The 57,671-nt window shown below is 69.6% G+C and carries 39 protein-coding genes (1 of these 39 running past the window's edge); 12 read left to right on the top strand and 27 right to left on the bottom strand.

The window, feature by feature from the left end:
* The 3 genes from ACFVDP_RS16170 to eccD form a co-directional block, all read right to left on the bottom strand.
* Positions 1–732, bottom strand: partial view of a polyribonucleotide nucleotidyltransferase gene (locus tag ACFVDP_RS16170; RefSeq protein WP_383489511.1) — the beginning only. 1,488 nt of this gene lie to the left of the window's left edge; the window shows 732 of its 2,220 coding nt (coding positions 1–732); the start codon lies at positions 730–732; its stop codon lies off the left edge, out of view.
* Between the two features lie 294 nt (positions 733–1,026).
* Positions 1,027–1,314: a 30S ribosomal protein S15 gene (gene rpsO / locus ACFVDP_RS16165; protein ID WP_383489508.1), complete on the bottom strand. Its 288-nt coding sequence runs from the start codon at positions 1,312–1,314 to the stop codon at positions 1,027–1,029.
* A gap of 203 nt (positions 1,315–1,517) precedes the next feature.
* A complete protein-coding gene (gene eccD / locus ACFVDP_RS16160; protein ID WP_383489505.1) occupies positions 1,518–2,987 on the bottom strand; it encodes a type VII secretion integral membrane protein EccD in 1,470 nt (489 codons plus the stop codon).
* Positions 2,988–3,337: 350 nt separating this feature from the next.
* On the opposite strand from eccD, the gene eccCa reads away from it, so the two are divergent.
* The 3 genes from eccCa (at position 3,338) to ACFVDP_RS16145 (ending at position 10,394) form a co-directional block, all read left to right on the top strand.
* A complete protein-coding gene (gene eccCa / locus ACFVDP_RS16155) occupies positions 3,338–7,276 on the top strand; it encodes a type VII secretion protein EccCa (RefSeq protein ID WP_383489502.1) in 3,939 nt (1,312 codons plus the stop codon).
* Positions 7,277–7,367: 91 nt separating this feature from the next.
* Complete coding sequence (locus ACFVDP_RS16150; protein ID WP_383489499.1) at positions 7,368–7,640, top strand: hypothetical protein; 273 nt, start codon at positions 7,368–7,370, stop codon at positions 7,638–7,640.
* 96 nt (positions 7,641–7,736) lie between these two features.
* Positions 7,737–10,394 (top strand): SUKH-4 family immunity protein, encoded by a 2,658-nt coding sequence (locus ACFVDP_RS16145; RefSeq protein ID WP_383489497.1) that lies wholly within the window; start codon positions 7,737–7,739, stop codon positions 10,392–10,394.
* Between the two features lie 4 nt (positions 10,395–10,398).
* Here the strand turns inward: ACFVDP_RS16145 and ACFVDP_RS16140 are convergent, their stop codons facing one another.
* The 6 genes from ACFVDP_RS16140 to ACFVDP_RS16115 all read right to left on the bottom strand — a co-directional run bounded on the left by ACFVDP_RS16140 (position 10,399) and on the right by ACFVDP_RS16115 (position 24,545).
* Positions 10,399–13,218, bottom strand: coding sequence for a hypothetical protein (locus ACFVDP_RS16140; protein ID WP_383489494.1), 2,820 nt, complete (start codon positions 13,216–13,218; stop codon positions 10,399–10,401).
* 97 nt (positions 13,219–13,315) lie between these two features.
* On the bottom strand, positions 13,316–15,544 hold the full coding sequence (locus ACFVDP_RS16135) for an SUKH-4 family immunity protein (RefSeq protein ID WP_383489491.1): 2,229 nt from the start codon (positions 15,542–15,544) through the stop codon (positions 13,316–13,318).
* Between the two features lie 2 nt (positions 15,545–15,546).
* On the bottom strand, positions 15,547–15,972 hold the full coding sequence (locus tag ACFVDP_RS16130) for a hypothetical protein (RefSeq protein WP_383489488.1): 426 nt from the start codon (positions 15,970–15,972) through the stop codon (positions 15,547–15,549).
* 416 nt (positions 15,973–16,388) lie between these two features.
* A complete protein-coding gene (locus ACFVDP_RS16125) occupies positions 16,389–17,369 on the bottom strand; it encodes an SUKH-4 family immunity protein (protein ID WP_383489575.1) in 981 nt (326 codons plus the stop codon).
* Between the two features lie 17 nt (positions 17,370–17,386).
* The gene (locus ACFVDP_RS16120; protein WP_383489485.1) at positions 17,387–19,933 is read right to left on the bottom strand and encodes an SUKH-4 family immunity protein; all 2,547 of its coding nucleotides are present in this window, start codon (positions 19,931–19,933) and stop codon (positions 17,387–17,389) included.
* Position 19,934: 1 nt separating this feature from the next.
* Positions 19,935–24,545, bottom strand: a complete 4,611-nt coding sequence (locus ACFVDP_RS16115) for a toxin glutamine deamidase domain-containing protein (RefSeq protein WP_383489572.1) — start codon at positions 24,543–24,545, stop codon at positions 19,935–19,937.
* Between the two features lie 243 nt (positions 24,546–24,788).
* Between ACFVDP_RS16115 and ACFVDP_RS16110 the strand changes: the two genes are divergently transcribed.
* Genes ACFVDP_RS16110 through ACFVDP_RS16100 form a run of 3 tightly spaced genes read left to right on the top strand, consistent with a single transcriptional unit; the run spans position 24,789 to position 28,083 of the window.
* Complete coding sequence (locus tag ACFVDP_RS16110) at positions 24,789–26,525, top strand: ATP-binding protein (RefSeq protein ID WP_383489482.1); 1,737 nt, start codon at positions 24,789–24,791, stop codon at positions 26,523–26,525.
* Complete coding sequence (locus ACFVDP_RS16105; protein ID WP_383489479.1) at positions 26,522–27,562, top strand: SUKH-4 family immunity protein; 1,041 nt, start codon at positions 26,522–26,524, stop codon at positions 27,560–27,562. Before ACFVDP_RS16110 ends, ACFVDP_RS16105 begins: the two co-directional genes overlap by 4 nt.
* A 44-nt stretch (positions 27,563–27,606) precedes the next feature.
* Positions 27,607–28,083: a hypothetical protein gene (locus ACFVDP_RS16100; RefSeq protein ID WP_383489476.1), complete on the top strand. Its 477-nt coding sequence runs from the start codon at positions 27,607–27,609 to the stop codon at positions 28,081–28,083.
* 29 nt (positions 28,084–28,112) lie between these two features.
* Here ACFVDP_RS16100 and ACFVDP_RS16095 read toward each other — a convergent pair whose 3' ends face one another.
* The 7 genes from ACFVDP_RS16095 to ACFVDP_RS16065 form a co-directional block, all read right to left on the bottom strand.
* A complete protein-coding gene (locus ACFVDP_RS16095; RefSeq protein WP_383489473.1) occupies positions 28,113–28,484 on the bottom strand; it encodes a hypothetical protein in 372 nt (123 codons plus the stop codon).
* A gap of 25 nt (positions 28,485–28,509) precedes the next feature.
* Positions 28,510–30,807, bottom strand: coding sequence for an SUKH-4 family immunity protein (locus ACFVDP_RS16090; RefSeq protein ID WP_383489470.1), 2,298 nt, complete (start codon positions 30,805–30,807; stop codon positions 28,510–28,512).
* Between the two features lie 74 nt (positions 30,808–30,881).
* Positions 30,882–31,451 (bottom strand): hypothetical protein, encoded by a 570-nt coding sequence (locus ACFVDP_RS16085; protein ID WP_383489468.1) that lies wholly within the window; start codon positions 31,449–31,451, stop codon positions 30,882–30,884.
* 75 nt (positions 31,452–31,526) lie between these two features.
* A complete protein-coding gene (locus ACFVDP_RS16080) occupies positions 31,527–33,629 on the bottom strand; it encodes a hypothetical protein (protein WP_383489465.1) in 2,103 nt (700 codons plus the stop codon).
* Positions 33,630–33,748: 119 nt separating this feature from the next.
* Positions 33,749–38,740 carry a toxin glutamine deamidase domain-containing protein gene (locus ACFVDP_RS16075; protein WP_383489569.1) on the bottom strand — a complete coding sequence of 1,664 codons (4,992 nt, stop codon included), beginning with the start codon at positions 38,738–38,740 and terminating at the stop codon, positions 33,749–33,751.
* 187 nt (positions 38,741–38,927) lie between these two features.
* Complete coding sequence (locus ACFVDP_RS16070) at positions 38,928–40,064, bottom strand: hypothetical protein (protein ID WP_383489462.1); 1,137 nt, start codon at positions 40,062–40,064, stop codon at positions 38,928–38,930.
* A 57-nt stretch (positions 40,065–40,121) separates the two neighbouring features.
* Positions 40,122–40,418: a hypothetical protein gene (locus ACFVDP_RS16065; RefSeq protein ID WP_383489459.1), complete on the bottom strand. Its 297-nt coding sequence runs from the start codon at positions 40,416–40,418 to the stop codon at positions 40,122–40,124.
* Positions 40,419–40,712: 294 nt separating this feature from the next.
* Here ACFVDP_RS16065 and ACFVDP_RS16060 point away from each other — a divergent pair, with 294 nt between their 5' ends.
* Both ACFVDP_RS16060 and ACFVDP_RS16055 read left to right on the top strand, forming a co-directional pair.
* Positions 40,713–42,182 carry a hypothetical protein gene (locus ACFVDP_RS16060; protein WP_383489456.1) on the top strand — a complete coding sequence of 490 codons (1,470 nt, stop codon included), beginning with the start codon at positions 40,713–40,715 and terminating at the stop codon, positions 42,180–42,182.
* Positions 42,179–43,753 carry a PQQ-binding-like beta-propeller repeat protein gene (locus ACFVDP_RS16055; RefSeq protein WP_383489453.1) on the top strand — a complete coding sequence of 525 codons (1,575 nt, stop codon included), beginning with the start codon at positions 42,179–42,181 and terminating at the stop codon, positions 43,751–43,753. The genes ACFVDP_RS16060 and ACFVDP_RS16055 overlap by 4 nt, the downstream gene beginning before the upstream one ends.
* A 390-nt stretch (positions 43,754–44,143) precedes the next feature.
* On the opposite strand, the gene ACFVDP_RS16050 is transcribed toward ACFVDP_RS16055, so the two are convergent.
* From ACFVDP_RS16050 to ACFVDP_RS16005, 10 genes are all read right to left on the bottom strand, one after another.
* On the bottom strand, positions 44,144–45,523 hold the full coding sequence (locus ACFVDP_RS16050; protein ID WP_383489451.1) for a S8 family serine peptidase: 1,380 nt from the start codon (positions 45,521–45,523) through the stop codon (positions 44,144–44,146).
* 94 nt (positions 45,524–45,617) lie between these two features.
* The gene (locus ACFVDP_RS16045; RefSeq protein WP_383489448.1) at positions 45,618–47,129 is read right to left on the bottom strand and encodes a WXG100 family type VII secretion target; all 1,512 of its coding nucleotides are present in this window, start codon (positions 47,127–47,129) and stop codon (positions 45,618–45,620) included.
* 43 nt (positions 47,130–47,172) lie between these two features.
* Entirely contained in the window at positions 47,173–47,547 is a 375-nt protein-coding gene (locus tag ACFVDP_RS16040; RefSeq protein ID WP_383489445.1) for a hypothetical protein, read from the bottom strand.
* Positions 47,548–48,255: 708 nt separating this feature from the next.
* On the bottom strand, positions 48,256–48,507 hold the full coding sequence (locus tag ACFVDP_RS16035; RefSeq protein ID WP_383489443.1) for a hypothetical protein: 252 nt from the start codon (positions 48,505–48,507) through the stop codon (positions 48,256–48,258).
* A 142-nt stretch (positions 48,508–48,649) separates the two neighbouring features.
* Positions 48,650–49,447, bottom strand: coding sequence for a hypothetical protein (locus ACFVDP_RS16030; protein WP_383489440.1), 798 nt, complete (start codon positions 49,445–49,447; stop codon positions 48,650–48,652).
* A 185-nt stretch (positions 49,448–49,632) separates the two neighbouring features.
* Positions 49,633–49,932, bottom strand: a complete 300-nt coding sequence (locus tag ACFVDP_RS16025) for a hypothetical protein (RefSeq protein WP_383489438.1) — start codon at positions 49,930–49,932, stop codon at positions 49,633–49,635.
* A complete protein-coding gene (locus ACFVDP_RS16020; RefSeq protein WP_383489435.1) occupies positions 49,929–50,477 on the bottom strand; it encodes a type VII secretion target in 549 nt (182 codons plus the stop codon). Before ACFVDP_RS16020 ends, ACFVDP_RS16025 begins: the two co-directional genes overlap by 4 nt.
* Positions 50,478–50,505: 28 nt before the next feature.
* Positions 50,506–50,994, bottom strand: a complete 489-nt coding sequence (locus ACFVDP_RS16015) for a hypothetical protein (protein ID WP_383489432.1) — start codon at positions 50,992–50,994, stop codon at positions 50,506–50,508.
* 123 nt (positions 50,995–51,117) lie between these two features.
* Positions 51,118–51,591: a hypothetical protein gene (locus ACFVDP_RS16010; protein WP_383489429.1), complete on the bottom strand. Its 474-nt coding sequence runs from the start codon at positions 51,589–51,591 to the stop codon at positions 51,118–51,120.
* Between the two features lie 73 nt (positions 51,592–51,664).
* Positions 51,665–53,320: an alpha/beta hydrolase gene (locus ACFVDP_RS16005; RefSeq protein ID WP_383489426.1), complete on the bottom strand. Its 1,656-nt coding sequence runs from the start codon at positions 53,318–53,320 to the stop codon at positions 51,665–51,667.
* Between the two features lie 499 nt (positions 53,321–53,819).
* Between ACFVDP_RS16005 and ACFVDP_RS16000 the strand changes: the two genes are divergently transcribed.
* The 3 genes from ACFVDP_RS16000 to ACFVDP_RS15990 all read left to right on the top strand — a co-directional run bounded on the left by ACFVDP_RS16000 (position 53,820) and on the right by ACFVDP_RS15990 (position 56,637).
* Complete coding sequence (locus ACFVDP_RS16000; protein WP_383489423.1) at positions 53,820–54,143, top strand: hypothetical protein; 324 nt, start codon at positions 53,820–53,822, stop codon at positions 54,141–54,143.
* A complete protein-coding gene (locus ACFVDP_RS15995; protein ID WP_383489421.1) occupies positions 54,140–55,216 on the top strand; it encodes a WXG100 family type VII secretion target in 1,077 nt (358 codons plus the stop codon). The genes ACFVDP_RS16000 and ACFVDP_RS15995 overlap by 4 nt, the downstream gene beginning before the upstream one ends.
* Before the next feature lie 80 nt (positions 55,217–55,296).
* Positions 55,297–56,637, top strand: a complete 1,341-nt coding sequence (locus ACFVDP_RS15990; protein WP_383489418.1) for a hypothetical protein — start codon at positions 55,297–55,299, stop codon at positions 56,635–56,637.
* A 66-nt stretch (positions 56,638–56,703) separates the two neighbouring features.
* Here ACFVDP_RS15990 and ACFVDP_RS15985 read toward each other — a convergent pair whose 3' ends face one another.
* On the bottom strand, positions 56,704–57,009 hold the full coding sequence (locus ACFVDP_RS15985) for a hypothetical protein (protein WP_383489415.1): 306 nt from the start codon (positions 57,007–57,009) through the stop codon (positions 56,704–56,706).
* Between the two features lie 159 nt (positions 57,010–57,168).
* On the opposite strand from ACFVDP_RS15985, the gene ACFVDP_RS15980 reads away from it, so the two are divergent.
* Positions 57,169–57,504 carry a hypothetical protein gene (locus tag ACFVDP_RS15980; protein ID WP_383489412.1) on the top strand — a complete coding sequence of 112 codons (336 nt, stop codon included), beginning with the start codon at positions 57,169–57,171 and terminating at the stop codon, positions 57,502–57,504.
* The last annotated feature ends 167 nt before the right edge of the window (positions 57,505–57,671 follow it).

The raw sequence follows: 57,671 nt of genomic DNA, 5'->3' as shown, positions 1-57,671 counted from the left end.
GGCCTGGGCCTTGCACAGCACCTTGATGAAGGGCTTCGCGGCGTCCAGACCGGCGGCGACGACCTCCTCGGTCGGCGCCTCGGCGCCGCCCTTGACCAGCTGGATGGTCTTCTCGGTGGCCTCGGCCTCGACCATCATGATCGCGACGTCGCCGTCCTCGAGGGCGCGACCGGCGACGACCATGTCGAAGACGGCGTCCTCGAGCTCGGTGTGCGTCGGGAACGCGACCCACTGGCCGTTGATCAGCGCGACGCGGACGCCGCCGACCGGGCCGGAGAAGGGCAGACCGGCCAGCTGCGTCGACGCGGACGCGGCGTTGATCGCCACGACGTCGTACAGGTGGTCGGGGTTGAGCGCCATGATCGTGGCGACGACCTGGATCTCGTTGCGCAGGCCCTTCTTGAAGGACGGGCGCAGCGGGCGGTCGATCAGGCGACAGGTGAGGATGGCGTCCTCGGAGGGGCGGCCCTCGCGGCGGAAGAAGCTGCCGGGGATCTTGCCGGCGGCGTACATCCGCTCCTCGACGTCCACCGTGAGGGGGAAGAAGTCGAGGTTTTCCTTGGGGTTCTTCGAGGCCGAGGTGGCCGAGAGCACCATGGTGTCGTCGTCGAGGTAGGCGACGGCGGAGCCGGCGGCCTGGCGGGCCAGGCGGCCCGTCTCGAAGCGGATGGTGCGGGTGCCGAAGGAGCCGTTGTCAATGACGGCCTCGGCGTAGTGGGTCTCGTTCTCCACTAGCGTTTTCTCCGTTACTTTCGTCTGTTTCGTCTTTTGTCCGCAGCTGCCCGTGTGGCAGTCGGACGGAACGGAGAAGCGCGCCTTGTATGCGGGCCGGTCTTCGATCGAAGCACCCGGGGATCCTCTTACGTCTCCGGGGGCCACTACCGAGGACCGGCGGCGGCGACGGTGCGCTTCTCCTCGTCATCTTCGTGGTGGTACGCCACCAGACTACAAAGTCTGTGTGCCAGTGCGCACGTACAGCAAAGGGAGCGGCCCCCTCAAGCGGGAACCGCTCCCCTTCGCAGCGTCTTAGCGGGCGCCGGCCGCACCGCGGCGGATGCCGAGGCGCTCGACCAGGACACGGAAGCGCGCGATGTCCTTCTTGGCCAGGTACTGCAGGAGGCGGCGACGCTGGCCGACCAGGATCAGCAGACCACGACGGGAGTGGTGGTCGTGCTTGTGGGTCTTGAGGTGCTCGGTCAGGTCCGAGATGCGGCGGGAGAGCATGGCGACCTGGACCTCGGGAGAGCCGGTGTCGCCCTCCTTCTGGCCGAACTCGTCGATGATCTGCTTCTTCGTAGCGGTGTCGAGTGCCACGCTTACTCCTCGTAGATTCTTGAGCGCCCCGAGTGCCCCTGGTCTACATCTCAGGGGAGCTTCCGAAACTCGGGAGGCGGGGCTCGCTGGGCGCTGTCCCCAGCTGCTGCCGGGGGCGCGTACACAGACGGCCGTGAGTCAGGATAACAGTCGCTCGACTGCTGCCCTGACCACGGCCGCCGGGGTGCGGGTGACTGCGCGGGTCAGCTGACCATGCTGCGCACCTGCGAGTACAGGCCGAGCACCGCCAGGCACAGCGGGACCAGGGTCAGCAGGACGAAGCCGTCGAAGAGGTCGAGGATACGGCCCCAGAACGGGGAGACGCCCTTGCGCGGCACGGTCAGGCCGACCCCGACGAGCAGCGCCGCCCCGCCGCCGATCGCGGCGGTGAACCAGAGGGTGTGGACGTTGAGCGGGCCGCTGTCCCCCTGCACGAGGCTGATCAGCAGGGACTGCGGGATGTGCAGGGACATGCCGAGGATCAGCAGGCCGAGGATGAGCAGACCGCCCACGACCAGGGACGCGACCTGCGCGGTGTAGTCGAAGAGGCGGGCGCGCAGCATCACGGCGATGCCGCAGGCGAGGGCGAGCAGCTGCGACCAGACCTGGTCGGAGAAGCCGAGCACGACGCCGGCCGTGGCGACGGTGACGGTGGCGCAGCCGATGACGAGGCCGAGCAGCAGTTCGTGGCCGCGGCGGACCTGGGCGCCGATGCGGCCGAAGTCGACGTGCTCCTCCTCGTCGCGGCCGTAGTCGCGGCCCTGGGCGATCTGGTCGGGCGAGCGGTAGCCGATGGGGAGCCGGGCGGAGCGGGCGGACAGGCCGGGCAGCCAGGCCACCGCGATGATCGCGACGACCGCGGCGACGGCGGCCACCTCGCGCGGCTTGGCCTCGGTGACCAGGGCGCCGAAGGTGGCGAGGGCGCCGACGGCCGAGCACAGGGCCGCGGCGACGAACACGGCGTCGCCGTGCGGGAGCAGCACCACGAGCAGCGCGGAGGCGGCGAGCACGACGACGCAGCCGGACAGCAGCTGGAGCCGGCCGGGCCCCTCGGCGCCCTCGGCCGCGAAGATCCCCGAGCCGGCGAGGAGCAGGTGCGGCAGGGCGGCCAGGCCCAGCGCGGTGGACGCGGCGCGGTCGTCGTACACCCGGGCGCGGACCACGGAGAGGGCCACCAGCAGGGCGCCGACGACACCGCCGATGATCCCGGGCAGACCGTGCATGTCGCGGTCCATCGGGTTCGAGAACCACAGGGCGAACGCCATCATCGTCAGCAGCAGCACGCCGGCGGCGAGGCCGACGACGCTCATCAGCTCGTCGCTCCAGCGGCGCCGGTCCCGGCGGACGGCGGAGGCGACGGCGTCGGAGACGTCGTCGAACACGGCGGCGGGCAGCGACTCGCCGAACGGACGCAGCAGCAGCACGTCGCCGTCGAGCACCCGCTGGTCGGCGAGCGAGCGGCCGGCGTCCAGGACGGTGCCGTCCCGGCGGACCAGGTGGTATCCGGTGGGGTCGCCCTCGGCCTGGGTCTGTCCGGAGAGCTGGAGGATCTCGGGATAGATGTCGGCCAGGGCCGTGTCCTCGGGCAGGGCGACGTCGATTCGTGCGTCCGGTGCGGCGACGGTGACGCGGCAGAAGCCGGTCCCGCCCCCGGCAAGAGCGGTGGTGCTCACCTCGCGGTTCCCCCTTGTAAAGAAATTGGTGTGGCGTCGCGGTAGAGAAGTGGAGAATTGGTGTGGCGTCGCGGTTATTCGGTGCAGACGGCGTTCGTACGGCGCTTGTCCGGCGTTCGGATGACGTCACGTGCGGGGCGACAGCGTACCGTCCAGGTCTCATCTCACCCCATGGGCCCCGTTAGTTGACCGCAGTCAGTAGGATCATCCGGCACGCCGGAGCGTTCGCTCTCCGGTCTGGGGGTACCGCCGGTAACGGGGGCGGTCCGACATATACCGATGCGCACGACATCTGTGCGCACGGAACCGATATTGCCGACGAATGCCGATGAATAAGGACTGGTGCCTCGGTGAGCGTGGTCATCGTCAAGCGCCCGCCTCGGGTATTGCCGCCCGACGTACCGACGGGTGAGGTGCAGCTGGAGCCGCCGCCCGAACTGGCCCGGCCCGAAGACCAGAACCTGATGATGAGTCTGTTGCCCATGCTGGGCATGGGCACGTCGTCGGCGTTCTTCTTCACGTCGGGGCAGTCGATCATGAAGATCATGGGTGGCGTCATGATCGTCTCCACCCTCGCCATGGCGCTGGCGCAGCTGATCAAGGCGCGGCAGGGCGGCGGCGCCGAGATGGCCCAGGAGCGCCAGGACTACCTGAAGTACCTGGCGCAGGTCCGGCGTGAGGTGCGGACCACCGCGCGCAGGCAGCGCGACGGACAGTTCTTCCTGCACCCGAACCCGGAACAGCTGTGGGCCCTGGTCGCCGAGGGCCGGCGCGTGTGGGAACGCCGCGCGAGCGACGGGGACTTCACCCAGGTGCGGCTCGGGCTCGGCCCGCAGCAGCTCTCCACCCCGCTGATGGCGCCGGAGACGGCGCCGCTCGACGAGCTGGAGCCGCTCACCGCGCACGCGATGAAGTCGTTCCTCGACACGCACGGCACCCTGGACGCGCTGCCGCTCGCCGTGTCGCTGCGGTCCTTCTACCACGTGAGCATCTCCGGCGATCCGGACACCACCTATGGTGCGGCGCGGGCGCTGGTCGCCCAGCTGTGCACCCTGCACTCCCCCGAGGACCTGCGGGTCGCGGTGGTGGCCTCGCCCGGCGCCATGGCCGAGTGGGAGTGGGCGAAGTGGCTGCCGCACGTCCAGGACACCAGCGTGGACGGCGCGGGCTCGCGGCGCATGATCGTGGGCGACCTCGGTGACGTCGAGGACATGCTCTCCGACGACCTCGAAGGGCGCGGCCGCTTCAACCCGAACGGGGCGCCGGTCGCCGACGCCCCGCACCTCGTCGTCGTCATGGACGGCGGCGACATCCCCGACGACTCGCTCATCGCGGGCGCCGAGGGCCTCCAGGGCGTGACCATCATCGAGGTCGTCCCCGGCATCGTCGAGGAGCTGCGCGGCTCGCTGTCCGTGCAGGTGCACCCGGGCAGCCTGCTCCTGGAGTCGCAGGGCGGCACCCAGTACACCGGTACCTGCGACACCCTGTCGGCCACCGAGGCCGAGGCCCTCGCGCGCCAGCTCGCGCCGCTGCGGGCCGGCTCGGCGGACGGCGACGAACCGCTGCTGGCCAACCTGGACTTCACCGAGCTGATGGGCATCGGCGACGCCGGTTCGGTGGACGTCTCGCGCACCTGGCGCCCGCGCACCCTGCACGAGCGGCTGCGCGTACCGCTGGGCGTGGACCGCGACGGCCAGCCGGTGATGCTCGACATCAAGGAGGCCTCGCAGGAGGGCATGGGCCCGCACGGCCTGTGTGTCGGTGCGACCGGTTCCGGCAAGTCCGAGGTGCTGCGCACCCTGGTGCTCGCGCTGACGGTGACGCACTCGTCGGAGACGCTGAACTTCATCCTCGCCGACTTCAAGGGCGGCGCGACCTTCGCCGGCATGTCCGAACTGCCGCACGTCGCCGCCGTGATCACCAACCTGGCCGACGACCTCACCCTGATCGACCGCATGCGCGACTCGATCACCGGTGAGCTCCAGCGCCGCCAGGAGCTGCTCCGCTCGGCGGGCAACTATGCCAACATCACCGACTACGAGAAGGCGCGCGCGGCCGGCGCCCCGCTGGACCCGCTGCCGTCGCTCGTGATGGTGCTCGACGAGTTCTCCGAACTGCTCACCGCGCGTCCCGACTTCATCGAGATGTTCATCCAGATCGGCCGCATCGGCCGATCCATGGGTGTGCACATGCTGCTCGCCTCGCAGCGTCTTGAAGAAGGCAAGCTGCGCGGTCTGGACACGTTCCTGTCGTACCGGATCGGTCTGCGCACCTTCTCCGCCGCCGAGTCCCGTACGGCGATCGGTGTCCCGGACGCGTACCACCTGCCGAACGTCCCGGGTTCGGGCATCCTCAAGTACGACACCGAGACGATGATCCAGTTCAAGGCCGCGTACGTCGGTGGCGTCTACCGGCCCGGCGGCACGGGGCCGGGCGGGTCGCGCACGCACCGCCAGCCGGTGCTCTTCACCGCGGCGCCCGTCGAGCAGCAGATCATCCAGGAGCCGGAGCCCGAAGAGGTGCCGGACCAGGTGGACGACGCGCTCGCGGACACCGTCCTCGACGTCATCGTGGCGCGCCTCGTCGGACAGGGCCCGCCGCCGCACCAGGTGTGGCTGCCGCCGCTGGAGGAGTCCCCCTCGGTGGACGCCCTGCTGCCGCCGCTGTCGGCGACGGCCGAGCGCGGTCTGCACGCCGCCGAGTACTCGGCGCAGAGCAAGCTGATCGTGCCGATGGCGCTGGTGGACAAGCCGTTCGAGCAGCGGCGTGACATCCAGTACCTGGACTTCTCCGGTTCCTCCGGTCACGCCCTCGTGGTCGGCGGTCCGCAGTCCGGCAAGTCGACGCTGATCCGTACCGTGATGTCGGCGTTCGCGCTCACCCACACCGCGGCCGAGGTGCAGTTCTACTGCCTCGACTTCGGCGGTGGCGGCATGCTCTCGATGGAGGGCCTGCCGCACGTCGGCGGCGCCGCCTCCCGGCTCGACGCGGAGAAGATCCGCCGTACGGTCGCCGAGGTGCGCGGGATCCTCAACGAGCGCGAGGAGTTCTTCCGCGCCAACAACGTCGACTCGATGGGTACGTACCGGGCGCGGCGCGCCGCGGGCCAGTACCCGGACCAGCGGTGGGGCGACGTCTTCCTGGTCATCGACGGCTGGGCCGCCTTCAAGACCGACTACGAGCAGCTGGACCCGGTCATCCTGGACCTGGCCGCCCGTGGTCTCGGCTTCGGTATCCACCTGTTCATCGGCGCCGCCCGGTACAGCGAGGTGCGGCCCGCGCTCCGCGACCAGCTCCTGAACCGTGTGGAGCTGAAGCTCGGTGACCCGATGGAGTCTGAGTTCGACCGCAAGAAGATGGAGGCCGTGCCGCTGGGCATGCCCGGCCGCGGTCTGACCCCGGACAAGCTGACCTCGCTCGCCGGTCTGCCCCGGATCGACGCCTCGTCGGATGCGACGACGCTCGGTCAGGGCATCGAGCACATGGTGTCGACGATCGCCGAGCACTGGCAGGGCCCGGCCGCTCCGCCGGTGCGGATGCTGCCGACGAAGCTGCACATCAGCGAGATCCCCAAGGGCAGCGACTTCCCCGAGCGGGGTGTCGCGATCGGTGTCGACGAGACGACGCTGTCGCCGGCGTTCATCGACTTCGAGAACGACCCGCTGATGGTGGTCTACGGCGAGTCCGAGTCCGGCAAGTCGGCGTTCCTGCGCATGGTCGCCAAGCAGATCTCGGAACGGTACGCGACCGACAAGGCGCTTCTCGTCGTCGGCGACTACCGGCGTGCGCACCTGAGCGAGATGCCCGAATCGCATCTCTATAAGTACTGCGCGTCGGGCCCGCAGCTCCAGGAGGTCGTCACCGGCCTCGCAGGTTCCATGGGCCGCCGCATGCCGGGTCCGGACGTCACTCCGGAGCAGCTGCGCAACCGGTCCTGGTACGACCTCCCGGACGCGTTCGTCATCGTCGACGACTACGACCTGGTGGCCACCAGCTCGGGCAACCCGCTCCAGTCCCTGCTCGAGTACCTGCCTTTCGCCCGTGACCTCGGCCTGCGCGTCATCGTGGCGCGGTCGTCGTCGGGTGCCGCGCGGCAGTCCTTCGAGCCGGTCATGCAGCGCATGAAGGAGCTCGGCGCGACGGGCCTGGTGCTCTCCGGCGACCCGGCGGAGGGCCAGATCTTCGGCCCGCTCAAGCCGCAGCGGCTGCCGCAGGGCCGTGGCATGTTCATCACCCGCAAGGGCGGTGCGCAGCTGGTGCAGACGGCCTGGCTGCCGACGCACAACTGACGGGCACGTTGTTCTGTCCATGAGTACGGTACGGCGCCGGAGGCACTCGCCTCCGGCGCCGTCCGCACAAACAGCCTGAAGGAGAAGGAACTTGACCACCGCACCCCGCACCACCGACGAGGCGCTCGCGATCGCGCGGGCCACGTTCCAGCCCCTGTGCGCGGACGGCACCCCGGCCACGCTCAACGTCCAGGAGTTCGACCTGGGCTTCCTGATCTACGCGACGTTCCCGCCGACCGAGCCGCCGAGCTACGGCGGCAGCCACCTGGTGATCTCGAAGGCGGACGGGTCGACGATGTACGTGCCCAACTTCCCGCCGGACTCGGCGATCGATCTGTACCGGCGGCAGGTCGGCCAGGCGTAGGACGCGGGTGCGTCCAGCCGGCGGTGTGCCCACTAGGCTGCGGCTGTACGTGATCACGGGCCCTCGGCGGGCCTGGGCAGGTGTTCAGGGGGAGCCATGATTCAGCCCGGCGGACCGATGGGCGCGGGGCCTCAGGCGGGGTTCGCGCCGCAGGCCGGGTTCGCGCCGCAATCGGGATACGCCCCGCATCCCTTCATCGGCGGCCGCGGCGCGGCTCTGCGGGCGCTCGCCGCCTGGCGGGCCGTCGCGCCCGGCGCACCGCGTGTCACGCTGCTCACCGGCTCGCCCGGGTGCGGGAGTTCACGGCTGCTCACCGGGTTCCTGATGCTCTGCGCGCCCGACTATCGCGCGCGCATCGACCTCAACGCCCTCGACCCGTGGACCGTACCGCCGGAGCTGCCCGAGCCCGCGGTGGCGAGCGCCGCCGGGCTCACTCCCGCCCAGCTGTTGTGGGTGTTCGCCGACCACTTCGGCTTCGATGCCAGGCGCGATGCCGAGGTGTACGAGGCTCTGGGCGCCGCCGAGCGGGTCGTCGTCGTATCCGATGTGGACCGGGCCGGCCCGGTGCGGGCCGGGCGCGGGCCGCTGTCGACGGCGCGCGAGCTGCTGGTGCCGCTGGCCTCGGTTCCTTCGGTCCGGCTGCTGGCCGAGGTGCCGCGCGAGGTGGCTGCCGAGATCGCCGCCGCGCTACCGCCGGGTACGGCCGCGGTCGTCGATCTGGACGCGCCCGAGTACGCGGATCCGGCGGGGCTCGTGCTGCAGGCCGGGGCCTCCCTCGATCCCGCGGGCGGTGCACCACAGCTGCCGTACGCCGCGGATCCGGCGAGCCGCCACGCCCTCGCCCAGGCGCTCGCGGCGGGCGCGGCCGGGGCCGTGGGCGGCAGCCGCCTCACTCTCCAACTCAGCGTCGCCGGGCTGCTGTCGGCGCCGCATCCGCCGCTGGACACGCGGTACGTTCCCACCGGGCTCGACGCGGCTCTCGATCTGCACGCCTTCCGGCTGGGCGCCGAACCCGCCACCCTGCGCGCGATTCTCACGCCGCTCGCCCTCGCCGAGGGCGACGGGCTGCCCCTGCCGCTGTGGGCACCGCTCGCCTCGGCTCTCGCCGGCCGTGATCTGGCGGCGGACATCGCCCAGGGGATGGCGCTCGTGGGGCCGTTCGTCACCTCGGTGGACGGCGAGGGGGACGCTCAGTCCATCGCGCTCGCCCACCCGGCGCTCGGCGAGGCGATCCGCGCCCAACTGCCCGACGTGCGGGCGGCGCAGCTCGTCCTCGCGATGGAGCTGCTGGAACTGGTCCCCGAGCAGGGCTGGTCGCAGGCCGGACCGTACGTGCGCGACGGCGTCGTCGGTCATGTCCTGGGCGCGGGTCAGCTGCCGCGGCTGCTCAACGACGTATCCCTGATGGCCCATGCGGATCCGGTGGTGCTGCGGGCGGCGGTGGAGGAGTACGCCGCGGCGGAACCTGCCGGGCAACTGCCGCCGCCCGCGCGGACGTATCGGCGGGTCGCCCCGCTCCTCACCCGCTCGCAGGCCGGTCCTGCGGAGCGTGCCGCGGTGCTCGCGGCGGCGTTCGAGGAGGACGGGCTCGCGGAGTGCGCGCGGGCGTTGCGGGCGGAGGCGGGTGTCCCGTCGGGGGCCTCACCGATGCAGGGCGCGCACGTTTCGCAGCCCCGGTCGCCCGAGTCCGGCTCCACCGCACCGGCTCCGGCTCCGGCGACTCCGACGCCCACCCTCGTGGACGGCCTTCAGCAGCCCCGCCCCGCCACCGGACCGGGCAACACCGCCGTGTTCACGTACGTCGACCCGCGCACCGGCCAGGAGGCGTACGTCACGGCCACCTCGGCGCCCGGGCGGCCGCCGGCCGAGTACCAGGGGATGACGCAGCTGGAACAGTCGGGGGTGCCGTTGGGCAACGTCGTCGCGATCCACACCGACCTGTGCCCCGGCTACTTCCCCGGCGGCTACACGGCGAACCTCCTCATGTCCGCCTTCCCCAAGGTCTCCCAGTCCTACGCGCACCCGTACGGCTGGGACCCCGCCTCGCGCACCGAGGGGATCGCCGCGCTGACCTCGTACGCCGAGGAGATGGCGCAGCTCGCCGGCCAGCCGGTTCCGCCGCGGCCGCAGCGCGCTCCGCTCCCCCAGCCGGTAGCGCCCACCCATGTCCTGCCGGACGCGGAGCTCGGCCCGCTGCTCACACAGGTCTTCGGCGAGCAGGTACGCCGTTTCGCTCCGCAGATCCTGGCGGGCGCGGCGCTCCCCGATTCCGCGCGCGCGACGCTGTCCGGCGCCGGGATCCCCGCCGACGTCCCGCTGTTCTTCCTCGCGGACACGGACAGCCCCGACGCCCCGCCCGTCATGGGCGGCATGTTCGCCGACGCCCGTACCCATCTGCTGGGAACCGGAGCCCAGTTGACCCCGGAGGCCGCCGACGCCCTCGCCACGCACACGCGGATCGGCACCGACGGGGTGTACGTGATCACGGTGCAGCGGGACAGCGGCCAGGTCTGGGCGGCGATGCCGCTGGACGGCCGCCTCCAGTACGTGAACTCCTCGGTCGCCGCCTTCGCGTACGCGCTCGCCACGCTTTACGCGACGCGCGGCCACATGGTCGACCTGGACCCGTACGTGGCGGGCCGCATCGTGGCCGACCTTCAGCAGCGGCTGCTGGCGATCGACCCGAACTGCCTGTCGGAGCCCGGGCATTGGTGGTCGCTGGTCATCGAGCAGATGTGGCACGGGTTGTTCTGACGGTTCATTCGAGCAGGAACGCCATGTCGTCGTGGAACACCTGCTGCCAGAACGTCGTGCCCTGCCGTGTGGTGAACGCTTCGGGGTCGAGGGTGCTCAAGAGCCGCCGCAGCCACGCCCTGAACTCGTCGTACTCGTCGGGGTCACGGCTGCTGCCGAAGGCCGCCGCCCAGTCGGTGATCGCCAGGAAGCGCAGGAGGTGTTCCAGGGAGGAATTCACCGGAGTCCGCCGTACGGTCGTCAGCACAGCGACGTCTCCTGTGCGGGTGTCGAGGCACAGCGCGGCCTCAGGACCGCCGTACGGAGAGCGGCCGATCACCAGCTGGGTGTCGCCGTCGTCCGGTGCGCCGTCCACGGCGACTGCGTCGCGTCCGTCGCGTCCGTCGAGCCACGTCCGGTAGGTGGGCAGAGTGCGCAGGGACTCCTCGATGTCGCGGAACCAGTGGCTGCGCCGTGGCAGCCCGATCTCTCGGAGAAGGCGGACCGTCTCGGGGTGCCGGCTCAGGACCGCGAGGCCTGCCGGCGGCGACGGAGGGGTCGTCGCGAAACCGCCCTGGCGCCGCGCGAGCGACTCCAGGTCGGTGCCGGCCAGGGGTCCGGCGGCCGTCCATGCGCGGCGGAAACTCCAGGGGGAGGCTGCGGTCGGGGCGCGTGACGCGGACAGCCGTGGACCGTGTCGACGCCCGCTCCGACCGGCTGCGACGACAGCGAGCCCGCCATGTCCGACGACGCAGAACCTCCCGTCACCGAGTGCCGCGACATCGGCGTAGCCCTGGGTCGCCGACATCATCCATTGCGTCGTGTCCCCGGAGTGCGGGTCGGAGGCGCGCAGCATCACCGGGTCGAACGTGTCAGAGCTGTCCTCGTCCTCGTCGATCCACATGCCCGCCTCGTCCGGGTGGCCGGTCTCGTCAGGGTCGGGCCACTTCCCCGCCTCCTCGGGCTCGTCACGGAAACGCTCGCCCGCCGGCCGCCCGAGATCGGCCGACCACCACTGGAAGGAGCCTTCCGCCACGTCCTGTACGCAGATCTCGGGCCCCTCCGTACCCGTGCGGACCGCGACGAGTTCGAGTGGTCCCGGCCACTGCGGATCGATCAGGTCGGTGTCGACGGTCCCGAGCGGGCGCATGCTCGACCACAGGGTGCGCCAGGGGAGGACGAGCCCGCAGGTGTCGGCCCATGCCGCCAGCTCCTCGTCCCGGCACAGCGCCGCGCACCACTGCAGCCGGGCCGCGCGTTCGGCGGCGTCGCGGGCGGGGAGTGTCCGGTAGGCCCGCAGTTCCTCCTGGATTGCCGCGCGTCGGCGCCGTACCTGCTCGCCGTCGGCCGGTTCGGCCCACCGCAACGCCTCAGCAACGGTGTCCCGATCGGTCACCAGGGCGCGGGCGGGTGAGGACAGCCATCGGTCGAGCGCTCCGCCGCGCACCGCATGGCTCACGCCGAAACGCCGGGCGTAGGCCTCGCGCGGCGTCACTACCGCCGGACCGGCCACCGCCGCGACGTCACTCAACGGCAGTGCCTCCTCCATGACTTCGGCCAGCGTGCGGTGCAGGCTCGGGCGGTCGTACGGCGGCAACAGCCGCTCCAGGCCAGGGTCGCGCAGACGCCACCACCAGGAAGGCGGCGTCCCGTGGGGATGCCTGCCGTCGCTCTCGCCACGGGTCCGCTCGATGAAGGGAGCCAAAGCGGCGGCCACCGCATGCATCTGCTGCGCGGTCATGGATCGGCCCAGCAGCCGGGTGGCCGCCTCCGTCCACAAGTTCTCGGGGAGCCCGTACGTTCCTTCGGCGGCGGTCAGCGGCGCGAGAAGCGTGCTCAGACGGTCGCCGTTCTCCCCCGCTCCGTCGAGGAAGAAGTCCCATGCCTCCTCCGGCCGTTCGGGGAGGGAACGGCCGGAGTCCCGTCGCCAGGGTTCCGGACGCGTCCGCAGGATTCGGGCGAGCGTCCCGGCGAACCGGAAGTCGGGCCAGGTGCGTACGGCGATGTCGGTCGCCAGGGCGAGGGCTTCGCGGGCCTGCGGTGCCTCGCTCGCGTAGTGCCCGCCCGGTGCGGTCAGTACGTCGTGCACCCAGGACCGGAACTCGTCTCGTGGCGACGCGTATTCGGGGGCATTCAGGTCCAGTACGCACTCGGCTCCCAGGCCGGCCGCTCGGATCGCGCGCTCGGCCTCGTCGCGCGGAAGATCCGCCAGCACCCGGACTGCCGGGGCTCCCGGTGGTCCACCGTCCGAGCGCCATCCTGTCGCCATCTTCAGGAGCGGCACCAGTAGCTCGTCGACAACGGGACGGGAGGCGCCCGGCAGACGCGTGCCGCCCGATGCGGCAGCGCCCAGCACGGCGACGACGAGCGGCCGTCCCAGTCGCTTCGCGGCACGCTTCAGCGCCAGGAGAGCGCTGGCGCGTCGTGGGGGTGTCGTGGTGGCCGGTGGCGTGGTGGCCGGTGACGCGCCCGACGCAGTCAGCGCGTCGGCCTGCTCGGTGATGCGCCAGTCAACTTCCGCCAAACCCAGACCTGTTGCCTCGACGGCGACGTCGAAGGCTCCATCGGGTGGCCTCTGGACACCGTCGGAAGCGTCGGGAAAGACATGCGCACGCTCGTCCGGTGCCGGTGCCGGTGCCGGTGCCGGTGCCGCGACCCAATGTGCCAGCCACGAGGCACCGCTTCCGGCAGCCCCGGTCACCAGCCGGGCAGGCACGCCCGACCCGGAAGTGCTCCACCCCGCCAGATCCGCGCAGGCCGCCTGGAGCGGGGGCTGCTGCTGGAGCTCCTCCGGCAGCCCGGCCTTCCTGGGCGTACCGGAGAGGGCGGGTGTCTCGTCTGCCATGTCTACGCGTCCTTGTCTCCCGATGAGCTGCTGAGCTTCGCCAAGGTGGTACAGGCCCACTCGGAGCGACGAGGAGCAGCCTCACCCGTCCGGCCCGTCACAGGTAATCGAACCCCTCGGGCGCCAGCTGGTGCTGCCAGTTGATGGTCGCGGCGGCTTCCGGGTCGATGCCCGCGAACCAGGCACCCAGCTCTCTGAGCAGGTCCTCGGCATCGGCGGACGAGGCGTGGTCGTAGGCGCGCATGCGCCGCCACTGCAGGGTCACCATCATCGTGAACGTCTCCAGGCCGGATCCCGCGAGAACGTCGGCGGGAGAGATCCCTGAGTCCATGGAGCGGTTCGTGGGCCGGCGCAGGACCTGGCCCGTGGAACCGTCCAGGAGCAGTGCTCCGCCCATCCACTCGCCGATCCGGTACAGCGGGCCGTCGCCCAGAGGCACGCACCCGCGGCGAACTTCGTCCCACGCCTGTTCCCGCAAGCCGGACGCGGTCAGATCGAGAGTCGCTGTCGACAGCAGGTCCTCGACATGAGGGAAACCGGTGCGGGAGAGGAAGTCACGGGTCGGCCCATGCGTAAGCCCTGATGGCAGGTCTCTGTCCGGGATCACGTGCACACGATCGGCACCGAACACCTCGGCCAGGCGCTCCCGGGAGACCCGGCACTCGTCGGCGTCGTACGGCCGCGGCAGGATGTCGCCCAGGGGAGCGAGTTTGGGGAGGTACGGCGGTGTCGAATGCCGGGCGGCCCACTGCGCGTCCACTTCCATCGCGTACAGGCCACGTTCCGTTCCGACGATGACGAGGTCGCCGACCGGAACCACGGTCTCGCCGCATTCTTCATAGTGCGCAGGGAGGCTGCAGGTGACTTGGGGGTCCGCGGCAAGAGTGAGTCGCAGTTCGCCTGCGGCGGGTTCGACCTTCCACTTCGCGGGACCGAAGGCCGCTCCGCAGACAGCAGGTCCGGAGAACCCTGACGCGTCCGTCACCAACTTCCCTGTTTCCGGGTGCCACTTCTGGATCTCGAAGAGATCGTTCTCGGTGACCAGGTATCCGCCCCCGTCCCCACCCTCGTTCCCGTCCCTGGCCTCGTATCGCACGCCGAGGAGTCCGGAGGTGTAGGTCGGCGGAGGGTTGGGGTCCCCGAATGCACGGCAGTTGGCCCACACGGTGTGCCATGGGAGTGGGCCGGCCGCGGCGGCGATCGCCTGCGCCGCGTCGAAGTCACCTCGGCATACGGCCAGATGGTGGAGCCAGGAGGCACACTCGCTCGAAGATGTCGACGGAAGGATCACCTCCGCACGCTGGAGGTGATGAAGGTCCGCGGCCACGGTTCCCGCGGGTATGCCATCAGGGAAGGCGACGGGAAGGGCTTCGAGGACGGCTCGAGGGTCACACTGGAACAACAGCGTCAGGTCGTCGAGCAATTCGGAAAGCAAGCCTGCTGCCGCGCTGTGCGCAGGCAGCGCGGCAGCTCTGTACTCGGCAATTGCACCGCCTTCGTCCAAGTCGGCCAAGCGCTGCGCCACCCGTCGATGGAACGCGACCGCCGTTGGTTCGTCGATCTGAGCGCGGAGCAGGCGGGCAGTGGAGGCATGCCGAAAGCGCACCGAGGAACCGTCGACACTTACGTGTTCAGCGACGTCACCGGAGAACGACAGCTCTCTCAGGCGTACGGCATCGATATCGGTTCCCACCCATCCACACAGCGCCTCCCATACTTCGCGATCGAGACGGCGACGCTGGGCCAGGGCCAGTACTTCGAGGACGGCGCGAGGGAGACCGGCCAACTCAGCAAGGGATGCGACGAGCGCGGAGGTAGAACTGGACTCGTCCAGCAGGGCGAGGGGCGGGCGCCCGGTGAAGGACGGAACGAGCGAGCTGTCCGCCTCGACCAGGATCCGGAGACCGGTGTGATCATGAAGCTCGATGAAATGGCTCACGAGTGACTGCCACATACGCTCCGGTTCCCGTGAGCCGGTGACGGATCCGGACCACTGCGCATTGGCGATGACGAGGACACGCTCTGTCCGGCGGTCCCTCAAGTCACATGTGAGGTCGAAGATTCCACGCCGTGGGCCGACCGGGATTCCTGCCTCACGCAGGAAGGCGTCGAACACCTCCTCGGCACCACGGCCCTCGGCGTCCACGAGGACACTGTGATCGGCATGCCTGGCGGAAAACTCTCGCAGGATCTGCGTCTTGCCCGAGGACGGCGGACCGTCCAACACCAGTGCCCCGGTCGCGCCCTCGCGACTCAACCACGTTTCAAGCTCCTGCAGTACCTTCTCCGAGGGCTGCCCGAGAAGGGCGAGCGTCTCGTCGGCCACGGCTACGCGTCCTCGTCTTCCGGAGTGCCGCCGAGCTCTGTCAACGCGGTGCGGGCCGGCTCCGCGTGCTGTACCGGACAGTCCCACAGCTCACGGACCGACAGCTCGGCCGGGATCGGATTCTCGGGAAGGCCACCGGGCGCGTACAGATGCATGACCGCTCGCTCCTGATCGTTCCAGTCGCCGACGAGGGCGGACCAAGGGTGGTCCGGGTGCGCGCGCGTGGCGTCCACGTCGATGGCGGCCAGGGCGGCGCGGGCGTATCGCGCATAGGCGGGCGGAAGGCTTTCGTCGGTCCGGTCGATGCCCATCCACAGGCAGAGGAGGAGGCCGGTCCGCTCCTCGTCCCGCAGGTCTCCCGAGAGCAGGCGCTGCGCGGACCACAGGGCGACGGGTGAGGCATCCTCCTCCCACTCGTAGCTGAGCATCTCCGGGTCGAGCGTGGGCCGACCCGAATCAATCCGGGCGACCTGAGCGCCGGTAGTGACGGAGAAAGACGTCCATGGCCTGCTCTGGAGGGAAGTTGGGGACAGGGAAGATCTCACCGCTGTCCTTCGCCACGACGAAACAGGTACCTCCTGGGGTGGCCGGGCGGGGAATGCCGTCGGCGGGAGGGGCGGGCGGCACGGAGGCGTAGACCAGATATCCGGCGGGGAATTCACGTACCCGCAGAGGCACGGGAGTGCCGTCGGGGAGCGACGGCCGGCCGTATGCACGACGGATCGCGTCCATTGCCTCATCGGGATGCGTGGGTATCGATGACGGGTCCGGGGCGCCGGGGGTGCTCATGGGATTTCTCCATCAGGAAGGACTGCCTCTGCGGGGCACTGGTTGAAATGCGTTGTTACAGAAGTCCGTTCCACATCTGCTCGACGATGACCGACCACCATCGGTTCGCTCCGGTCAGGCAGGCCTCGTCAACGGCAGCGAGCGCTACCTGGAACTCCGCGGTGTCGACGGCCGCCTGGCGGGGTCCCAGGGTGCGTCGGGCCGGCCAGCGCCGGGCCAGAAGCGTCAGACACTCCGCGAAGCGGAGTACGTCCGAGTTCACGAAGGAGGCCCATCCGGAGGTCAGCTCCACCGCCCATACCCGACCCGTGTTCCGCTCCACGCAGATCTCACGACCGAAGTCGCCTCCGATCCTGAGATACCCGTGCTGCGCGTGACTTTCCCGGACCTCGGCACGGAGCTCGACAGCGGTGATCTCCGCGAATCGGCCGAGGTCGCACAACTGGGTGTTCGGATCGGTATCCGCTCGGAAGAAGGGAGGAAAGCTGGTCGGCAGACCGGCGGTGTACAACGCCCTCCACGGAGCGGTGGGAGTTTCCGAGTCGTCCGAGGCAGGCGCACGGTACGGAGTAATGCCGTCGACGCCGAACGCCTTGGTCAGCGAGGACCTGACTTCAGCAGGAGGGGGATCGGGGAGCTGGGGCACCGTGCCCGGCGCGGGGAGTGGCAGACGCGTGGTCGACGGGGGCGGTGTCTTCCCTTCCCTGGCCGCCACTTCTCGTACGTGTTTCTCCAGCGCGGTGACACCGCGCATGCGTGAGGCCGCATCGCCCCCGTACTCCGCACTGTGCGACACCTTGGCGTCCGGCCACTCACGCAGGACGAGCGCGGCGCAGTTCCCTCCGGGGACGGCGCAGGGCTGCAGTTCCGCATACAACTCGATGACGGTGCTGCCCGGTGGCGCGGACCTCTCCAGGAAACTCTGGATCTGCCACTCGGGGTGGGGGAGCCCAGGGCCGCTTCTGGCCATACGGGTCTGCTCGGCACCGTCCGGAGTCCGGTATCGGCAAGCCACCGCGTATCCCGGTCCGGTCATGGGATCGGTCACGTCGCTCACTCGAGCTCCAAGGTGTAGATCGACGCATCGGTGACGAGGCGCGGCCAGACGGGATTTTCCGGTGCTGTCGCCACGGGGTCGATGCGGGTCAGTTCATCCAGCAGGAAGCTCTCGAACGCGGCACGCTCGCCCGGGTGGCGCTCGCGGGTGAAGGCCAGCCCCCATACACAGGTGGCGAGGCAGATCACGAACGAGCTCAGGGACGAATTCACCACGGCGAGTCGGCTGGAGCCGTCGTGGGCGAGTACCTGTCCCGTCACCGGGTCGAGGCAGACGGGCTCGTCCTCGTCCATGAGGTAACAGAACACGAGCAGTTCGCTCTGGTCCGGGGCCGGCGGGTACTCCGACGGCAGGAAGTCCGCAAGGGTCTGGAGTTCGGGTACGCAGTCCTCCAGTCCGTCGAACCACATGCCGGTGAGCGGAAGGCCTACGGCTCCGAGGAGTTGACGTGCGTCGGGGGACAGCGACGCGAGCTCCGCAAGCCGCTCCGGCGGCGTCCGCACGGGACCGCCGAGGACGGTGAAGAGCTGGCTCAGGTCCTCCTCCCGCAGCGGTCGGCCCGACGGCCGTGCAGGGCTGGGGGCATACGGGGCCGGGGCGCCCGACGGAGGGGGTTCTTCGTGCGTGGCCGTCGGCCCCAGACACAGGAGGCCCCCTGGTCCCGACACGATGGTGTGCTCGACATCCACGCTGTGCTGCCAGAGCCACTGTTCGTCGGCGAGAGCGGGCACGGCGACGGGCATGTTGTGCGCGGGTCCGTCGAGGAGCTCGATGTGTTCGTCCACCGCCTCGGGAGCCGGCACGACCGCGCCGTCGGCCAGGCGCCACCACACCTCGGTCCCGTCGACCGCGCTGCGCGTGCGGAGCAGGGTGTCCTTTCCGACCTGCCGGGCGGCCTCGGGACGCACCGGGCCGGGCCACTGCGGATCGAGGACAGCGGGGTCGAAGGCGCCGACGGGGCGCCAGTGGACCCAGGAAGTCGTCCAGGGAAGGCGCAGGCCGAGGCTGTCGATCCACTCCATGAGGGAACGGTCCTGAACCACCGCGGCCGCCAGCCTCAACCGGGCGGCCCGTTCACCGAGGTTCGCGGCGGCCGGGGCCTGAGCGAACAGACGCCGCTCTTCCGTCAGCGCCGACCGCCGAAGGGCCGCCGGCCCGGACGCCGGGGCAGGAGTGCGGCGAAGGGCTTCCGCGAGGGCTTCGGGTTCGGCCAGCAGGCACACGGACGGTTTCTGGGTCCAGTCGTCGAGCACGCTGGCGGCAACCGCATGGCCCAGGCCGCCCGCAGTGACGTACTCCTGCTCGGGAGACAACTGCGGCTCCCCGTACGGACCGAGCCAGTCGGCCGGGTCCGGGGAGGGGAGATGCCGGGTCAGGACGGCGGCGACGCGTCGCTCCGCTTCGCGGGAGCTGGATCCGTAGGCGGCACGCACGGCATCGGCCAGGGCTTCGTCGCTGGGACGGACGTACAGGACGGACGTCTCGGGGTCCCTCGGATCGGCCGCCCACTCCGCAGAGACGTAGGGCGTCAGCGCGTCGAGATGCCGACGCAGGTCCTGTGCCGAATACGCGCGTCCGATCAGCGCCGATACGGCTTCGGCGCACAGGGACTCCGGCATACCGAGTTCGCCTTGGGCGAGCATGACGGGCGCGGCCACCATGTCCAGGCGGTCCTGGGCTTCGCCGCGGACGGTGATCCTTTCGTGCCAGGCGTGCGCCAGGCTGCGCGGCAGCTCGTCGAGGGACCTTGGCAGCGCCTCAGCGGTGCGGGAACGGAAATCGATGGCGAGCGTCTCGGCGAACAGGAAGTTCGGCCAGGCGCGTTCGCAGATCAACTGGGCTGTCCGGGCCCGCTGCTCCGCGCTGAGGTCCGCGCCGCTGCGCTGAGCCAGCACTTCTTCCACCCAGCTGGTGAATTCCCTGCGAGGAGGCTCGAACGGGTCCGAGTCGAGATTCAGCACGGCGGAGTCGGGCAGGGCGGCGTCGGAGCTCAGCGCCGCCGCCAGATCAGGAGGAAGGTCCATCAGCAGACGCACCGGGGCACGGGACGGCTTGAGGGACAGCCGGACCTGCTCCGCCGCGTTGACCAGCGGCAGGACCAGCTGCTCCAGCACCTTCGCCGCCTCGTCGCTGCCCCGCAGGCGACCGCTCTGGGCGATGTCCGTGAGGGCGACGGTGAACGCGCGGCCCCGGCGCTCGGCCGCGCGGGCCAGCTCGATGAGCGGCAGCTTCCCCGCCGTCGGTTCTCGATCCGGCAGGAGCGCACGCGAGAGAGCGGTGGACAGCTCGGCCGCGGTGCGGTGACGGCAGTCGAGGGCCAGATCGATCGTCCCCGCCGACGGCAGGTCGACGATGTCTCCAGGGACGTACTCTCCGGCGTCGGCATGGGTGTCGGCGGCCATCACGGTCCACGCGGTGAGCCAGGACTTTCCGCAACCGCGGGATCCCGTGACGATGCGCACCGGGTCCCAAGGAGCAGGGACCGTGAGCCAGTCCATCAGCCGCTCGGTGCCGGCGGCTCGGCCGATCAGCGAGAATTCCACGTCAGTCCCCCGCATTCTGCGAGGCCAGTTGTGCGCTCAGTTCCGCCGCCCCGTTCACATAATTGCCATGGCTTGCATCCTGCTTGAAATGTTCCATATTGTTCATGATGTCGTCGATATGGGCATTGAATACCGCTTCGTCCGCAGATGACACGGGATAGTCCACACCATGCGTGGTCTGAACCTTTCCGATCGTGCGGTACATGAAGGAAGCACAGTTGGGGCACGGCGCCCGCTCCGTGTACACCTCGGTCACGCGTATCGACTGACCCTCTTCGAGTTGCTGATTCAGATGCATCAAGTACTGAATAGCTGCGCGCTCCGAGTGCTTGGACTTACTGGTGTGCGGCTTGTTGGGCACGGCCTGCATAGGGCCTGCTGTGCCATAGCTCCGCGCCAGTACGACGTGCTCCTTGCCACCGGCGGGCGGTTCGATCGTGAACTTGAAGGCCGCATAGTTCGCCGACTTCTCTCCGCGGAATTTGTCGCCCCCCTCGTGCCGGGCTGCTGCAGATTCCGGGACAGCGTACTCCTTGAAGAATTCGTCATCCGCGCGGGCGTGTTCGACCATGCGGGAAAGGTCGCTGTCGCTCCAGCCCTGTTGCGTCGAGTCGATGCGCTGCTGCGCCTCAGGACCGAAATTACTGGGCACGGCGTCCGGCTTGGGGTGCAGGATGCCGTCGTCCTCGGGATCGCGATGCGGGTGTGCCTCAGGGGTGCCGGTGGGCTCCGCCGGGGCAGGACGCTCACCGTTCGGGTCGAGGGGCGGCGTGGCTCCGGAAGGGGAACCGGGTGCGTCCGGCTGCGGATGGAGCGGTTGGCGGTCAGGCCCGAGCGGGATGTAGAACATGTCCCCGGCGCCCTGGGTGTTGATCGGGGTCTCGCTGGCAACCCCGGTGAGCGTGTCCACCCAGACGATGCGGCCTTGGTGGTTGACCGCGCTGTAGGCGTGCCCGCCGCCGTGCTGCCAATTGACCTGCACCACCGCGGCGGACCCGGGTCCAGCACGCAGCAGGTCTTCCGCGATGCGGTCATGGGCGCTCGGCGGGGTGCCGGCGTATGTGTGCGGTGCTCCCGCCCACGCTGCGATGTTCTCGTTGGCCCGATCCTCCGGCGAGTACAGGTCAAGAGTGCCGTCCGGCCGCACATCTACGGTACGAGCGGCAGAGACCTGCGGATTTCCGAACCACGTCTCAAGGAATGCACGTGTGTTGTCGGGACAGTTGTTGCTCCTGCCCGGCACTTCCATTCCACCGTCATTCTGGAGACCGGTCCACGGCAACGTGGGATCGGGGAATCGTTGCGGGGTCCCGTCCGGGTTACGGGGAACCGACTCCTCCAGCCTCTGCTGATCGAGAGGGTCTCGGTCCTGAAGCCCTTGTGGCCCGTCGCGCAACGCCTCCCGAATTTCGTCCAGATCCTCACCAGCCCGCTCTTGGCCATCAGAATCCGCCTGCGTATCGGCGGCGCCGTATGCGGTCTGGGCGTCGTGTCCGTGTTCCGGCCGAGTGGCTTCCGAAGTGGTGTTCTGCCCCTCTTCCCAAGGTGCGTCGAGAGGCTGCCCGTTGGGATCGAAGGGGACGTAGCGGACGCCGGTGGCACCGAGGTGGATGGGGTCGGTGCTGATTTCCCCGGTTTGCAGGTCTGCCCAGACGACCGTGCCGTTGTCGTTGAAGACGGTGAAGGCGTGGCCGCCCCCGCCTGGCCATTGCACGCCGACAATGGCGGCGGAGCCGGGCCCGGCCTCCTGGAGGTGGTGGGCGATGCGGGCATAGGGGTTGGGGTGGTCGTTGCCGGCCCAGATCTGAGGGCGCCCCGCGAACGCGTCGAGGTTGTTGTAGGAGTCGCGCTCCGGCGACATCCGGTCGAGGCTGCCGTCGGGGTTCGTGTCGAGGGTGCGGGGAGCGGAGACCTGCGGGTTGCCGAACCAGGTGCTGAGGGCGGAGCGGGCGCAGTCGAGGCAGTTGTTGGAGCGGCCGGGGACGGAAGTGCCGCCGTCGTTCAGGATCTTGGCCCATTTGCCGAGAAGGCTGGGGTGGCGCTGCGGGGTGCCGTCGGGGTTGCGGGGGACGGCGTTGGCGAGTGCCTGCTGGTCGGAGGAGTGGGGAGAGTCGAGCCCCCCGGGCCCACCGGCCAGACCGGCGCGCATGTCGTTCAGGCTGACGCCCTGGGAGAGCGGGGCCGGGGCCGGGGGCTGCCCAGGTGGGGGGTCGGCCGTCGGGGTGGGTGGTTGCTGTGTGGTGTCAGGCTTGGGCTGAGGAGTGGTTGCCGGGGTGGGGGACGCGTTGACACCGGCACCGGGTGTGGTGGGGGCGGTGGGGCTCTGCGGCGTTGCCGTGGTCCGGGGCGTACGGGTCGGCGACGAGGGTGTGGGGGTCGTCGGCGGTGTAGAGGCGCGGGGCGGGGATTCCGTACGCGGGCGGGGAGTTGGCGCCTGCGGCCGGGTGGGCTGCGCCGTCGGACCCGGGTTCGCGGCGGCTGCGGGCTGCTGGTGGGGGACGCCGGTGGGTGCGGGGGTGGCTGTGGGGGCGGATGTGCCGGGGTCGCCGGTCGTGGACGCGGGTGTGGGTGCCGGGCGGGTGGAGGTCGACTGCGCGGGGGCCTCTGCGGTGGCGACGCTCTGGGCGTGGAAGGTCGGCGTGGAGGTGCGCGAGGGCGTGGTGGGGCCTGCGCTCGGGCTCGCGCCGGGACTTGAGGTGGTGCCTTGCGTGACGCCTTGCGTGGCACCTGACGTCGCGCCCGGTGTCGTGCCAGGCGTCGTGCCCGGCGTCGACGGCGAGTTGGCCGGGGACGCGGGTGACGTCGTGTCGGTGGGTGACGGTGTGCCCGTCGGGTTCGTGGGGGTGTTGGGTGCGGTCGGCTGCTGGACCTGGGTACGCGGATCCTGGCCGGACGCCGGGTCGTGCGGGCTGCCCTGCGAGGGCGCCTGCGAAGTGCCTTGCGGCTGCGGCCCGTTCGCCTCCTGGGTCGGGGCGCTTTCCGAGGACGTGTTGATGTTCTGGGCGGTCGCGTGCTGCCCTGCCGTGTCCGGGGCCGGGGTGCTGGTGGGCGTCGGGGAGGGCGCGGACGTGTCGGTCTCGGCGCGCGTCTGCGGGGCGGAATGCTGCTCGGGCGAGGTCGTACCGGCGTCGCCGCTGTCGCGCTGCGGGCTCGATGAACCGTCCGGCGTCCCCGAGGATCCCGTGGGCCCGTCCGCCGCACCGGTCCCGGTCTGCGCGGAGGTCTCCGGGGCACCCTGCTGCTCGCGGAAGCCGGCGTCGAACGGGGTCAGCGGCGTATTGCTATCCCCGTTGCTGTCCCCGGCCGCCTGGGTCGGCACCGAGGCACGAGCGGCCGGCGAGTCCGCTCCCGCGTCACCGGTTCCATTCGCCCCGCCGCTGCCGCTGCCACTGCCACTGCCACTGCCACTGCCGTCGGCACTCGTGCCGGAGGGTGATCCGTTCCCGGTCGAGGCGCTCGCGGTGTGCGTGGGGCCGCTGCCGCCCGAGCCACCGCCCGAACCGGCTCCACCACCGGAGCCAGAGCTCGAATCAGAACCTGGTGCTGAACCAGAACCAGAACCAGAACCCGAGTCGGTACTGCCGCTCGAGCCGGAGCCTTCACCGGACCCCGAGGTGGATCCGGCCCCCGAGCCACCACCCGAACCCGAGCCCGCTCCCCCACCGGAACCGGAACCGGATCCCGACCCGGCCCCCGAACCCGAGCCGGATCCCGAACCCGTACCCGTACCCGTACCCGTACCCGATCCAGAACCCGCGCCGGACCCAGAACCGGAGTCCGAGCCGGAACCCCCGCTCCCCGAACCGGAATCCGCCCCACTACCGCCGCCGTCACCCGAGCCGGACGATCCGCCGTCCGACCCCGACGACGAGTTGCCTGCCGCGTGATCCAGCCCGCCACGCGCATGATGCCCCGCACGCCCACCAGCACCATCCCGCAACGACTCCCCCAACGTCGAACCGAAGTTGGAGAACCCGTCCTTCACCGCCGTCGTACCCGCATTCGCCGTACGCCCCAGGTTGTAACCATCCTGCGCACCAAACCCCTGGTTCACCGTCTGCGCGATCAGGTCCTTGCTCATCTCCTCCAACGCAGAGACGAACGGCTCCTTCACCGCCTCAAGCACCGCCTCAAGGATCGCCTCCGCCGTCTCCTTGAGAATCTTCCGCACCGCAACACGCGTCACCTGCGACAACGCAGCCGACGCCGCACCCGACAACCCGAACGTCACCACCGCCGTCGCCGCCGCGATCGCAATCTGAATCGCCAACACCGTCAACTGAATGATCACCGCGATCTTCATCGCGATCACCAACACCGCCGCCGTGTCGAAGACGAACGCGATCATCTCCGCAGCCTGCCGGGCATCATCCAAATAACCCGAACCACCCGAGAAGTCCTGCCACTTCTCCACAAACGCATCGATCGAATCGCCGTAATTGTCCGCCGTGACATTCCCCGCCGACCGCACCGCCGACGCCTGAATATCACCAACCTGCGAACCAAAATCCCGCCACGTCGCAGCACACTGCGTCAGATGATCCTCATTGGCAGTCGGCCAGTCGAAGCCGAGCATCTCCAACACCCAGGCCAACTCATCCGGCAACATCATCGCCACGACGGCATCTCCCCCGAAACCCGCGTCCCCGTATCCACCCACGCCTCAACTGGCGTAAGTTTGCCCGGAGTTTACTCAGTCACCCGAACATCAGGTCAACCATCGAACGCTCTGCGCGCACTGTCAGCGCTCGGCACTAGACTCAAAGACGCTGATCAGCGCGCAGGCGCACGCACACGGATGCACGGATGCACTGCGGTCACACCGACGAGGTACCGACCGGGGGAGACAGGGGACATGAGCCAGCCGAGCAGCCCGACGCCGCCGTCCGGCTACGGACTTACCGGCGACGGACGTACCGGCGACAGCGAGCAGAACGGCGCGAGCGGGAAGAACGGCGAACCGGGCGGCGGGGCCTACGAGCCGCACCCGCTCATCGGCGGCCGGGCCGCCGCTCTCCGTTCCCTGGCCGCATGGCGGGCCGGCACACCGGACACGCCCCGCGTCGCCCTGCTCACCGGCTCACCGGGATCGGGCCGTTCACACCTGCTGACCGGCTTCCTGATGCTCTGCGACCCCGGTTACCGCGAGCGCTTCGACCTGGCGCGCCTCGACCCGTCCACCGTTCCGCCCTCGCTGCCGGCTCCTGCCGTGCCGAGCGCCGCGGACCGCACGCCCGCGCAGGTGCTGTGGCTGCTCGCGGACCACTACGGGATCGACGCGGTCCGCGACGCCCAGGTGTACGAGGCGCTGGGCGCGGGCGGCACGGAGCGCGTCGTCGTCGTGCCCGATGTGGACCGGGCCGGTCCGGTACGGGCCGGGCGCGGCCCCGAGCGGATGGCGCGTGAGCTGCTGCTGCCGCTGGCCGCGCTCGCTTCCGTACGGCTGCTGGCCGAGGTCCCCCGCGAGGCGGCGGCGCTGATCGCCTCGGCGCTGCCCGCCGGCACGGCTCGGATCATCGATCTGGACGCGCCCGAGTACGCCGACCCGGAGGGGCTCGCCCTTCAAGCGGAAGCGGCTCTCGATCCGGCGTTCGGCGTGCCCGAGCTGCCGTTCACGGTCGATCCCCAGGTACGGCACACGCTCGCCGCCGCCCTCGCCGCGCGAGCGTCCACCGGCACCGACGGAAGCCGCCTGGCTGTCCAACTGGCCTCCACCGGATGGCTGTCGGCTCCCTCCCCGGCGCCGGACCCGCACCACCACGCGCCCGCCACGCCCGTCGACGCCCTCGACCTGCACGCCCGCCGCCTCGGCGCCGACCCGGCCGTCCTGCGCGCGATACTCGCCCCGCTCGCCCTCGCCGAGGGCGACGGACTGCCGCTGCACCTGTGGGCGCCGCTCGCCACGGCACTCGCGGGGCGCGACATGACGGCGGAGATCGCCGACGGGATGCTGCTGGCCGGCCCCTTCGTGAGGCCGGTCGAGGCCGAAACCGAGGCTGAGGCCGAGGACGAGACCGAGGCAGGAGTCGACGCGGGGTTCGGCGCGGAGCCGGGCGCCGAACCGCAGGCGAGCCCCGTGATCGCCCTCGCCCACCCCGCCCTCGCCGAGGCGATCCGTGCCCAGCTGCCCGACGTGCCCGCCGCGCACCTGCGCCTGGCCACGGAGTTGCTCCACCGGGTGCCCGACCAGGACTGGTCCCGCGCCGACCCTTATGTGCGGGATGCCATAGCGGGCCACGCGCTCGGCGCCGGCCAGCTGCCGCGGCTGCTCACCGACCCGTCGCTGATGGTGTACGCGGACCCGGTGGTGCTGCGCGCGGCGGTCGAGGAGGTGGCCGCGGACGAGGCGGCGGCCGATCAGCTCCCGGCCCCGGCCCACACGTATCTGCGTACGGCCCCGCTCCTCACCCGCACCCGGGCCGCCCCCGCGCTGCGCGCGCGACTCCTCGCGGCCGCGTTCGACGAGGACGGGCTGCCCGAGTACGCCCAGGCCCTGCGCTCCCGCCCGGAGCTCGCCGTGCCGGACGGTCCGCTAGCCTCGACATCTCCCCCGACCGTGCCGCACCCCCAGCCGATGGAGACCCAGGCGTGACCACCCCCGACCACGACGACCACCGGACCCAGGGCCCGACACAGGCCCCGGCCCCGGAGCAGCCGGGCGGCACCCCCGCCGCCACCGGCCCGGGGAACACGGCCGTGTTCACGTACGTCGACCCGCGCACCGGCGAGGAGACGTACCTGACGCGCGTCTCGGGACCCGGCCTGCCGCCCGCCGAGTACCAGGCCTGGTCGGACCTGCTCCGCGGCGACGTGCCCACGGGCAATGTGGTGGCGATCCACACGGACCTCCGCCCCTCCTCCCTCCCCGGCGGCTACACGGTCGACGCGATCACCAGCGGCTTCCCGGGCGCGTCCGTCTCGTTCAGCCACGCGTACGGCCAGGACCCGGCCGAGCGCGCGGCGGGCGTCGCCGCGCTCACCGCGCAGGTGGAGTCGATGGCGCGGCTCACGGGCCAGGCGCCGCCGCATCCGCACCGCGTACCCCTGCCCACCACCGCGCCCTCGGCGTCCCGGCTTCCGGAGGCCCTGCCCGCCGGTCTCCCCGTGCAGCGCTACAGCTCCGAGCTCGTCGCCGCGGCACCGCTCCCGGACGCGGCCCGCGCCACGCTCACCGGCACCGGGCTCCCCGCCGACATCCGCTTCTTCTTCACCGCGGACCGGCCGGAGACCCCGCCGCCCGGCGGCCTGTTCACCGACGCGGCCACGCACCTGCGCGAGCTCGGCGCCGAGCTGTCCGACGTTGCCGCCGACATCCTCTCCGCCCACACCCGTATCGGCACCGACGGCCGCTACGTGATCACGGTGCAGCAGGAGGCGGGCAGCGTATGGGCGGCCAACCCGATCTCGGGAAGCGGCCGTTACGTGAATGCCTCGGCCGCCGCCTTCGCCCACTCCCTCGCCGCGCTCTCCGCCGCCCGTGACCTCATGTCCGGCATGAATCCGTACGAGGCGGGCGCGGCGGTCGCCGATCTCCAGGTCCACCTGCTCACGCTCGACCCCACCTGCTTCGAGGATCCCGGCTCCTGGTGGTCGGTGATCATCGAGCAGATGTGGCACGGCTTGTTCTGACGCTGTTCCGACCGCTACCGCAGGCACTACCCGAGAGGAACACCATGCCCCGCGAAGGAATACGCACCGATACCCAGTCCCTGTCCCGCGAGGGCACGAACTTCCAGGACCTGGGCTCGCGCTTCGCCGCCGCGGCGGCCGCCCTGCAGAACGGTCTGGCGTCCGTCAACGCCTGCGCACCGACCAGCGGTGGTCCTGCCGCGGCGCAGCCGGGTCAGGTCGACGGCTTCGTCCAGGGTCTGACGAGCTTCGCCGACAAGGCGGACATGCCGCCGTGGGGCGACGACGAGATCGGCGAGAAGTTCGGCATCGCCTACGAGGGCCTGCAGACCGGCATGTTCGAGTCGATGAACCATCTCGCCCAGGAGCTGACGAACATCGGCGGGGCGCTGTCCTCCATGGCCAAGAACCACGACGAGAACGAGTCCTTCAACGAGGGGCTCATCCGTCAGCAGGAGAACGACATCGACTTCGCCGCGGGCAACGGCGGCACCGAGACCCACATGACCAAGATGGCGTAGGCGACGCACGAGAAGCCCACCGCGGTGGGTCAGACCGCCTGGCCCACCGCGATGACCAGAGCTGATCCGACCATCAGCCACAGCCCGGTCCGGCCCGCTCCGGCCGTCCCGCGCACGGCGAGCCACAGCGCACCGCACCCGCCCAGCACACCGAGGGCGTTGGCTCCCAGGGCGACCGCGCCGGCGTCCCCGACGGCCTGCCCGACGAGTGCCGCGAGCGCCGCCGCGAGAAAGACGGCCGCGCACACGATCCCGCGCAGCCGTTCCCGCCGGAGCACTTCGGCGACCCGCGCCCGCTCCTCGGCGAGCGCGCGCTCCTCGGGCGGGAGCTCGGTCTCCCACTGCCGCGAGAAGTCGCCCTCCCACTGCAGGTCTGCGCTGTCTCCACCCGTACGTGTCATGCCCGCGACCCTAACGGACCCGGCTTCACATCACCTCTTGCAGGTTCTCCGTCCACCAGCTGAACGCGGCGTGCGGGCTGATCCCACGCAGCCGGTCGTCGATCTCGCCCCTCAGTGCGATGAGCTCGGCCGCGGTGTACGCCATGGCCAGGTGGCCGCGGATGACGGCCCAGGCGGTGACGAGGCGGACGAACGTGCTGAGGTTCTCCGCCATGAGGTGCGGGCGGTCGTGATCGACGTTCCACTCCCCCGCGTCCCAGTTGACGTCCCGATCGCCGTCCGGTGGGGTGTCGCCGGGCAGCAGGTGCCCGTCCCAGGCATCGTGGTCCGGCAGCCGGTAGACCCGGCCGGTGTCCGCGTGCAGGGCGACGGGACCGCCGGCCCAGTCCCCCAGCACGTACAGCGGAAGATCACGTACGCGCGGCAGCGCCTGCCCGGGGGCGACGTCGAGAGTGATCTCGGCGGCACGGAACACCGGGAGCCCGACGTCGGTCAGGGTGCGGCGCGCGTCCGGGTCGCGCAGGTCCGACGGCAGCTGTGACGCGGCGACCCTGACGACGCGGTCCGCGCCGAACACGGTCTCCGGATGCGCGGTGAACTCCTCCTGGTCCGGGGCGAGATGACACGGGAAGTCCTCCAGCGCGCGGATGGCCCGGCTGCTGAGGGCGCCGCCGCCGACGATGCCCTCGTCCTCGTCCTCCTCAAGGAGGTCCTCGTACTCGTCGAGATCGTCGTCGTCGAAGGCGTCGTCGTCATCGAAGGCGTCGTCGTCCTCGAAGGCGTCGTCGTCCTCGTCGGCCGGCCGGGGTTCCGGCGGGCCTTCGGGAAACGACTCCGGGTCGACGGCCTCGATGGCGAAGACACCTCCGGCCGAGGCGACGACGAGCAGGTCGCCCACTCTCAACTGGTCCAGGATCAGCTGCGATTCCTTCGGGAAGTACTCGAACGCGGCCCACTGCGGCATCAGCGAGTCCTTGTCCCACAAGGACTCGTGCCGGCCGTGCTCGGGCAGGGCGCCCGTCCACGGCCCGGCCAGCACCTCGCCGGTGGCCGCGTCGAACACCCAGTGCCGCTCGCCCAAGCCCCTGCCGCCGCAGGCGACGACCGCCGTCCGCCCGTCGGGCGCCCAGCCGTCGGGTGCGGGAGCGAGGCGGGTGACCGAGCCTGGGGCCAGGCGCCGCGGGTCGATGACCCCGGGCGGCCGCCAGTGCGCCCAGCGCACCGTCCAGGGGCGGTCGGGATTCGCCGCGGCGACAGCCGTCGCCCCGGCGGTGTCACCTTGCGCGTGGGCGGCGAGGTGCAGCCAGGACGCCCATTCATCCGCATCGTACGTACCGAGTCCCGCCTGCCGGAGCCGGGCCGCGTAGCGCGGCAGCGAAGGGGCGGACCAGGCCCGGTGGTCGACGCGATGGACGGGATCTGTCCGGGCCTGGGACAGGTACTCGTGGGTCGCCTCGTCCGCGTCGGCGAGTCCGGGCAGCCACAGCTGCGCGAGCACCTCGGGCCGGCTTCGCAGTTCGTGGAAGCACTCGCCGTAACGGCCGCCTCGTGCGGCATGGTGGGCCAGCGCGAAGCGGGCGTACTCCCCGGCCTCGGTCGGTTCGCCGACGTGACCGGTCAGCCACCGGGCCACGGCCGCGTGCACGCGCCGTCTCTGACCGAGATCCACCGCGCGTGCCAGTTCGTCCCGGTGACGGGAGTCGGCGAATCCCACGCGGCCATGTGCGTAGGTCCTGATCTCCTGCGCGTCGAGGGGCAGGTCGAGTTCCAGGCCGTTCAGCACCGACGACAGCTTGCGCCACACCACCGGCGGGGTCCAGCCGGCCTGTGACAGGGACAGTGCCGCCAAGGCCCACTGTCGTGCCTCCGCGTCCGAACGGGGCGGTGCGGGCCGTCGGTCGGGGACGCCCAGTTCCAGGCGGGGCCGCGCCCAGGCCGTCCCCTCGCACCAGTCGACGCCGATCACGACCAAGGCCCCCTGTCCCTCGACGGCGTCACGCTGCAACCGGCGCATGGCCGCATCCGGATATCCCGCGACGGGCTCCCCGATGATGCGCTGTCCGTGTGCGACGAGTACGACGCTGTCCGCCGCGCCGGAGCCCTTGAGCGCCAGTTCCTCGCGCACCCGCGCCACCAGTCCGTCCGCGTCGAGCCCGGCCGCCTCCACCCAGATCGCGCCGGGTACTTCGGCCCGTACGCGCGTGAGGATGCCGGTGCGTCCGGAGCCGGCCGACCCCATCAACTCGGCGACGTGACGGGCCCCTTCGCGGTGCCACGCCAGAATGCGCTCGACCGCCTCGTCCGCGGCGACAGGCTCGTACATGACTGTGCTTCCCTCCCCGTATCCCCCACGCCCCGGCTGACGGGCCGCCGATCCCCCTGTGTCGCAGTGGTCCGCTACATGTCGTAGTGGTCCGCCAAGTACTCGGTCGCCGACTCCCAGAAATGCGAGCCGCCCAGGTCGGACGGGAGCGCGGCGACGAAGGCCGCGAGTTCTTGGAGGGATGTCTTCAGGGCCTCCTCGCGCGCGGCTTCGTCGTCGAGGTCGTCCAGGGGATCCAGTTCCCTGACGACGGCGGCGAGCAGAGCGACGACGGCACCGGCCCGGGCGGCCGTGGCGAACTCGTGGGCGGATGCCATTCCGGCCGCGTGGTCCCAGCCGTTGGGGTCGTAGACCGAGATCTCGCCGGAGGGCATCTCCATCATGTGGTACTCGGCCCCGTAGACGCCGATGCAGTCGCAGGACTCGGGGATGTCGTCGCCGACGCCGTAGTGACCGGCGAAGATCTCGGCGGGCTCGGCGCCCCAGCCGACCGCGTCGGCCCTGCCCTGGTAACCGGCCTGCTCGATGTCGATCGTGGGGAACAGCGTCCCCGCCTCGCCCGTGCAGGTCTCCACCCACTCCTGGGACGGTGTGCGCAGTCGGGCGACGACGGCGTCAGGGTCGCTCAGGACCGCCAGGGACACGGGAAGCTCCTTGTTCGCACGGTGACAGGACTTGGGAGTACGGGCCGGCGTGGACGGACCCCGGCCGGACCGGGTTCACACGTCCGTCGGCGCGTCGAGTTCGTCGAGGAGGGTCGCGTAGTCCTCGGCCGCGTACTCGAGATCGTCGAGCACACCTTCCCAGGCGGGCGAGTCGGCGGCGACGGGGTCGATGGCCGCGAGCCAGGACGGAACGGTCTCGGCCAGCGCCTCCATCTCCAGCTCCGAGCTGGTCAACGGCGCGCTCAGGACGAGGTGGTCCAGGAGGGCCAGCGCGAGGAGCCGGGGCATGCTCTGCGCGACGGGCAGGAGTTCGTCGTCCTCGTCGACGTAGACCGTGCCGCTCTCCCCGTCGAGGTACAGCTTCCAGGAGGCGAGCTGCCCGAGGCCTTCGAGCAGGCCGGGATGCTCGGGGGCGGGTGCGAGCGGGGACTCGGTGAGATCGGGGGTGTACAGGCCGCCGATGACGCGCGTGCGGGGCCAGCCGGTCCCGCTGAGGAAGCGGCGGGACGGCGCATGGGTCAACTCGCCCGGCAGGGCTGCCTCTTCGACCGGACGGCAGGCGCCTGCGCGGAACGCGTCGGCACGTTCCAGGCGGTCACGCGTGACCTCGTCGTCCGTACGCGGGATGTCCGCGGGGAACGGCCAGGCGGCGGCGCCGGTGAGCGGTCCGGGCGCGAGCAGGTCTCGCCAGGGGGTCCGGGGCAGGGACGCGACTGCCTTCTGGTCGACGAGCGCGCCGAAGTGGCCTCCGTATCCGGCGAAGACCCACAGTTCGGCGCCCGCGTCGTCGCGGTCCAGGCGGACGGCCTCACGGACCGCCTCCGGCATCCTGGGCACGTCTTCGGCGGTTCCGCGCGAAGGCTGCCGCCACCCGCGCTTGCGGTTCGCCGCGTAGGCGACCTCGGCGAAGGGCTGCCGCTCGGTCAGCTGCGGCCAGGTGCCGATGATCCGGTCGGGGCCGTCGGTGGACTGCCCGGACCAGGCGTCCCACCGCCGGCGCTCGTACACCTGCCGTGGTTCGTCACCCGCTCCGTCCGCGTCGGCGGGTGCGGGGGCGATCTCCCGCCACTCGGCGACCAGTCGGCGGCCGCTCTCCTCACTGGCCCTGATCTCCCGCACGCCACCCTGGGCGGGGTAGGGCACGAGTGGGCCGCCCGGCAGGCGCCAGTGGGACCAGAGGGTGCGCCACGGGAGCGGGCCGGCGGCTTCGGCCAGGGCTTCGGCCTGCTCCAGGTCCCCGCGCGAGACGGCGGCGTGGTGGAGCAACGCGCCCCATTCGGCCTGCGATCCCGGCCGCACGCCCTGCGCGTGCAGGAAGTGCACGTCGGCGGCCGTGCCCCCGCCGGGGACCCCCTCCGGGTAGGCGATCGCGAGCGCCGACCACAGCCCGTACCAGTGGAGGGTCGCCAGCAGCGCCGGGTTGTCCAGAATCGAGTCGAGGTCCCGGCCGAGGGCGGCGTGGGTGGGCAGCGCCCAGGCGGTGTACGTCGTCGTGGGGCGACGCGCGTGCAGCTGCGACAGGGCGTTCACGATGGCCCGCTGATCCGTGCGGGACACGGGGAACGCGGCGCGCACCGCCCGATGCACGGTGGTGTCGACGAACCGCAGTTCCTCTCCCTCTGTACGGTCCGGGTCGTCTGTACGGTCCGGATCGTCTGTACGTTCCGAGTCGTCGGGGGCCTGCTCGCCCTGCTCACCGTCGGCGGGCCGGAGCGTCAGCACGTCGGGCCAGGCGTCCACCAGAGCGCGCAGCGTCGTGCCGGACACCTCGCTGCCGAGCACGGCCTGCGCGACGCACCGCCACACCTCAAGAGGCGTGGCGGCGAGTTCCAACGCTCCTGCAGCGGCGACCAGTTGGGTGACCGTCTCCGGTGCGAGATCCGGGACGTCCGGCAGGTCCGGCAGGTCCGGCGCCGGAGCGGCGTCGGTCGTCGTGTCCGGGGAGTCGACGACGCGCGCCCGCAGGCCGAACTCGCGCTCCACCGCCAGCGGTACGGACTCCGCGATGCGCTCGGACTCGGCCGACGTGATCAGCGGTCCGGCGTACTGAACGTTCGCCAGCTCGACCGACTGCGGACCGTCGCCCGACGCGTCGACGCGTTCCGCCACTGCTGACAGCACGTCGTCGGCAGTCAGGCCTGAACAGTCGATACGCACGAGAACTCCTGGCTGTGGTCGAACGGGGACGCGTCAAGCGAGAGGGAGCGCGTCGAGCGGGACGGATCGCGACAAGCAGCGTCGCATTTTACGCACCTGCGTCAGCGGCGGCGCCGGAGCTACTGATCGGCGTCTTCCAGGGGCGTCGCGCCTCTGAGTTCCATCCAGAGCTCTATCTTCCGGTTGAGATTGTCCTGGAAATCCCGGCCGAAACTCCGCTGGATCTGACTCTTCTTGGCCGTCGCGCCCGCCTCCAGGGCTCCCTTACGGAATCCAGTGGCGTATCCGACGGGAACTCCGTCGAACACCGCCGCACCGTGAATGTATTTCGAGCAGTCCGCTTTCGGCAGCCCGGACTTGTCCCCGCAGGGCTCACGCTCCGTATACAGGTTGCGTGCGTCGATCGGGTCGAGTCCGGAGGTCGCGCGATGTGCATTGACCAGGTCCAGATAGTTGCCGAGGTGAGGTTCGGAGTGGGCCTCGTCCGGTGTCTGCTGCGGGATCGAACTGTCCACCAGGTAGTACGTCTGGTTGTCGTCCGGGTTGAAGACCTCGACGACGGCGTAGTTGCGGGCGGTGAAGTCGGGACGGTTTCCGCTGGTTCCCGCCCCCTCCGTCGTACGCATCTGATGGACGATCGCCGGGCCGTACGTCTCCTGGGCGTGTTCGTACGCCTGGCGGCTGGGGCTGGCCTTGCCGTTGCTCTTCGTACCGAACATGTCGGCTTGGGCGTGGTAGTGAACGCCTCGCGATATGTCGTTCTGCGTCGGGAGCCCGGACGGCGGGTTCGCGTAAGGGGGATTCAGGTTCGCCGGGGGCACCCCGAAAGCGTTGTGTCCGACCGCGTTGTCCCGATGGAAGTTCAGACTCAGACGAGCCAGGGTCGCGACGACTTCGCCTCGCTCGGAGGGCGACAGGTCGTCGAATCCCGGGAGGGCCCTGGAGAGCTCGTCATGCGTGTAGGGACCCGTCTTGCCGTTCTCTCGGGCGGCCGGGTCCAACACCTGGGCCAGGTTTCCCTCGTCCAGCCAGTTCCGCAGGTGCTCGTGCGTGACATCGGTGTCGATCTGGGACACCGCATGACTGTGCCGAAGAGTGTCCTGCGACCCTTCCGGCAGCATGTTGTAGTGGCTGTGCTTCTTGTCGTCCGGCTGCCGATCCCCGTACGGAGTCGACCCGTCCCCCTCCGGCGGCAGCGGAACCGGGGGCTGACGCTTCGGCTTCTTCGGCGCCGGTTCGGGAGCATCGTCGCCATCAGGATGGGGATGCTTCGACGGCGCACCGTAGCCCGGGGTCTGCCCTGTCTGGGACGGGGCTGTCGGGGCGGGGGACGGTGGGGTGGGGGATGGCTGGGTGGGCGACGGCTGGGTGGGCGATGCCTGGGTGGGCGATGCCGAAGTGGGCTGCGGGCCGGCTTGGGGCGTGCCGGGGGTGTTGGCGGGTGTTGTGGGGGGCGTTGTGGTTGAGGAGTCACCCGGCGTCGTGGGGCTGGGCGTTGCGGTGGACGGCGTGGGGCTGGGCGTTGCTGTGGACGTATCGCCCGGCGCGGCAGCGGGTGTCGTGGCACTCGGCGTCGTATTGGAAGCGTCGTCCGGCGTCGCAGTGGACGGCGTCGCGGTGGACGTATCGCCCGGTGTCCCGTCGGACGTCGTGGCACTCGGCGTCGCGTTGGACGACGTATCGTCCGACGTCGCATTGGACGGCGAGGTGCCGGGCGTCGCGTTGGACGTATCGCCTGGCGTCACATCGGGCGTAGTGGCGCTGGGCGTCGCATTCGACGTATCGCCCGGCGTCCCATCGGCCGTAGTGGCACTCGGCGTCGCATTCGACGTATCACCCGGCGTCCCATCGGATGTCGTCGTATCGGACGTCGTCCCGTCAGACGTCGTCGTCCCGTCAGACGTCGTCGTCCCGTCAGACGTCGTCGTCCCGTCAGACGTCGTCGAACTCTCCTGATTCTCCCAAGGGGCTTTCATCGTCTGCCCGTTGGAGTCGAAGGGGACGTAGCGGACACCTGCGGCGCCGGTGTGGATGGGGTTGGGTGAGACCTGGCCGGTCTGGTGGTCGACCCAGATGATGTTGCCGTTGTGGTTGTAGACGTTGAAGGCGTGTCCGCCGCCGCCGGGCCACTGCACGCCGACCACGGCCGCGGAGCCCGGTCCGGCCTGCTGGAGTTGCTGGGCGATCCGGCCGTACGGGTTGGGGTGGTCGTCACCGGCCCAGATCTGGGGACGGCCCGCCCAGGCGTCGAGGTTGTTGTACGAGTCACGCTCGGGCGACATCGTGTCGAGGGTGCCGTCCGCGTTCTTGTCCGGCGTGCGAGGAGCGGCGACCTGCGGGTCGCCGAACCAGGTCGACAGGCCCGAGCGGGCGTTGTCCAGACAGTTGTTGGAGCGGCCGGGCTGGCTGATGCCGCCGTCGTTCTGGAGCTGCGCCCAGTTCCCGTTCGGGTCCGGGTGACGTTGCGGGGTGCCGTCGGGGTTGCGCGGAACCGCGTTCAGGAGGGCCTGTTGGTCGGCCGGGTCCGGAGGAAGGAGACCGTACGGGGCGTGGTTCAGGCTGTCCCGTATCTCCTGAAGGCTCTGGCCCTGCGACAGCGGTGGGGGCGTCGGCGGTTTCGGGTCCGGTGCCGGAGTGGCCGGCGTCCCGTCGTCGGGGGTGGGGCCGGGCTGCTGGTTCTGGGGCTTGCCGTTCGGATGCGGGGTGGAGTCGGTGCCGGGCATGGCATACACGCCCGCCGGGCTCGTGTGCGCGGGATTCGCAGGGGTGGCCTGGCTCGGTACACCGGCCGGAGCCTGCCCAGGCGAGGGCGTCGGGTTCGGGGCCGGGGTCGGGTTCGGGGCCGGGTTGTTGGGCGTGGGGGTCTGGGTGGGCTGCCGCGTCGGCGTCTGCGTGGGCGCCTGCCTGGTGGGCGCGGCGGGTGCCTGGGCAGGCGTCTGCGTGGGGTTGGTGCGCTGCGGAGTGTCGGTACGGGGTGGAGTGTTCGTCGACGTCGCCGGGCGCGCCGGTCCCTGGTTCGGCGTGCCGGGCTGCGTGCCCGTAGCCGGCGTCGGACCTGTCTGGGGGCTCTGGTTGGGGATGTTCGTCGCCGGACCCGGATCACCGTTCGTGGTGGACGTCGGCGTGGGTCCGGGCCGGGTGGACGTCGAGGACGCGGGCGCCTCGGTCGTGGTGACACTCTGCGCGTGGAACGTCGGCGCCGATGTACGCGAGGGCGAGCCGGGGCTGGATCCCGTACTCGTACTCGCATTCGTGCTCGGGCCCCCGCTCGGCGTCGAGTTCGGAGTGGAACCCGGTGTGGACCCCGGTGTGGTGCCAGGTGTGGCGCCCTGCGTCGTATTCGACGGCGACGACGTGTTGGACGGCGATGGGTCGGTGGACGTGGGCGTGCCCGCCTGGGCCGCGGCGGGCTGCTGAACCTGCGTGCGCGGGTCCTGCCCGGCCGACGGATCGTGCGGGCTCCCCTGCGACGGCGTGTGCGCGGAGCCCGGGGACTGGGGCCCATTGGTGTCCTGGGCCGTCACGGCGCTCTCCGACGACGTGTTGATGTGCTGCGCGCTCGCGCCCGACGGCGATGGTGTCGGCGAGGCCGTCGACGTATCGGCCGCGGCGCGTGTCTCGGGCCCGGAATGCGACTCCGGCGACGAGTTACCGGCAGCACCGGAATCGCGCTGCGGGCCCGAGGAACCCGAAGACCCGTCGGCGCCACCGGTCTCGGTCTGCACAGAGGTGTTCGCGGCGGCCTGCTGCTCGTGGTATCCAGCGTCGAACGGCGTCAACGGCCTGTTGCTGTCCGCCGAGGAGTGCCCGCTACCGGCATCCGCGCCCGTACCCGCACTTGCACTTGCACTTGCACTTGCACTTGCACTTGCACTTGTGGACGACGTGCCCGAGGAGCCTCCACCGGTGTCGCCGGAGGCAGCCGCGGTGGTCCGCACCTGGCCACCGTCACTCCCGGACCCGGTCCCGGCCTCCGAGGACGCCGACGAGGAAGACGACGAACCGGAGTCCCCGGTACCACCGCCGCCGTCACCGGACCCAGAACTCGCATGCGAACCGGAACCCGAGCCCGACCCCGAGCCCGACCCCGAATGCGAACCGGCCGACGTACCGCCGGAACCGCTGCCGCCACCAGTGCTGCCGGACCCGGCGGACCCGCTTCCGCCACCGGACCCGGCACCCGAACTACCGCCGGTCCCGGACCCGGATCCGGAATCCGACCCCCCGGAACCCGATCCGGAACCCGACCCCGACCCCGATCCGCCATCGGCACCCGACCCCGACGACCCGGACCCAGACCCAGACCCAGACCCGGACCCAGACCCACCATCACCGCTGCCCGAGCCGGAGTCCGACCCGCCGTGGCCCGAGTTGCCTGCCGCGTGATCCAGCCCGCCACGCGCATGATGCCCCGCACGCCCACCAGCACCATCCCGCAACGACTCCCCCAACGTCGAACCGAAGTTGGAGAACCCGTCCTTCACCGCCGTCGTACCCGCATTCGCCGTACGCCCCAGGTTGTAACCATCCTGCGCACCAAACCCCTGGTTCACCGTCTGCGCGATCAGGTCCTTGCTCATCTCCTCCAACGCAGAGACGAACGGCTCCTTCACCGCCTCCAGCACCGCCTCAAGGATCGCCTCCGCCGTCTCCTTGAGAATCTTCCGCACCGCAACCCGCGTCACCTGCGACAACGCAGCCGACGCCGCACCCGACAACCCGAACGTCACCACCGCCGTCGCCGCCGCGATCGCAATCTGAATCGCCAACACCGTCAACTGAATGATCACCGCGATCTTCATCGCGATCACCAACACCGCCGCCGTGTCGAAGACGAACGCGATCATCTCCGCAGCCTGCCGGGCATCATCCAAATAACCCGAACCACCCGAGAAGTCCTGCCACTTCTCCACAAACGCATCGATCGAATCGCCGTAATTGTCCGCCGTGACATTCCCCGCCGACCGCACCGCCGACGCCTGAATGTCACCAACCTGCGAACCAAAATCCCGCCACGTCGCCGCACACTGCGTCAGATGATCCTCATTGGCAGTCGGCCAGTCGAAGCCGAGCATCTCCAACACCCAGGCCAACTCATCCGGCAACATCATCGCCACGACGCCGTCCCCCGTTTTCCCGTAGCACCGTGCCCCCGCGACCTCGTACACCTCAACTGACGCGGATTTGCCACGAGTTTACCCAGTCACCCGAACAACGGGTCAACCGTGGTCAGGCCATCACCCGGAACCTCTCACAACTCACCCAGTACCGGCCGGTCCGCCAGTACCGGTCCGTCCGCTAGTACCGGCCGGTCCGCTCGCCCGTCGTCCCGTGCACGTCGAAGTCCTGCGCAAGGCCGACCCGGTTGAGCTCCGCCACGTCCGCCTGCTCGATGTCCACCACCTCGTACCCGGCGAGGCTCTTCTCCAGGTCGCCGCGGTGCTCGCTCGGGGTGCCCCAGTCGTAGCGCTTGCGGACCTCCACGTGGTACGAAATCTCGCCGCCGTCCTTCGTACCGACGAGCCGGTACTGGAAGTGGTAGAGCCCGTAGTACCAGTTGCGCTGCGCCTCGGACTCGAACCCGGAGTCGCTCGCGGCCCACTCGGTGCTGAAAGCCCCCTCCGGCCGGTCGCCCGCCGCGACCTGTGCCAGCGACGTCTGTACGTCCTTCTGGAACGGCGGGCAGTCCGCAAGCAGGTCGTCGGCGTCGATCTCGTACGGTTCACCGCCGCCCTCCAGGAAGTGGTCGAGGAGGTCGGCGGCGTCGTCGTAGCCGAATTTGTGGCGCAGCATCTTCGACACGACGGCCATCTGCGCCTCGGTCCAGCGGTCCTCCAACCCGGCCCGCCCGTCGGTCACTTGACGGTTCTCGGTGCGGAACGTGTCCTTGGTCCCGAAGATCACCGGCAGCACCGCGGCCAGCGACGCGTCGAGGGAGTCGGCCTTGGCGCACAGAGCCGTGACGCGCCCGGTGAAGCCGTCGGCCTTCCGCCGCATCTCGTCCACCTGCTCGCGCACCTCGGGCGACGGGTTCGGGCCGGTGACGGCGGCCCAGCGCACGGTGTTGTTCTCCTCGTCGACGGTCATGCCCTCGCCGGTGATCTCCGCCAGGAGGTCGTGGGCGTCGCGCTGGAGATCGGTGAGGTTGCCGCTGCCGAGGCCGTCGCCGCTGCCGGAGACGACGTCGGACAGGTACCGTCCGAGCGCCCGCGCCTCCTTCGCGACGGCCTCGATGTCGAGCCGGATGCCGTCGCAGGTGGCGGCGGCCTCGTCGGCGTCCTTGCCCTCCCAGTGCGCCTTGCCGCCGATCGGGGATGCGACACCGGCGGCGAAATCCCCCGCCGCCGCGTCCAGGCCTCTGCCGACGCCCGCCCAGTCGTCGGCGGCCTCCCGCAACGTGTGCAGCTCAAGCCGGAGTATCGCGCCGAACTTCATTCCCGCTGCTCTCCCCGTGATCCGGCCGACTGCGTCCCGGCCGGCCGTCGACCGGTATCAGTTGGTGATGTCGTGCCACAGCTCGGTGAGGAAGTTCTCGTTCCCGTCGTACGAGCCGGCGTTGAACCGGATGTTCTCAGCAGCCTTGTCGAGCTCGTCGCGCAGCAGCTTGTTCAGGTCCTCCCAGCGCTCCTCCAACTGCCCGAGGCCGTCGAGGAACGCCCAGCCGGCCGCCCCGGCCCTGAGCTCGCCCTCGGCGTCGTCGGCGACACCGAGCTGCTTCTTCACCTGCTGCGCGACGGCATCGACGTCGTCGGCGCGCCGCCGCATCCAGTCGGTATCGGCCTTCGGCACTGCTGCCCCCGTTGTTCATCGTCGACGTCGGCCAAGTCTACGTAGATCAGGCTCCGTTGATCCGTGGGACCGCAGTCCCGGAAACCTTTGGGGCCGCCGTTGCTGACAGTGAGGGCGTGGTCCGTGTAAGTGTCTGATAAGAATGATTCGCGTCCTCTACGTCGGATGCATGACAAGCGCCGTCACGGGGGACAGGCGGGTGTTCCCCCCTGCCCAGAGGGACCCATGTCGTTTCAGCCTCCACAGGGATACGGGCAGTCGTATCCCCCGCAGCAGCCACCCGGACCGCCGTCGATGCCGCCGCCTGCGCCGCCCGTGCCACCGGGCTCCCCGCCGGGTGCGCCGGCCGCGCCGCCGAACCGCGCACCGCGCGGCGCGCACCCGGTCCTCAAGTGGGTGACCGCGGCCTTCGGCGCCGTGGCCGTCATCGCGCTGGGCCTGATGGTGTACGGCATCGTCCAGGCGGTCGGCGACGATCCGCTGCCCGTGGCGGGCCAGGGCGGGCAGGCCACGGAGATCACCCAGGACGAGATGGCGGGCCTCCTGGAGAAGCACTCCAAGGCGCTCGCCGGCAACGACAAGGGCGCCTATCTCGCGCCGTTCGAGGGCGGCTCGCCGGCGCTGAAGACCAAGCAGGCGTCCCTCTTCTCGAACCTTCGCAAGGTCCCGTTCCAAGTCTCCGAATACCAGTATCTGGCCATCGAGGGCCGGGCCAAGGACCACTACGGGGCGGGCGCCTCGGCATCGGTCGACGTGGCGTTCGTGCACCAGGTGAAGGGGGCCGACGCCAGCCCCGTCGCCGAGTGGTACCGCTGGACGGTCGAGAAGACGACCGAGGACGCGGACCTGAAGGTCACCTCGGTGGGGCCGGCCACTCCGGAGATCCCCGGCTACGGCGACACGATCAACTACCCGGCGCCCTGGGACGCGTACGACTCGATGGCCGTCACCGTCAAGGCGCACACCGTGATCATGTCGGACTCCGCTCAGGTGGCCGACGCCCGTCGCTACGCCCCGTACATCGAGAAGGCGGCGCAGGACAATCTCGCGGCCTGGGCGGCCAAGGGCCCCAAGAGCGGCCACACGATGCCCGGCTTCGTCGTCACGCTCGAGAAGAACCGCAAGATGTACAAGCACATGTACCGGGAGGGCACCGGCGACGAGGGCGACGAGTCGATCTCCGAGGCGGGCGTCTCCATCCAGATGCCGGCGGTGACGGCAGGCGGGACCAAGGCCAAGGTGGACGTGCAGAACGGCGGCGCCCGCATCGTCATGGACACCTCGGGCAACCGGTTCACCCGCCCCGACTACGCCGCGAGCGTCCTCGACATCAGCCACCACGAACTGGCGCACACCATGGTGGAGCCGCTGACGGGCCCCGACAGTCGGACCGAGTTGTGGGTGATCGAGGGTTTCGCGGACTACATGGCGAAGCGCGACGACGCGGCGCTGGCGGCCGACGACATACGCGGCCTGAAGGCGTACTACGCGGGCAGCTACGTCGACCCCTTCGACGGAAAGCTCCCCCTCACCGACGACTTCCACAGCTCGGACGACGCGGAGAACAACGCGCACTACACCCTGGGCTGGATGGCCATCCGCTTCATCGCAGAGAAGTACGGCGAGGACAAGGCGCTCGCCTTCGTGGCCGAGCAGTACCAGAACTCCAAGGGGATGGAAGCGCAGCTGACGAAGGCCACCGGAATGGGCCTGAACGAGTTCCAGAACGCCTGGGCCGACTACGTGAGGAAGCAGATCTCATGACCACGCCCGGCCAGCCGAACGGCTGGGGGCCCGCGCCCGGCCAACAGCCGTCGTCCGCACCGTATGCGCCCAACCAGTACGGCGTGCCTCAACAGCAGCAGCCCGCACCCGGCCAGCAGCAGTTCGTGCCCCAACAGCAGTTCGTGCCCCAACAGCACTTCATGGCGCCGCAGTTCACACCGACGCCGTTCCATCCGGCCTCCCACGAGTCCGGCAAGAAGCGCGGCAAAGGCTTGATGATCTTCCTGCTGGTGCTCAGCGTCATCCTGTCCGGCGTCTTCGGCTCGGTGGCCTGGATCCTCCTGGACCCCACCAAGGCGGAGGTCGAGTGGAGCCTGCCCTACTACGGAGGCGCGGGCGACACGCAGAACTATCTGGGCACCTGGTTCACGGGAGACACCGTCGTCCGCGCCCAGACCGACGGTGTCAGTGCGCTCGACATCGGCAGCGGGGACCTGCAATGGGGCCTGGCCGCACCGGGCAAGGGCGCCTCCACGATCTGCCACGCCTCCTCGGTGTCCAGCAAGGACATCGCGGTCCTCGCCACCGGAGCCGTCCACGACTGCGACACCCTCTTCGCCCTCGACCTCAAGACCGGCAAGAAGCTCTGGCAGCACACGCTCCCGAAGCGCGACGACGACCCCAGCACCGCGGTGAGCGGCGGCACCGTCGTGGTCAACGACCAGACCGCGTACGACCTGCGCACCGGCAAACAGCTCTGGCAGGACACGAAGAACGGGGTGTACGGCGGCAAGCCGTGCGACGGCCAGGGCTACGTCGGCGGCAAGCAACTGGTGCGCGTGCAGGTCTGCACGACGCACTGGACCTCCGGCGTCCCCGACGGGCAGAGTTCGGCGACGGCCGGTGTCGACCCTGCCACCGGCAAGGCGAAGTGGACCTACGCCATGGGTGACGGCGAATGGGACTACGGCGAGGACGCGACGATCGTGTCGACCGCTCCCGTCATCGTCCGGGTCCCCCAGGACGTGAAGGAGAACGGATACACCGTCCTCAAGGACGACGGCAAGGTCAGGAGCGACAGCCTGGTCCTGGGCCCCGCCCATGCCACCAGGAGCGGTGAGAGCTACTTCGCCCAGCGCGAGGGTGCGACGGCCGGCGACCCGGAGGCCGCGATGAAGGTGCTCGGCGACACCCTGTACATCGCCGAGCACCAGACCGACACCGGCCTCCAGACGAGCGTGGACGCGTACGACCTCGACAGCGGCAAACGCCTGTGGACCACGGGAGACAAGGACGACGTGGAGTACTCGCTGGTCCAGGGCTCCGGGAACGAACTCCTGGCCGTGAAGCACGACGACACCGGCTGGCGGGAGAAGAACTTCGGCGGCAACGGCCTCCCCGCCTCCCTGGTCAGCCTCGACCCCAAGTCCGGCGCCGAATCACAGCTCGCGTCGTACGGCCACCTCGACGACGCCCTCGGTCAGAGCACCTGGGCCATGCCCTACTGGCACGACGGCACCCTGTTCCTGGCCTCGGTCGCCAACAGCGACAAGGGCACCATCAAGGACGCGGATCCGCATGCTTCCGCGCTGCTGAAGATGGGGCACTGACGCGGCGCGGGGCGGACGGCCATCGGGGAGGCCGCCCGCCCCGCGGAGACGTCGTCACGGTTCAGGTTCACGAAGGTGGTACCACCGGTGAGCTGCACGCATGACGGGCAGCTGACAACTCGGCGAAGTGCTCCAGGTCCTGCCGCTCTTTGCGTGTGAGCGGATCCGATGTGAACCTGCGGTCACTCCCCTGAACCGGTGACGCGTGGTAGTAGCCGACTCCCAGACCGCAACAGCGACATGGGGTTGGCGCTCCGCAGCCGCCGTCCATGGTCTCTTACTGAGTTGAGTACACGGGGCGGGGCCCGCAGTCGGAAGACTGCGGGCCCCGCTTCGTTCATCTATCGCCGACCGGCCTGGTACTCAGACAGATGGCTGGAAAGACATCAGCTACTGCTGGCCGTACGGTGGCTGCGAAGGAGCCTGTGGGTACGAGCCGCCCTGAGCGGGAGGCGCCTGCTGCGGGTACGAACCCGGGTACTGCTGTTGCGGCGGGTACGGCTGGTTGCCGCCGCCCCAACCGCCACTGGGGGGCGAGGACGGGCCGCCGCCGTTGTTCTTGCGGCTGCGCGCGATCAGTACGACGACGATCACGAGGACGATGAGGACGCCGGCGGCGATTGCGATGATCAGCCCCGTGCTCATACCGCCGGAATCCGAGGAGGCAGAGGACTCGTCGGCGGCTCCGGACGGAGAGGAGCTGGACGGAGCCGACTCACTTTGGCCCTTGGCCTTGGCGATGGCGGAGTTCAACTCGTCGATCTTCAGCGGGCCGTTCTTGGGGCCGGCCGGGATGTCCTGGGTGAGGGCGGAGTACGGCTTGATGAAGCCGTAGCCGTAGTGCTCGTCGGGGAGCGACTTGCCCTTCGCGGAGGCGGGGAGGCCGGCGGTCTTGACGAGGCGGTTGACCAGTTGCCCGGGAGTCAGGTCGGGGAACTTCTGCTTGAGCAGAGCCAGGGCAGCAGACGTGTAGGCGGTGGCGTCAGAGGTGCCACCACCACCGTCGTAGCCATCGGCGTCGAGCCCGGCTGTCACGATGTCGACACCTGGGGCCGTGATGAGGGTTGGCCCATAGTTGGAGTTCTTCCAGATCTCGCCCTTACCGTCAATCGCACCTGCGGAAATCACTCCGGGATACGCCGCAGGATAAGTTTCATTCGCAATGGGCGGCCCATCACCGTCATTACCAGTGCCAGCCACGACTGCAACGCCGCGGTCGAGCGCGTAAGCAACTGCCTCGCGTTCCGCTGGGATCCCATCGGGCAAACTCGAATCCCGGTGGATCTGCGAGATGTTGATGATCGATGCACCCTGATCAACCGCAAACCGGATGGACGAAGCGAAGCCGTCGTCGTTCCCACCCTCATCACGGATGGGCATGAGTTTGACGTCCGGCGCTAGTCCCTTCACTCCAGCAGCATTGCCCGCCCCATGGCCATGCCCAGCGATGATCGATGCCATTGCAGTTCCATGCTCGGGCTTGTCCCCTGCCATGTAAGGCTCGATCGACGAACCACCGTCGATGAAATCCTTGCCCTTCAGGAACTGGCCCGTGAGGTCTGGGTGGTCGGTCTTGAAGCCGGAGTCGATGACCGCAACGATGACACCCTTGCCAGTTGCCTCGCTCCAGACCTTGTCGGCCGAGAACGCCGACAACGCCCACTGGTCGTTTCTGACCTGATCTGCCGACGCGGTCGGTGCGGCCGCAAAAAGCAGCGCTCCCGCCGCCCCGGCGGCACCGACCGCCCGCAGCGCTCGCGTGAAGCTCATGCCGTAACACCTCATCCCTCACAGGGCAGGGCCCACAGCCCGAAGGCTGCGGGCCCTATCTCGTCTTCACCGCACACTTAACCAGCAGACCTGGCTACTCCACGACCTTGGGGTTCACCGTACGGTCGTTTGCCCAAGTTTGCTCGTCCTCGACCAGATAGTCCGGACGCGAGCTGTCACGGCGCTTCTTGTCCTTACCGTTTGTCTGAGCACCGCGCCCGCCAAGGCCATTACGCCCGGCGTTGTTTCCAGTTCCGCCTGTCGCGGTCTTCGGCTTCTGGCGGAGGGCGGAGCCACCCTGCTGTCCGGAACCGGGCTTCACAACGGACTTGCCGATTGCGCCGCCCTTCGTGCGAGCCAACGAGTTGCCCTTGACACCGTTGGCACCCGCTTTGCCAGCCGCGCCGGAACCGGCACCGCCAGCGCCCATTCCGGCGCGCCCTCCAGCGCCCGCACCAGCACCACGGCCTCCGGCACCTGCGCCGAGACCAGCACCGGCACCGATCCCGCCGCCGATGCCCGCACCGCCGACACCACTCCCGCCCGCACCGGCTCCGGCGACACCACCGCTGATGCCACCGCCTGCGCCGATACCGGTGCCCGCACCAACACCAGATCCAGCGCCTGGACCGCCGCCAAAGCTGAGGTTGCCAGAACCGATCTGCGAACCAGCCGTGGGCTTCTGCGAGCTGATGCCTCCACTGATGCCGTTGGTGCTCACGTTCGGCGACTTAACGCTCTTGATCGATGAGCCCGAACCACTACCAGTAGAAGAACGGCTGAGATTTCCGGAGGCCCTGCCAGCGGAAGGGTTGGTTACAGAACCAGCGACAATCGGGACAGGGGCTACGCCACCAGGCTCGCCCGGGTAGTCCTCCCTGTCGGTAACACTCCCAGCCTTCTTCCAAGATCCCATCGTCTTGGTCTGCGTGTTGTAGGCAGCCCCCAGCTCCTCCATCTGCACAGCCATCTTCATCTGCGCCTCGCGCCCCGCCGACATATCGCCTCCGCGACCGTCGACGATCTCCTGCGCAGACACGTTGGTGTTGGCGATGTCTTTGGCGAGCCCATCCTCGTCGCGTCCGCCCGAGAAGAAGTCGCCCACCTTGTCCTTGGCGCTGCTGACCTCGCTCGGCTTCTCCATCGCCATGACCACAGGCTTGATCTCCTCAAGCTTGGTGGCGGCATTGTCCATTGACTGCGAGACATAGATCGCGAAAGTGGACGTGTCGTGGATCTTCTTCGCGACGACCTTCGACCGGGCTTGGAACTGGTCGGCCGATGTGCCCTCCCAGTGCTGGAGAACTTCGGTTACAGCGTGCTCGTAAGCAGCCGCCGCGTCGACGAGTTGGCTATGAACGCCCTCCCAGCCACGCGCCGCGTTGCGCACATCGCCCGGGTTGGCGTTCCGCAGCATGTCCTGCATCTCGTTCATGCTGTGGTTCTTGAAGTCACTGGAGTGACTGGCACCCCCGCCCCCGAACACGCTCGTCACCGCATGCACGGCGTCGTTTACAGCGTCGACGGTCTGGTCGCCCTTGAAGTCCCCGGTATGGGAGAGCGGAGCCCGGGACGCATCCGCCTCGTACGTGTAGTCACCACTCATCGCTGCCCCGTCTCCTCTTCGCGTCCGCTACTCGCCCAGTACGTCATGCCATCGATCCAGGAGTGGACGTCGGCACAGTGGACGAGGACGAGCCGTTGCTCGCCCCGTGGAGCGCGCCAGCCGTGTCCGCTTCCGCGTCCTGATACGCCCCGTGAGCCCTCTTCGTCTTCGCACCGAATTCGTCCATCACCGACTCCAGGTGCCGGACAACGTCCTCGAGCGACCCCTTCATGTCGTCGTGCGCGGCGGTCAGCTTCACAGCCTCGCCGAACCCGGCGCCGCCCAACGCACCCGACGGAAGGTAGGTCTTGCTCCTGGTGTCCTCGCTCGTCTTCCCGAGATCGGCGATGATCCCGTTCACCTTCTTGATGACGTTGTCGAGCGCACTTAGATCGACCTTGTACCCGTCACCGGCCATGCCCTTGGCCCTCCCCGTTTGTCCCGTCAGTCCTGTTCATCCCCGTGTGGGGCAGTACGTCCGGCCCCCTGTCACAAGTCTGTCCCTAGCCTATCGAATGGCACCCACACCCCGCCCGGTGCTCCCTGTCACAACTCCGCGACAAGGGTGGCGGATACACGGTCCTATGTGGTGAACCCATCACAATCCCGCTGAGCACGTACTCGTCGGCGGCACCTGCACAGGACTACCTCAGCGCAGGCCGGGGCCACCCCGTTAATGAGGTACCCAGGCGTCCCACGCGGATCGCGCCAACAGGTACTCCAAATCGCCGCGGCAATGCCGAGCCCACCCGGCGCCGTCACGGAGATTGTCCAGGACGCCGGCGAGCTGCTGCGGGGCTTCGCCTGTGAGGGAACCGCACATACTTCACGACGACGTCCTTGTGCCCGCCCGGTGGTGGGCGATTCCGCGCGTTTCCGCCTGTCGCCCACCATGGCCGGCATCGGCCCGCTCCTCCACGTCCACTGGCCCGCGGGGCAAGAAGACTGGGTCTAGTTCGCCGGGGACGACGTCTACGGCGGTGTCGTGATGCTGCCGCGCTCCGGAATGCTGATCCTCGTACAGCCCAAGGAGTGGCATGCCCTCCGGCCGTGACCGCACCAGCCGGAAGGTGCCGTACCGCAGCTCGCCGAGTACCCCGGGCGAGGCATGTCGCTCGCGCGGCCCTCACGAATCGCAGTCGCGTCCGGCCTCGCACTGCCAACCTGTGAAGCCGCCTTCTTTGGGGTTGTCGACGTCGTGGTTGAACTCGGAAAGCCCCCATGCCACCCAGGCGATGAAGGCGACACAGAGAACAAGACCGGCCCACAGAGCGATCTTTTTCATGGGCCCTCCGGAGCTTCCGGTACCTGTACGGCTCTCGCGGTCGCCGCCGTACCTGTCATGCTCGCCCCGCGCTTCGTCGAACGAACCGGACACGTCCGGCTCCCGGGCCGCTCCGGCGCTGTGGCGAGAGACGATGGCGCCTTGCCCCAAGCCCATCCCCTCGGCCCAGGTTCGCCCGACGCGTCTCGGGCGTCCACCCGTCATCAGTGCTCGTTCCCTTCCGGAATCGTGATCCTCAGAGGCGTCGGTCGAGCAACTTGCTCAGTGACGGCGAGAGTTCGGGTACGGGCACACCGGCTGCCTGAGCCCTGACCAGTTCGTCGAGGTAGCGGCGGGCCTCGGCGGACAGTCGTTGTTGTCGTTGGCCCAGTTGGTGACCGGCCAGCCACGTCCAGATGCCGAGAGGGATGAGCAAGGCCGCCGCGTAGGCCGCGGGCGCGTCCTGGAACACGGCGTAACCGATGCCGATGACTCCGGCGAGAACGAGGGCGCCGCCCGCCTCGTCGTGCCAGCCGCCCTTCTCCGCGATCCGCTCGTACTCCTCGACCGTCGCCGGTTTCGGCGGCAGCGGTCCCACGGCTCCACCGGCGGAGGCAGGGGCGGGAGCGGCAACGGGCGCCGAGTACCTCGGCAGTGGGGCCGCCTGCGCGCCTCCGTCAGCACTGCCGGTGAGCCACGCGGGGACGAACGTCACGGGGGCGCCGTGCGCGAGGGCCGCGGCGAGAACGTGGCGGTAGCCGTCGAGGAAGGGGTGGCCGAGCTTGCGTTTGCCCACGTAATAGACGCGCGTCAGGGCCACGACCCCCAGGATCAGCACGATGGCCGAGGGCGCGACGGCAGCGGCCATCTTCTCCGGCTTGTCGGACGCGGCCAGCACGAGCCAGACGATCCCGACGAGCAGAAGCAGAGCACCGACCCAGACCAGTCCTCCGCGCGATGTCCGTCGCAGGGACGCCTCGTGCTCGGCGAGACTCCGCCGCACCATGTCGTCGTCGAAGTAGTTGTAGCCGTAGGTACGGCTCAAGTCCTGCACTGCGTACGTGAGTCGAGGATCCGCGGACAGCACGCGAGCGCCGATCGGCAAGAGATCCCTTGGCATTCTCGTCCATGGTGAGGCAACCTCCTTCGGCCGGCTCCTTCTCCTCAGGTCCGGTCCGGTCTGTGATCTGGTTCGGAGTTTGACGAGGGCGGTGTCGCCCCGGCCGATCGGTACGGCGTTCAGCCGTCCCACTCATGCAACACACCCTGCGCGTACACCACCCGCAGATCCAAACGCGCCGAACGGACCTTGTACTTGTCGGTCATCCCGTAGAACTTCACCGGCGCGAGCCCCAACCCGAGGCCGCCCTTGGGGCGCCAGGCCGTGCGCGACGGCAGATGCCAGTCGGGGCCGCCGTATCCGCCGACGAGGCTCGTCAGGTTGTAGACCGGCAGCAGCGGTGAGAGCAGCACGTACAGAATCCACGCGCTGACGGTTCCGCGGCGGCCGGTCAGGGTGGTTCCGTCACCCCGGCTCACCCGAAGGGGTTCTCGCCCGTCGTGGGCCGGGTGCCGATCGAACCGCCGTCGTACGTGGGCATGTCGGTGCCGTACGGAGTACGCGGATCGAGCGGCGCACCGCCCTGGGACGGGGACCCGACGGAGTGCGACGTGGAGTTGTCGTCCTGGTCGCTCGGCCTGCGCAGCACGGCGGGCATTTCACCGGGTGCGGCCTGCGCGGTGGCCGTTCCCGCGTTCGTTGCCGCGTTCGTTCCCGCGTTCGCGCCGAGGTTCTCGAAGTCCTTGCCGGTGCGTTCGTCGTTCCATTCGTGGCCGTCGGCCGACGAGCGGAGGTTGGTCGCTCCGGCCCGGGCGCGGGCCTGGAGGCCGTCCAGGGCCGGCTTCCAGCTGGCGGAGAGCTCCTGCAGGGCGGAGCCGAACGACCAGCCGGAGAGCGAGCCTCCCGCCGTGTCGGCCTCTCTGACCGCCTTGTCCGCAGGGGCCTTCAGGTCTTCGGCTATCGCGTCGGCGGCCTTGGCGGAGGCGCGGAGCTCGGCGGGGTCTACGTGCGTTTCCTGGGACATGCTCGGCTCCTCGGCCCCTTGTCGGTTCTCAGAATTGCTGTTGCTCGGCGCCGGGCGGGAGCATGCAGGGGGTGCTCACGGAGAAGGAGAATCGCTGCGGCTTCGCCTTGCCCGAGCCGACGGTCTCGGCCTCCACGAAGTACCGGTTCTTCGTGTTCCGCGCTCGCAGCACCGCGGACTCGTAGGCGCTCTTGAACTCCCGGTACCCGGTGATCTCGTACCCGCTCCTCGTGAGCTCGCTCCGGAGGGTCCGCACGATGCGGGTGTGGTCCGTGGCCGGAGCAGGTGAGTAGACGTAGTAGAAGAGGCTGTAGCGACCGTCGTCGGCGACTTCGTCGTGCTCCCCCACGCACTCCTCGAACACCGTCCTGGCCGTGTCGGGGAGGAGGTCCACGCCGACGGCCTCGGCCAGTCGGGCGGTGTGGTCCTTCGCCCACTTCACAGCCGCGGCCTTCTCCGTGCGCGGCAGCGGGGCGTCGCGGTCGGCGGCGTCCTGGGACGCGCATCCTTCCGTCATGGACACCGTCGCGCACACGGCAAGAGCGCCGCAGAGGATGCGGGTTCTCGCCGATGAAGGACGCCTGCTCCGGATCGTCACTGACTTCCTTCGGTTTCGGTACTCCCGCGGCCGGTCCGGCTCTCAGAACTGCTGCTGCTTGACGCCCGGCGGGAGCATGCAGGAGGTACGTACCGCGAAGTTGAAGGCCTGCGGCTTGGTCTTGCCGGAGCCGACCGTGTCCGCCTCCACGGAATAGCCCTTCTTCTTGTTGCGGGCGCTGAACGCCGCGGACTCGTAGGAGTCCTTGAACTCCCGGTAGCTCGTCACCTCGTAGCCCTGCTTGGAGAGCTCGCTGCGGAGCTTGCGCACGATGCGCGTGTGCTCCGAGACCGGTGCGGGCGAGTCGACGTAGTAGTACAGGCTGTAGCGGCCGTCCTCGGCCACCTCGTCCTTCGCCCCGACGCAGTCTTCGAAGTTCGTCTTGGCGGACGACACGGTGAGCTCGACACCCGCCAGCTCGGCCATGTGCGCGGTGTACTTCTCGGCCCACTTCACCGCGTCGTCCTTCGACATACGGGGCAGCGGGGCGTTGGCGTCGTCGTCGCTCTTGGACATACAACCTCCAGTCGTCAGCAGGATGACGCAGACAGCGAACAGCGTGCGCGCGGCGTGATTCCCAGGACGTGTCCTAGCCGGCGACGAGCGGAGGATCCGGATTCTCCGCTCCTTCCTTGGGGACCTCCGCGGGCTTCCTGCCGCCGATGATGGATCCCTGGTTCCGGAGGGAATCGCTGCCCTCGTCCCAGTAGCCGCTGTGCCCATGGGTGTCGACCTCGAAGTTGTTGCCGCCGAACGGCGCGTTCATGGGGTTGTCCCCCAGGGTGTATCCGGAGAAGTTGTCGATGATCGGGTCGTCCTCGGCGCCGCCGACCCAGACGTGCTCCGGGTCCATCTGCAGGTCGGACGCCTCGTCGACCGTCATGCCGGGGCTGCCCACGACCACCACGTCGTCGGCACCGAGGCCGCTGCCGCCCGCGGCCGCCGCGCCGACGACCGTCGAGCCGTAGCTGTGGCCCAGCACGGTGGTGTGGCTGGGCGAGCCGTCGTGCGCGGCGTGCGTGCCCGCGACGAACTGTCGCAGGTCGGGTGCGGCGTCCTCGGCCCGGCCCGTCCCGCCGACGCTGCCGAAGTCGGTCGCGGACGCCTCGGGCGCGTCGTAGCCGAGCCAGGTGATCATGGCGACGCTCTCGCCGTGAGACTGCCGTTCGGCGGACGTCTGGAGCTTGTCGATGCGGCTGAGCTGGCCGGGGACGCCCTCCATGTCGGCGTTCGTCCCCGGCACGAGGATCCCCGTGTGGTCGGCCGTGTCCGGGTTGCCCATCGCGATGACGGCCCGGCCGTCGTCCTTGGAGTCGTACCCGATGAGGTACAGCTCCTTGCCCTTGGGCGCACTGTCGCTCGCGTCGAGGCGGTCGCTCAGCAACTCGGCGTTCTTCAGGCGCTGGTTGACCGTCTCGTCGCTCTCGCCGGGGAAGTCCTCGTCGTAGTTGCCCTCCTGGAGGGCGTTGAGCTCCTGGTTGAGGGCGGTGCGGTTCGCGTCGTCGCGTACGTCGGTCGGCAGTCCGTCCGTCGACCCGATCTGCTTCGGGTAGAGGGTGGTGTACTCCTGGCGCTCCTCGGGGCTGAGCGCCTTCCACCAGGCCGCGGCACCCTTGGGGTCGTCCTTGGGGATCTGCGGGTCCTGGACGCCGATGTCCTTCATCGCGAGCCTGGTGTCGTCGGCGGACTCGGCGGCGGCGTCGTGGCTGAGCGGGTCGGTGAGGATGTCGCCGTTCAGCCGGCCGAGCGCCTTCGCGCCGTCGTCGCTGGCCTTGCGTGCGTCGGTCAGGGCCTCGTCGATGCGGGCGCGGTACTCGCCGAGCAGGCCGTTGCGGTCGGCGACGATCTGCTGGGCGTCGGGGTCCTGGTGCGGGAGGTCGGCGGTGGTCGGGTCGCTCACCCAGCCGTCGTCGTCGACCTCGAAATGGTCCTGCTCGGCGCGGCGTACGGCATTGCGCAGGGCGGTCTGGGCGTTCTCCATCCAGACCCGCGTGGTGTCGACGACCCGCGCGACGGCCATCGCCTCGGTCTCGACCACGCCCAGCCGCGACTCGACGTCCTCCAGGAAGTAGAGCGCGCTGTCGGCGTCGTCGCCCTTCCAGGAGTGGTGCAACGGACCTGTGACGCGCGACCTGTGACGACTCGTCAGCGAATCCGTCGTGGTGGAGAGCGTGCGCCATGCCGTGGCGGACGCCTCCGTGTCCGAGAAGTCCTGCTTCAGCAGCCGCGCGAATTCAGAGGCCACGACGGACTCCGACCGCTCTTCTCGGTCTCCCCGGCCTTCCCGAACTGCACCACAAATAAAGCTGTTTGAGCATGACGCGAAGCCCCCGCTCCGGATGACCTTCTCCACCTGCACTGCGACTGCGATCACCGACTGTAGGGCAGCAAGCGAACGTACGTACGTTCTTTGCGGACTCCGTTCCGCCTCCGCCCGGCGCACCCTGTACGTGGATCGAGTGGCGCTCCGGCCTGGATGGGGCATCGAACGGGTGAGGGGCCGAGTCGTCGTCCTGGTTGGTGTTCGTGAACGCGATCGCCACTGACGCGAGCGACCGGTCACTGAGATCCTGTGCCTGATCAGCCTCTTGGTCGCCTCGCCGTCGCGAGGCTTGGCGGAAATGAGTGCACCACAGAGTCGGTGATCGTCCTTCGCCCGTCGTTGACAGCGCTCCAGCGGTGATGGCTGGCCCACTAGCGTGAAAGCCCAATGAATCCGCTTCCAGCAGACGGGGGTCGAGGACGTGGCCGACGGCATGTACATCGACGGTTCTGAACTCAAGAGGCTTGGTAAAAGCTTTGAGGCATGCGCGTATGACCTTGAAAGCTACGCGAGGAAGTTCAGCTCCAGGACCGGGAGCGAGCAGATCCACGACGGGTTCGGCGTCCTGACAGAATCCGAAGAGGTGACCTCTGCCTACATTGAGTTGGGCGAGCACATGGTGAAGTCGCTCGGCAACCTCCAACGCCACTTGGACGGCATCGGCGCAGCCATGTCGGACAACGCCAGCAACACACAATCTGCGGACGATGCCATGGCGGACCAGTTCCACGGTGATGGACGGTGAGCGGCGAGAGCGTGGCCGAAGACGTCTACGAGGCAGGCATCGAGGTCATCAACCCTGGTGGCCGCCCCGACGTGTTGCGTGACGCAGCGGGCGAATGGCGGGCCATGGGTAAACACCTCGACTCCATGCTCTCCGAGCTCGACAAGCAGGTGGAGAACACTCTTTGCGATCACTGGCGAGGCGAATCGGCTGACGCTTTCGCGATGCACTGGGCCGAGCTGACTCAGGCCGTAGACGAAACCCTCCCGGTGTTCGAAGAAGCAGCCAGAGGACTTGATGAGGCCGCGGATTCCATCGAAGCGATCAATGACGAGATTCACCAGATCTATGTGGAGATCGGTGTCTCGGTCGCCGCAGGTATCGCGTTGTCTTTCGTGACCGTTGGATTCGGCGCTGCGGCCGGTGCCGCCAACGCAGTTCGCCTCGCAACGCAGGCAGCCCGCGCGGCGACACGCCTGGGTGCCATTCTGAGCAAGGTGGCCCGAGCCTTCCGTGCGGTTCAGACCTTGGCCAGAGCAGGGAAGTGGCAGAAGTTCCTGGTGGAGATGGGCACGCAGTACGCGGGTGGGTTCATCTCAGGAGTAGGAACGAGCATCGTCAGTGGCAAAGGGCCCGAGTGGCAGGACAACGCCATCAACGCCGGGTACGGCGCGCTCGGAGGCGCCGGAGTCGGAGCAGCAGTCGGTGGGCGGCTCGGTGGCGGAATCATCGAGGGCACGTTATCCGGCGGCGTCGGTGGAGCCGGGGCGAGCATCGTGGGAGACCTGACCAACAATGCGTTCAAGGGCGAGAACAACGACGCCGCCCAGATCGGCATCGGCGCTGTCGCCGGCGGACTGGGTGGGGCTGCAGGAGGTGCGGCCGCCCATCACGCCGTCAATGCCCCAACGGCACTCGGCGGGACGCGTGAGTTGGGCATCGACGTCGGTATCAACGGTGCTGTCGGCCTAGGAGCGGGAGAAGTCGGCAACGGCGTGAAGGACGCTCAGGAAAGCGCCGTCAAGGACAGCAAGAAGGGCGCACACGGCGCAGAGCAAAAACCTGACACCCAGAAGTTCGGGGCCTTTGGATGAGTCGGTCAAGTCAGGTGACTATGGCATCGGTCCGGCTCGGGCGGTGGGTCTCCGTTTGCGGGGCTGCTGCTCTCGTCATCATGACCGGCGGCTGGCTGTTCCTGGGAGCGGGGGCGGTCAGGGCATCGCTGGTGTGGGCGGGCCTCGCCGTTCTCGTCGGTTGCGTGCTGGCGGCCGCGGGGCAGGTGGTGCGTTCCGGTGGGCGGATGTCACGGGTGGAGTCGTACGAGTTGGCGCTGGCGTCGGTTCGCGAGCCGGGTTCGGAGCCGAGTGACGTTCCGGCGCTCCCCGTCGCTGTTCTGGGGACGTGTTGGGTCTGGATCCGGGTCACGTCGGTCGCCGTCGCTGTCGTGACGGCCGCCGTGTTCACCGCCGGCCTGGGTTTCGCCCAGCCCGAGCGTTCGGCGACGGCCGCCGCTGTCGCGGACGCCGGTTACGTGATCGAGGAGCTGGCGATCGTCGCTGTCGCCAACACGGATTTCGCTGGGCGCAGTTCGCGGAGTTCGACGATGGCCGACTACACGGTTGAGCTGAAGTCGGCGGACAGGGGCAGGGCCGTTCCCGCGACGTTCCGCGCTTACAACGCCAAGGGCGTCAGAGAGGTGGGCCGGACCTACGTAGTCGCCCACGCGCCTGCGCGCCCCGATCTCGGCGCGATCGGCGACACCTCGGCCAGGGCCGTCGAGGCGCGGCTCACCGGACACGCCCTGTCGTACCGGGGCACCGTCTTCGCCGCGGTCGCGTGGACCATCGCCGTCGGCCTGGCACTGGCCGTGGCAACGGAGGTCGCTTCGCGTCCTCGCGGTGCGCGCCGCGTGGGCTGTGACTGGGTCGCTCTGCGGGTGACCGTGACGGGACAGGCGGAACACGTCGAGCCGGAAAAGGCGGAGGCCGAGAGCGCGGTCGGAAACGGGAGCGGGAAGAGTTCCAACCGGTACGCGTGTCTGGCCTTGCGGACCGACACGGGCGAGGACGTTCCTCTGGCGGTTTCGGCGAAGGCAGGGGCGGCGGCCGACGTACTCACCGGCAACGAGGGCTGGCTGCTGTGGGACCCCCCGGACGACAGCAGGGGCGGCGGCAAGGCCGCAGCGGAGTTCGTCGCCGACGACGGCTGGCAGTTGCCCGGCCGCGTGCCCCGCTCGGTCGCGTCCCGGTTCGCCGCCCGTCCGCGCGGACCGTTCCCTGTCGACGCCGACCGCCGCATCCGGCTTCTCGAACTCGGGGGCCTCTGGCCGCGCACCGTACCGCCGGGCCTCCTGGCCGGGCTGCTGATCGCGACGGCCGCGACGGGCGCCCTGCTCATCCCCCTGGACGGTGGCTGGCGGATCTGGACCGCCCTCACGGCAGTCCTCGCGCCGCTTCTCGGCTGCCTGTTGACCGAGGACGCGGGCACTCCCTCGGTGGCTGCGGTGGACCATTGACCCGGTGCCCCGGCATGAGCATCCGCACAGACCACCAGTAGGCAGCCACGGCAAGAACGGGGCCCTTCACCCCGTCGCGCCGGCTCCGACAAGCAGGGCGAGCCCCACCAGCAGACCCCCGTACGCCATCCCCATCCGCCGCCGATCGCGCGCCTGGTACGCCCGCACGCCCAGCCACACGACCGCAGCGCAGACGGTCGCGCAGGCGACGCGGAGCACGATCCCCGAGATCGGCCGATCCCCCAGGAAAACAGATACCAAGGATCCCAGCAGGGACATTCCTGACAGAAGGCACAGCAGGCCAGTGAGATTCCACCAGATCCGATCCCACGCTTGCTGGCGCCGATCGTCACCCATATCGTTCATCACCATGCTCGGAAGGCTAGGCGGTCGCCCACACGGAAGCCCATTCGGGAAACATTCGGAATTCTCGCCTTCGGTTTCCCCGGCTCTTCTTTCGGCGGATTCCCCGGTCGCCCGACCCCGAACTCGTTCACCGAAAAGGCGAGGTGACCCTGTGACTTCCCCGAAATGAGCGACAGCAACAACCGCAGCGATGACGACGACCCGGTGGTGTACGGCGTGAGCGTGTTCGGTGAGGGCGAGTCCCTCGATCTGTTTCTCTCCCGGGGCCGCATGCTCGCCCTGGGATCTGTCCCCGCTTGGTGGTTCTTGACGATTTTCCTCGTCGTGGAAGAGGGATGGCACTACAGCTTTGTGCTGGGCTTCGCCCTTCCTCCGATCGTCGCCTATGGAGGAGTCCGGGGATACCGGGACGTCCGGCCGGGAATGACCGCCGCGGCGATGGCTCTCGGCGTCGCGACACCGCTGGCGACCATGGGTCTGGCGTGGCTCGAGAATCACTGACTCAAAGGACCCGAGGGCGCCCGTACATGCCGCTGAGGGCACCCGGACATGCCACCGGGGGCGGGGGGGGGAGCCACCCACCCCCCCCCCCCCCCCCCCCCCCCCCCCCCCCCCCCCCCCCCCCCCCCTGTTTTTTCTCCTTTTTTTTGGCTTGTTTTTTTTTTGTG

Origin of the sequence: Streptomyces sp. NPDC057694 (genome assembly GCF_042799415.1) — a bacterium.
GTDB lineage: Bacteria > Actinomycetota > Actinomycetes > Streptomycetales > Streptomycetaceae > Streptomyces.
This window is presented reverse-complemented; position numbering and strand designations above follow the sequence as displayed.

Bases quoted from the DNA above. Each gene is read 5' to 3' on its own strand.
- ACFVDP_RS16020 (WP_383489435.1), bottom strand. From the start codon at position 50,477: ATGTCCCAGGAAACGCACGTAGACCCCGCCGAGCTCCGCGCCTCCGCC.
- ACFVDP_RS16115 (WP_383489572.1), bottom strand. From the start codon at position 24,545: ATGATGTTGCCGGATGAGTTGGCCTGGGTGTTGGAGATGCTCGGCTTC.
- ACFVDP_RS16090 (WP_383489470.1), bottom strand. From the start codon at position 30,807: ATGTACGAGCCTGTCGCCGCGGACGAGGCGGTCGAGCGCATTCTGGCG.
- ACFVDP_RS15985 (WP_383489415.1), bottom strand. From the start codon at position 57,009: ATGGTGATGAACGATATGGGTGACGATCGGCGCCAGCAAGCGTGGGAT.
- ACFVDP_RS16010 (WP_383489429.1), bottom strand. From the start codon at position 51,591: ATGTCCAAGAGCGACGACGACGCCAACGCCCCGCTGCCCCGTATGTCG.
- ACFVDP_RS16070 (WP_383489462.1), bottom strand. From the start codon at position 40,064: ATGAAGTTCGGCGCGATACTCCGGCTTGAGCTGCACACGTTGCGGGAG.
- ACFVDP_RS16055 (WP_383489453.1), top strand. From the start codon at position 42,179: ATGACCACGCCCGGCCAGCCGAACGGCTGGGGGCCCGCGCCCGGCCAA.
- ACFVDP_RS16110 (WP_383489482.1), top strand. From the start codon at position 24,789: ATGAGCCAGCCGAGCAGCCCGACGCCGCCGTCCGGCTACGGACTTACC.
- ACFVDP_RS16075 (WP_383489569.1), bottom strand. From the start codon at position 38,740: ATGATGTTGCCGGATGAGTTGGCCTGGGTGTTGGAGATGCTCGGCTTC.
- ACFVDP_RS16145 (WP_383489497.1), top strand. From the start codon at position 7,737: ATGATTCAGCCCGGCGGACCGATGGGCGCGGGGCCTCAGGCGGGGTTC.
- ACFVDP_RS16050 (WP_383489451.1), bottom strand. From the start codon at position 45,523: ATGAGCTTCACGCGAGCGCTGCGGGCGGTCGGTGCCGCCGGGGCGGCG.
- ACFVDP_RS16040 (WP_383489445.1), bottom strand. From the start codon at position 47,547: ATGGCCGGTGACGGGTACAAGGTCGATCTAAGTGCGCTCGACAACGTC.
- ACFVDP_RS16095 (WP_383489473.1), bottom strand. From the start codon at position 28,484: ATGACACGTACGGGTGGAGACAGCGCAGACCTGCAGTGGGAGGGCGAC.
- ACFVDP_RS16015 (WP_383489432.1), bottom strand. From the start codon at position 50,994: ATGACGGAAGGATGCGCGTCCCAGGACGCCGCCGACCGCGACGCCCCG.
- ACFVDP_RS16125 (WP_383489575.1), bottom strand. From the start codon at position 17,369: ATGACCGGACCGGGATACGCGGTGGCTTGCCGATACCGGACTCCGGAC.
- ACFVDP_RS15980 (WP_383489412.1), top strand. From the start codon at position 57,169: ATGAGCGACAGCAACAACCGCAGCGATGACGACGACCCGGTGGTGTAC.
- ACFVDP_RS16060 (WP_383489456.1), top strand. From the start codon at position 40,713: ATGCCGCCGCCTGCGCCGCCCGTGCCACCGGGCTCCCCGCCGGGTGCG.
- ACFVDP_RS16140 (WP_383489494.1), bottom strand. From the start codon at position 13,218: ATGGCAGACGAGACACCCGCCCTCTCCGGTACGCCCAGGAAGGCCGGG.
- ACFVDP_RS16130 (WP_383489488.1), bottom strand. From the start codon at position 15,972: ATGCTCAGCTACGAGTGGGAGGAGGATGCCTCACCCGTCGCCCTGTGG.
- ACFVDP_RS16045 (WP_383489448.1), bottom strand. From the start codon at position 47,129: ATGAGTGGTGACTACACGTACGAGGCGGATGCGTCCCGGGCTCCGCTC.
- ACFVDP_RS16100 (WP_383489476.1), top strand. From the start codon at position 27,607: ATGCCCCGCGAAGGAATACGCACCGATACCCAGTCCCTGTCCCGCGAG.
- ACFVDP_RS15990 (WP_383489418.1), top strand. From the start codon at position 55,297: ATGACCGGCGGCTGGCTGTTCCTGGGAGCGGGGGCGGTCAGGGCATCG.